This window comes from Streptomyces sp. NPDC051822 (assembly GCF_044452745.1).
Classification (GTDB): Bacteria; Actinomycetota; Actinomycetes; order Streptomycetales; family Streptomycetaceae; genus Streptomyces.
Genome location: NZ_JBITBZ010000004.1, coordinates 514,541 through 570,720 on the forward strand (window position 1 = coordinate 514,541; position 56,180 = coordinate 570,720).

General features: G+C 72.5%; 51 protein-coding genes (2 of these 51 running past the window's edge). 27 read left to right on the top strand and 24 right to left on the bottom strand.

Annotated elements, in window-relative coordinates:
• Positions 1-453 carry the 3' end of a hypothetical protein gene (locus tag ACIA8N_RS17045; protein WP_365779352.1) on the top strand. It extends 714 nt beyond the left edge of the window, so only the last 453 of its 1,167 coding nucleotides appear in the window; its start codon lies off the left edge, out of view; the stop codon is at positions 451-453.
• Positions 454-594: 141 nt separating this feature from the next.
• Here ACIA8N_RS17045 and hflX read toward each other — a convergent pair whose 3' ends face one another.
• The 6 genes from hflX to miaA all read right to left on the bottom strand — a co-directional run bounded on the left by hflX (position 595) and on the right by miaA (position 9,138).
• Positions 595-2,088, bottom strand: coding sequence for a GTPase HflX (gene hflX / locus ACIA8N_RS17050; protein ID WP_365779350.1), 1,494 nt, complete (start codon positions 2,086-2,088; stop codon positions 595-597).
• A 147-nt stretch (positions 2,089-2,235) separates the two neighbouring features.
• Complete coding sequence (locus tag ACIA8N_RS17055) at positions 2,236-3,726, bottom strand: M1 family metallopeptidase (RefSeq protein ID WP_365779348.1); 1,491 nt, start codon at positions 3,724-3,726, stop codon at positions 2,236-2,238.
• A gap of 170 nt (positions 3,727-3,896) precedes the next feature.
• Positions 3,897-6,494: an HD domain-containing protein gene (locus ACIA8N_RS17060; protein WP_365779345.1), complete on the bottom strand. Its 2,598-nt coding sequence runs from the start codon at positions 6,492-6,494 to the stop codon at positions 3,897-3,899.
• Positions 6,495-6,683: 189 nt separating this feature from the next.
• Entirely contained in the window at positions 6,684-7,556 is an 873-nt protein-coding gene (gene dapF / locus ACIA8N_RS17065) for a diaminopimelate epimerase (protein WP_365779343.1), read from the bottom strand.
• 30 nt (positions 7,557-7,586) lie between these two features.
• Positions 7,587-8,090 carry a hypothetical protein gene (locus tag ACIA8N_RS17070; protein ID WP_365779682.1) on the bottom strand — a complete coding sequence of 168 codons (504 nt, stop codon included), beginning with the start codon at positions 8,088-8,090 and terminating at the stop codon, positions 7,587-7,589.
• A gap of 109 nt (positions 8,091-8,199) precedes the next feature.
• On the bottom strand, positions 8,200-9,138 hold the full coding sequence (gene miaA, locus ACIA8N_RS17075; protein ID WP_365779341.1) for a tRNA (adenosine(37)-N6)-dimethylallyltransferase MiaA: 939 nt from the start codon (positions 9,136-9,138) through the stop codon (positions 8,200-8,202).
• Positions 9,139-9,277: 139 nt separating this feature from the next.
• Here miaA and ACIA8N_RS17080 point away from each other — a divergent pair, with 139 nt between their 5' ends.
• Together ACIA8N_RS17080 and ACIA8N_RS17085 are read left to right on the top strand one after the other, a co-directional pair.
• The gene (locus ACIA8N_RS17080) at positions 9,278-9,586 is read left to right on the top strand and encodes a hypothetical protein (RefSeq protein WP_365779339.1); all 309 of its coding nucleotides are present in this window, start codon (positions 9,278-9,280) and stop codon (positions 9,584-9,586) included.
• Positions 9,587-9,654: 68 nt separating this feature from the next.
• On the top strand, positions 9,655-9,912 hold the full coding sequence (locus ACIA8N_RS17085) for an antitoxin (protein WP_365779337.1): 258 nt from the start codon (positions 9,655-9,657) through the stop codon (positions 9,910-9,912).
• 121 nt (positions 9,913-10,033) lie between these two features.
• On the opposite strand, the gene ACIA8N_RS17090 is transcribed toward ACIA8N_RS17085, so the two are convergent.
• Together ACIA8N_RS17090 and miaB are read right to left on the bottom strand one after the other, a co-directional pair.
• Complete coding sequence (locus ACIA8N_RS17090; RefSeq protein ID WP_365779335.1) at positions 10,034-10,831, bottom strand: class III extradiol dioxygenase subunit B-like domain-containing protein; 798 nt, start codon at positions 10,829-10,831, stop codon at positions 10,034-10,036.
• 179 nt (positions 10,832-11,010) lie between these two features.
• On the bottom strand, positions 11,011-12,540 hold the full coding sequence (miaB, locus tag ACIA8N_RS17095; RefSeq protein ID WP_365779333.1) for a tRNA (N6-isopentenyl adenosine(37)-C2)-methylthiotransferase MiaB: 1,530 nt from the start codon (positions 12,538-12,540) through the stop codon (positions 11,011-11,013).
• 288 nt (positions 12,541-12,828) lie between these two features.
• Between miaB and ACIA8N_RS17100 the strand changes: the two genes are divergently transcribed.
• From ACIA8N_RS17100 to ACIA8N_RS17115, 4 genes are all read left to right on the top strand, one after another.
• Positions 12,829-13,503 (top strand): DedA family protein, encoded by a 675-nt coding sequence (locus ACIA8N_RS17100; RefSeq protein WP_365779680.1) that lies wholly within the window; start codon positions 12,829-12,831, stop codon positions 13,501-13,503.
• A 95-nt stretch (positions 13,504-13,598) separates the two neighbouring features.
• Positions 13,599-14,750, top strand: coding sequence for a histidine kinase (locus ACIA8N_RS17105; RefSeq protein WP_365779331.1), 1,152 nt, complete (start codon positions 13,599-13,601; stop codon positions 14,748-14,750).
• Positions 14,741-15,385 (top strand): response regulator transcription factor, encoded by a 645-nt coding sequence (locus tag ACIA8N_RS17110; protein WP_365779329.1) that lies wholly within the window; start codon positions 14,741-14,743, stop codon positions 15,383-15,385. Before ACIA8N_RS17105 ends, ACIA8N_RS17110 begins: the two co-directional genes overlap by 10 nt.
• Before the next feature lie 552 nt (positions 15,386-15,937).
• The gene (locus ACIA8N_RS17115) at positions 15,938-16,048 is read left to right on the top strand and encodes a hypothetical protein (protein WP_365779327.1); all 111 of its coding nucleotides are present in this window, start codon (positions 15,938-15,940) and stop codon (positions 16,046-16,048) included.
• A 24-nt stretch (positions 16,049-16,072) separates the two neighbouring features.
• Here the strand turns inward: ACIA8N_RS17115 and ACIA8N_RS17120 are convergent, their stop codons facing one another.
• The 3 genes from ACIA8N_RS17120 to ACIA8N_RS17130 all read right to left on the bottom strand — a co-directional run bounded on the left by ACIA8N_RS17120 (position 16,073) and on the right by ACIA8N_RS17130 (position 19,013).
• Entirely contained in the window at positions 16,073-17,458 is a 1,386-nt protein-coding gene (locus tag ACIA8N_RS17120; RefSeq protein WP_365779325.1) for a hypothetical protein, read from the bottom strand.
• Between the two features lie 15 nt (positions 17,459-17,473).
• Positions 17,474-18,436: a hypothetical protein gene (locus ACIA8N_RS17125; protein WP_365779322.1), complete on the bottom strand. Its 963-nt coding sequence runs from the start codon at positions 18,434-18,436 to the stop codon at positions 17,474-17,476.
• A gap of 91 nt (positions 18,437-18,527) precedes the next feature.
• Positions 18,528-19,013, bottom strand: coding sequence for a hypothetical protein (locus ACIA8N_RS17130; RefSeq protein ID WP_365779319.1), 486 nt, complete (start codon positions 19,011-19,013; stop codon positions 18,528-18,530).
• 661 nt (positions 19,014-19,674) lie between these two features.
• On the opposite strand from ACIA8N_RS17130, the gene ACIA8N_RS17135 reads away from it, so the two are divergent.
• The 4 genes from ACIA8N_RS17135 to ACIA8N_RS17150 all read left to right on the top strand — a co-directional run bounded on the left by ACIA8N_RS17135 (position 19,675) and on the right by ACIA8N_RS17150 (position 24,420).
• Positions 19,675-20,901, top strand: a complete 1,227-nt coding sequence (locus tag ACIA8N_RS17135) for a sialidase (protein WP_365779316.1) — start codon at positions 19,675-19,677, stop codon at positions 20,899-20,901.
• 13 nt (positions 20,902-20,914) lie between these two features.
• Positions 20,915-22,072: a chromosome condensation regulator RCC1 gene (locus tag ACIA8N_RS17140; RefSeq protein WP_365779314.1), complete on the top strand. Its 1,158-nt coding sequence runs from the start codon at positions 20,915-20,917 to the stop codon at positions 22,070-22,072.
• Positions 22,073-22,086: 14 nt separating this feature from the next.
• Positions 22,087-23,280 (top strand): chromosome condensation regulator RCC1, encoded by a 1,194-nt coding sequence (locus ACIA8N_RS17145; RefSeq protein WP_365779312.1) that lies wholly within the window; start codon positions 22,087-22,089, stop codon positions 23,278-23,280.
• Positions 23,281-23,421: 141 nt separating this feature from the next.
• Positions 23,422-24,420, top strand: coding sequence for a TAXI family TRAP transporter solute-binding subunit (locus tag ACIA8N_RS17150; protein ID WP_365779310.1), 999 nt, complete (start codon positions 23,422-23,424; stop codon positions 24,418-24,420).
• Here the strand turns inward: ACIA8N_RS17150 and ACIA8N_RS17155 are convergent.
• Positions 24,399-25,835 (bottom strand): HAMP domain-containing sensor histidine kinase, encoded by a 1,437-nt coding sequence (locus ACIA8N_RS17155; protein ID WP_365779308.1) that lies wholly within the window; start codon positions 25,833-25,835, stop codon positions 24,399-24,401. The genes ACIA8N_RS17150 and ACIA8N_RS17155 overlap by 22 nt on opposite strands.
• An 18-nt stretch (positions 25,836-25,853) precedes the next feature.
• On the bottom strand, positions 25,854-26,567 hold the full coding sequence (locus ACIA8N_RS17160; protein WP_365779306.1) for a response regulator transcription factor: 714 nt from the start codon (positions 26,565-26,567) through the stop codon (positions 25,854-25,856).
• Positions 26,568-26,841: 274 nt separating this feature from the next.
• Here ACIA8N_RS17160 and ACIA8N_RS17165 point away from each other — a divergent pair, with 274 nt between their 5' ends.
• The 8 genes from ACIA8N_RS17165 (at position 26,842) to ACIA8N_RS17200 (ending at position 33,279) form a co-directional block, all read left to right on the top strand.
• Positions 26,842-27,639, top strand: coding sequence for an amino acid ABC transporter ATP-binding protein (locus ACIA8N_RS17165; RefSeq protein WP_365779304.1), 798 nt, complete (start codon positions 26,842-26,844; stop codon positions 27,637-27,639).
• Between the two features lie 54 nt (positions 27,640-27,693).
• Complete coding sequence (locus tag ACIA8N_RS17170) at positions 27,694-28,515, top strand: glutamate ABC transporter substrate-binding protein (protein ID WP_365779302.1); 822 nt, start codon at positions 27,694-27,696, stop codon at positions 28,513-28,515.
• A 119-nt stretch (positions 28,516-28,634) separates the two neighbouring features.
• A complete protein-coding gene (locus ACIA8N_RS17175; protein ID WP_365779300.1) occupies positions 28,635-29,309 on the top strand; it encodes an amino acid ABC transporter permease in 675 nt (224 codons plus the stop codon).
• Positions 29,306-30,196 (top strand): amino acid ABC transporter permease, encoded by an 891-nt coding sequence (locus ACIA8N_RS17180; protein ID WP_365779297.1) that lies wholly within the window; start codon positions 29,306-29,308, stop codon positions 30,194-30,196. Before ACIA8N_RS17175 ends, ACIA8N_RS17180 begins: the two co-directional genes overlap by 4 nt.
• A 192-nt stretch (positions 30,197-30,388) precedes the next feature.
• Complete coding sequence (locus ACIA8N_RS17185) at positions 30,389-32,092, top strand: FAD-dependent monooxygenase (protein WP_365779294.1); 1,704 nt, start codon at positions 30,389-30,391, stop codon at positions 32,090-32,092.
• A 71-nt stretch (positions 32,093-32,163) separates the two neighbouring features.
• Positions 32,164-32,211, top strand: a complete 48-nt coding sequence (locus ACIA8N_RS17190; protein WP_309506048.1) for a hypothetical protein — start codon at positions 32,164-32,166, stop codon at positions 32,209-32,211.
• 97 nt (positions 32,212-32,308) lie between these two features.
• The gene (locus ACIA8N_RS17195) at positions 32,309-32,863 is read left to right on the top strand and encodes a cysteine dioxygenase (protein WP_365779292.1); all 555 of its coding nucleotides are present in this window, start codon (positions 32,309-32,311) and stop codon (positions 32,861-32,863) included.
• Positions 32,854-33,279, top strand: a complete 426-nt coding sequence (locus tag ACIA8N_RS17200; RefSeq protein ID WP_399416598.1) for a rhodanese-like domain-containing protein — start codon at positions 32,854-32,856, stop codon at positions 33,277-33,279. The genes ACIA8N_RS17195 and ACIA8N_RS17200 overlap by 10 nt, the downstream gene beginning before the upstream one ends.
• A 221-nt stretch (positions 33,280-33,500) precedes the next feature.
• On the opposite strand, the gene recX is transcribed toward ACIA8N_RS17200, so the two are convergent.
• The gene (gene recX, locus ACIA8N_RS17205; protein WP_365779288.1) at positions 33,501-34,067 is read right to left on the bottom strand and encodes a recombination regulator RecX; all 567 of its coding nucleotides are present in this window, start codon (positions 34,065-34,067) and stop codon (positions 33,501-33,503) included.
• A 4-nt stretch (positions 34,068-34,071) separates the two neighbouring features.
• Positions 34,072-35,208, bottom strand: a complete 1,137-nt coding sequence (recA, locus tag ACIA8N_RS17210) for a recombinase RecA (RefSeq protein ID WP_030217661.1) — start codon at positions 35,206-35,208, stop codon at positions 34,072-34,074.
• Between the two features lie 271 nt (positions 35,209-35,479).
• Here recA and ACIA8N_RS17215 point away from each other — a divergent pair, with 271 nt between their 5' ends.
• On the top strand, positions 35,480-36,874 hold the full coding sequence (locus ACIA8N_RS17215) for an SMI1/KNR4 family protein (protein WP_365779285.1): 1,395 nt from the start codon (positions 35,480-35,482) through the stop codon (positions 36,872-36,874).
• 20 nt (positions 36,875-36,894) lie between these two features.
• On the opposite strand, the gene ACIA8N_RS17220 is transcribed toward ACIA8N_RS17215, so the two are convergent.
• Positions 36,895-38,403 carry an IucA/IucC family siderophore biosynthesis protein gene (locus tag ACIA8N_RS17220; protein WP_365779283.1) on the bottom strand — a complete coding sequence of 503 codons (1,509 nt, stop codon included), beginning with the start codon at positions 38,401-38,403 and terminating at the stop codon, positions 36,895-36,897.
• A gap of 41 nt (positions 38,404-38,444) precedes the next feature.
• Here ACIA8N_RS17220 and ACIA8N_RS17225 point away from each other — a divergent pair, with 41 nt between their 5' ends.
• Positions 38,445-40,079, top strand: a complete 1,635-nt coding sequence (locus ACIA8N_RS17225; RefSeq protein ID WP_365779281.1) for an IucA/IucC family protein — start codon at positions 38,445-38,447, stop codon at positions 40,077-40,079.
• On the opposite strand, the gene ACIA8N_RS17230 is transcribed toward ACIA8N_RS17225, so the two are convergent.
• Positions 40,063-40,431: a hypothetical protein gene (locus ACIA8N_RS17230; protein ID WP_365779279.1), complete on the bottom strand. Its 369-nt coding sequence runs from the start codon at positions 40,429-40,431 to the stop codon at positions 40,063-40,065. The two genes, ACIA8N_RS17225 and ACIA8N_RS17230, sit on opposite strands and share 17 nt — an antisense overlap.
• 167 nt (positions 40,432-40,598) lie before the next feature.
• On the opposite strand from ACIA8N_RS17230, the gene ACIA8N_RS17235 reads away from it, so the two are divergent.
• The 4 genes from ACIA8N_RS17235 (at position 40,599) to ACIA8N_RS17250 (ending at position 44,754) form a co-directional block, all read left to right on the top strand.
• Positions 40,599-41,819: a sensor histidine kinase gene (locus ACIA8N_RS17235; protein WP_365779277.1), complete on the top strand. Its 1,221-nt coding sequence runs from the start codon at positions 40,599-40,601 to the stop codon at positions 41,817-41,819.
• Positions 41,816-42,484 carry a response regulator transcription factor gene (locus tag ACIA8N_RS17240; RefSeq protein ID WP_365779275.1) on the top strand — a complete coding sequence of 223 codons (669 nt, stop codon included), beginning with the start codon at positions 41,816-41,818 and terminating at the stop codon, positions 42,482-42,484. The genes ACIA8N_RS17235 and ACIA8N_RS17240 overlap by 4 nt, the downstream gene beginning before the upstream one ends.
• Before the next feature lie 132 nt (positions 42,485-42,616).
• Positions 42,617-43,918: a cytochrome ubiquinol oxidase subunit I gene (locus tag ACIA8N_RS17245; RefSeq protein WP_365779273.1), complete on the top strand. Its 1,302-nt coding sequence runs from the start codon at positions 42,617-42,619 to the stop codon at positions 43,916-43,918.
• 56 nt (positions 43,919-43,974) lie between these two features.
• The gene (locus ACIA8N_RS17250; RefSeq protein ID WP_365779271.1) at positions 43,975-44,754 is read left to right on the top strand and encodes a cytochrome d ubiquinol oxidase subunit II; all 780 of its coding nucleotides are present in this window, start codon (positions 43,975-43,977) and stop codon (positions 44,752-44,754) included.
• Positions 44,755-44,757: 3 nt separating this feature from the next.
• On the opposite strand, the gene ACIA8N_RS17255 is transcribed toward ACIA8N_RS17250, so the two are convergent.
• Complete coding sequence (locus tag ACIA8N_RS17255) at positions 44,758-45,891, bottom strand: AI-2E family transporter (RefSeq protein WP_365779678.1); 1,134 nt, start codon at positions 45,889-45,891, stop codon at positions 44,758-44,760.
• Between the two features lie 324 nt (positions 45,892-46,215).
• On the bottom strand, positions 46,216-46,410 hold the full coding sequence (locus ACIA8N_RS17260) for a DUF3046 domain-containing protein (protein ID WP_030217629.1): 195 nt from the start codon (positions 46,408-46,410) through the stop codon (positions 46,216-46,218).
• Between the two features lie 79 nt (positions 46,411-46,489).
• Between ACIA8N_RS17260 and ACIA8N_RS17265 the strand changes: the two genes are divergently transcribed.
• On the top strand, positions 46,490-47,419 hold the full coding sequence (locus ACIA8N_RS17265) for a hypothetical protein (RefSeq protein ID WP_365779269.1): 930 nt from the start codon (positions 46,490-46,492) through the stop codon (positions 47,417-47,419).
• A 28-nt stretch (positions 47,420-47,447) separates the two neighbouring features.
• Here the strand turns inward: ACIA8N_RS17265 and ACIA8N_RS17270 are convergent, their stop codons facing one another.
• The 5 genes from ACIA8N_RS17270 to ACIA8N_RS17290 all read right to left on the bottom strand — a co-directional run bounded on the left by ACIA8N_RS17270 (position 47,448) and on the right by ACIA8N_RS17290 (position 52,136).
• A complete protein-coding gene (locus ACIA8N_RS17270) occupies positions 47,448-47,756 on the bottom strand; it encodes an AzlD domain-containing protein (protein WP_365779267.1) in 309 nt (102 codons plus the stop codon).
• On the bottom strand, positions 47,753-48,496 hold the full coding sequence (locus ACIA8N_RS17275) for an AzlC family ABC transporter permease (protein ID WP_365779265.1): 744 nt from the start codon (positions 48,494-48,496) through the stop codon (positions 47,753-47,755). Before ACIA8N_RS17275 ends, ACIA8N_RS17270 begins: the two co-directional genes overlap by 4 nt.
• A 123-nt stretch (positions 48,497-48,619) precedes the next feature.
• Positions 48,620-49,387 (bottom strand): hypothetical protein, encoded by a 768-nt coding sequence (locus ACIA8N_RS17280; protein WP_365779263.1) that lies wholly within the window; start codon positions 49,385-49,387, stop codon positions 48,620-48,622.
• A 4-nt stretch (positions 49,388-49,391) separates the two neighbouring features.
• Entirely contained in the window at positions 49,392-49,880 is a 489-nt protein-coding gene (locus ACIA8N_RS17285; RefSeq protein ID WP_365779261.1) for a hypothetical protein, read from the bottom strand.
• A 12-nt stretch (positions 49,881-49,892) separates the two neighbouring features.
• Complete coding sequence (locus ACIA8N_RS17290) at positions 49,893-52,136, bottom strand: glycoside hydrolase domain-containing protein (RefSeq protein ID WP_365779259.1); 2,244 nt, start codon at positions 52,134-52,136, stop codon at positions 49,893-49,895.
• A gap of 556 nt (positions 52,137-52,692) precedes the next feature.
• On the opposite strand from ACIA8N_RS17290, the gene ACIA8N_RS17295 reads away from it, so the two are divergent.
• On the top strand, positions 52,693-56,180 hold the 5' portion of the coding sequence (locus ACIA8N_RS17295; RefSeq protein WP_365779257.1) for a DEAD/DEAH box helicase. It continues 1,162 nt past the right edge of the window; only the first 3,488 of its 4,650 coding nucleotides appear in the window; the start codon lies at positions 52,693-52,695; its stop codon lies off the right edge, out of view.

A 56,180-nucleotide genomic window follows, 5' to 3' on the forward strand; every position in this document is an offset into this window, starting at 1 on the left:
ATCAAGTCGGGCGGCAGCAACCAGGCCTGGCCGTACGACTACGCCGTGCTGCACGTGAAGCCGCAGCGGGGCGGCAAGTCCCTGGAGGAGACCGTCGGCGCCGCGCTGCCGGTCGACTTCTCCGCGCCTGCGCCCGCGCGGGCCGGAACGGTGGGGGCCTGGGGATACCCGGCGGCGCCGCCGTTCAACGGCATGATCATGCACAAGTGCCTCGACCGGGCGACGCGCTACACGACGGCTCCGGCCACGCCGACGATGTACCGGATCGGGTGCACCATGACCGCCGGTTCCTCGGGCGGCGGCTGGTTCCGCGTGATGTCGAACGGCAAGACGGCGCTCGTGTCGAACACCTCGATCGGCCCGGCCGGTCGGAGCGGCTGGCTCGCCGGACCGCAGCTGGGCCGGGGCGCCAAGAACGCCCACGAGATGGTCAGCAAGAAGTTCGCCCGCTGACGCACGGCCCGCGACACCCGTTCGTGGACCGGTCCACCGCACCGGTCCACGGCACCGGTATCCACGCACGCCCATGACAGAGGGCGCTGCCCTCCTCCTGTGACGGGAGGAGGGCAGCGCCCTCTGTCGTTCAGCCGTGGGTCAGTGCGCGGCGGGAACGTACGGCGCGAGCATCGCCGCCAGCTCCTCGTGCACCCGGGCCTTGAGCAGGGTGCCCTCCGGGGTGTGCTCCTCGGACTGCACCTCGCCCTCGGCGTGCACCCGTGAGACCAGACCGCCGTGCGTGTACGGCACGAGGGCTTCGAGCTCGACCTGCGGGCGGGGCAGCTCGGAGTCGATGAGCGCGAGCAGCTGCTCGATGCCCTGGCCCGAACGGGCCGAGACGGCGATGGAGTGCCTCTCCATCCGCAGCAGACGCTGGAGCACCAGCGGGTCCGCCGCGTCCGCCTTGTTGACGACGACGATCTCCTTGACGTTCACCGCGCCGACGTCCCTGAAGACCTCGCGCACGGCGGCCAGCTGCTCCTCCGGCGCCGGGTGCGAGCCGTCCACCACGTGCAGGATGAGGTCGGAGTCGCCGACCTCCTCCATGGTGGAGCGGAACGCCTCGACCAGGTGGTGCGGCAGGTGCCGGACGAAGCCGACGGTGTCGGCCAGGGTGTAGATCCGTCCGGTGGGCGTCTCGGCCCGGCGGACGGTCGGGTCGAGCGTGGCGAACAGCGCGTTCTCCACGAGCACGCCCGCGCCGGTGAGCCGGTTGAGCAGGGAGGACTTGCCCGCGTTGGTGTATCCGGCGATGGCGACCGACGGCACCTTGTTCCGGCGCCGCTCCTGCCGCTTGATGTCACGGCCGGTCTTCATCTCCGCGATCTCCCGGCGCATCTTCGCCATCTTCTCGCGGATACGGCGCCGGTCGGTCTCGATCTTGGTCTCACCGGGACCACGGGTGGCCATGCCGCCACCGCCGCCGCCACCCATCTGCCGGGAGAGCGACTGACCCCAGCCGCGCAGGCGCGGCAGCATGTACTGCATCTGCGCGAGCGCGACCTGCGCCTTGCCCTCTCGGGACTTGGCGTGCTGGGCGAAGATGTCGAGGATCAGGGCGGTCCTGTCGACCACCTTGACCTTGACGACGTCTTCGAGGGCGATGAGCTGGCCGGGGCTGAGCTCGCCGTCGCAGACGACGGTGTCGGCGCCGGTCTCGATCACGATGTCGCGCAGTTCGCGCGCCTTGCCGGAGCCGATGAAGGTCGCCGGGTCCGGCTTGTCGCGGCGCTGGATCACGCCGTCGAGCACGAGGGCGCCCGCCGTCTCGGCGAGGGCCGCGAGTTCCGCGAGGGAGTTCTCCGCGTCCTGGACGGTCCCGGAGGTCCAGACACCGACCAGCACGACGCGCTCGAGGCGCAGCTGGCGGTACTCGACCTCGGTGACGTCCTCGAGCTCGGTGGAGAGGCCGGCGACGCGGCGCAGGGCCGCGCGCTCGGAGCGGTCGAACTGGTCGCCGTCCCGGTCTCCGTCGATCTCGTGGCTCCAGGCGACGTCCTCTTCCATCAGGGCATCGGCCCGAAGGCTCTCGGTACGGCTCGTCTCCGCGAAGCTCTGCTCGTCCTGGGAAGGGGAAGAAGAGGAGGTCATTTGATCCTTACGTCGATTGCTTCATGTCGATCGTCTCGATGAAGCGATGAGTCTGATGCCGTCACAACGCGTGAAGGCGCCGGAAGATTCCCGGGCCGCCGGCCGCGTCGCCGACCTGACGATGGTGACACGGCCCGGCGGCGCCCGTCACCCGGGTTTCGGGGTGGTCCTGGGGGCCGCGGCCGGGTTGCTGCGCCAGTCCGGGTGGCCGGGCATCGCCGGGGTCTTCGCCTCGTACAGCCAGCCCCGGAAGAAGGCGGTGAGGTCGCGTCCCGCGATCTCGGAGGCCAGGGCGGTGAAGTCGGCGGTGGTGGCGGTGCCGTCCCGGTGGTCGGCGACCCAGCGGCGCTCCAGGCGCTGGAAGGCCTCGGTGCCGATCTCCTGGCGGAGCGCGTAGAGGACGAGGGCGCTGCCGTCGTAGACGACGGGCCGGAAGAGGCTGATCTTGTGGGTGGGCGAGGGGGGCTCGGGGGCCGCCGGGGGGCCGCCGTCGGCCCGCCACCCGTCGGAGGCGGCGTAGGCGGCCTTCATGCGCGCCTCCAGGGACCTGCCCGCTGTCTCCTCGGCGTACAGCGCCTCGTACCAGCTGGCGTGTCCCTCGTTGAGCCACAGGTCGGACCAGGTCCGGGGGGAGACGCTGTCGCCGAACCACTGGTGGGCCAGCTCGTGCACCATGATCGAGTCGACGTACCACTTCGGGTAGCCCGGCTCCGTGAAGAGTCCGCGCTCGAAGAGCGAGAGCGTCTGGGTCTCCAGCTCGAAACCCGTGTCGGCGTCCGCGACGAGCACCCCGTACGTCTCGAAGGGGTACGGGCCGACCTGCCGCTCCATCCACGCCAGGTGGCCGGGGGTCTTGCGCAGCCAGGGCTCCATGAGGTCCCGGTCGGCGGTGCGCACGACGTCCCGTACGGGCAGGCCGTGCGGGCCGGCCCGGTGCACGACGGTGGAGCGGCCGATGGAGACCTGGGCGAGCTCGGTGGCCATGGGGTGCCGCGTGCGGTACGTCCAGGTGGTGGTGGCGCCGTGGGTGACGCGGCCGTCGGGCAGGCCGTTGGCGACGGCGGTCAGCTCGCTGGGGGCCGTGATCCTGAAGGTGAAGAGCGCCTTGTCCGCCGGGTGGTCGTTGGACGGGAAGACCCGGTGGGCGGCGTCGGCCTGGTTGGCCATGGCGAGGCCGTCGCCGGTACGGACCCAGCCGCCGGTGTCGGCGGGACCGCTGGGGTCGCTGGTGTGGGTGACGGTGATCTCGACGGACTCGCCGGCGTCGATCGGCGCGACGGGGGTGATGACGAGGTCCTCGCCGCTGCCGGTGTGCGCGGCGGGCAGGCCGTCGACGGTGACGGCGGAGACCGTGCCGTGGGTGAAGTCGAGGTTGAGCCGTTCCAGGTCTGCGGTGGCGAGCGCGTCGATCCGGGTCACGGCGGCCAGCGGCTCGGTGTTCACCCCGCGATAGGTGAGGTCGAGGTCGTACGCGAGGACGTCGTAGCCGGGGTTCCCGAGGTACGGGAAGAGCGGGTCGCCGATGCCGAGCGGCGCCGGGGCGGGCAGTGCGGCGGCGACGAGGCCGGCCGAGGCGGCGACCAGGACGGCGGAGCGGAGCCACCGCGCGCGGGGCAGGAGTGTTCGGACGAGCGGCATGGGCCAGGCCTTTCCGGAGGACTGGCCCTACGGCTACCAGCGGATCGGCCGCTCCCCCGGGCGGCGCGCTCGCCCGCCACCCGAAGGGGGACACGATACGGAGCGCACGCCGCTCCCGGCGTACTCCTCGCCGCATTCCTCTCCGTAGCCCCGCCGTACTCCTCGCCGCTTCAGTCCCGGCGCGGTTCCCGGGACGAGCGGTGGCGGGCACGGCTCACGTCGTACACCCCGGGCACGTCCCGCATGGCGCGCATGAGGGCGGAGAGCCCGGCCACGTCGGGCAAGTGGAGGGTGTACGTGTGGCGGACCCGCTGCTCGTTCGGCGGCTCCACGTTCGCGGAGACGACGGCCGCTCCGGCGGCGGCAATGGCCTCGGTGAGGTCGGCGAGGAGGCCAGGGCGGCCGAAGGACTCCGCGATCAGGGTGACCCTGCCCTGGGCCGTGTCGCCCCAGCGGACGGAGACGGGCTCGCGGCCCAGCCCGCGCATGGTGTCGAGGGCCGCGCAGCCCGCACGGTGGACGGTGACCGAGCCTCCCCGTACCCGGAAGCCGGTGATCTCGTCCGGCGGTACGGGGGTGCAGCAGCCGGCCGGCCGGACGGACGCGCCCGGCTCGCCCTCCAGGTCGGCGTGGAGTTCGACGCCGGAGCGCTGGTCGGCGTCGGCCTGGGCCTGGGGCCGGGCGCCCCCGGCGGTGGCGGCGACCGGCGCGGCGCTCTCGGGGTGCGCCTGGAGCCATCGGGTGATCGCGATCCGGGCGGCCGGGGTACGGGCGTGGTCGAGCCACTCGGGGGACGGCCCGGACACGGGGTCCTGGGCGAGCAGCAGCTGGACGGTGTCGCCGTCGCCGAGAACGGTGCTCAACGGCGCGAGGCGGCCGTTGACGCGGGCGCCGAGGCAGCCGTGGGCGGCCTCGCCGTGCTGCGCGTAGGCGGCGTCTACGCAGCTGGCACCGGCGGGCAGGCTGATCGTGCCGGGAGCGCCTCCGCCGGCGCGGAAGACGGTGATCTCGTCGTCCTCGGCGAGGTCGGCCCGGAGGGAGGTCCAGAACGTGTCCGGGTCGGGGGCGGCCTGCTGCCAGTCGAGGAGCCGGGAGAGCCAGCCGGGGCGGGTGGGGTCGACGCGCTCGCCGTCCTCGGGCGGAGGCGTGCCGACGGGGCGGTCTGCATCGGCGTCGGCGTCTACGGATGGGTGGGCCTCGGCGGGCTGCCGGGAGGGGGTCCCGGGCCGGTCGGAGGTGCCGGGCCGGTCCTGCGAGGACGGCCGGCCGGCCGGGGCGATCGAGGTGGGCAGGCCGGTCGAGGCCGGCGCGTCGGTCGAGGTCGGTGTGTCGGTCGAGGCCGGTGTGTCGGTCGAGGAGCGCACGTCGGTCGAGGTCGGTGTGCCGGTCGAGGAGGGCGCGTCGTCGGCGCCGGGCCGAGGAGCGGTACCGAGACGGCGAGCGGTACCGGGTCGGGGAGTGGTGGCCGGCCGCCCGGCGGCGGTTCGTTGCCGTGCCGTGGTGCCGGCACCGTCGCCGTTCCCCGAGAGGGACGACGGGGTCGGCGGAGGGGCGGTGCTCCCGTCCGCTGTGGCGTCGGGGCGGCCGGCGCCTTCCTGGCCCACGTGAGGGTTCCCGAGGGCGACGACCCCCGCCTCCGCGACCTTGTGCATCCGGTGGGTCCGGATGAGGACCTCGGCGACGGCGCCGTCGGGGGCTGCGATCGCGGTGTGCAGGGACTGGTACAGGTTGAACTTCGGGGCCGCGATGAAGTCCTTGAACTCGGAGATGACCGGCGTGAAACAGGTGTGGAGCTCGCCGAGGACCCCGTAACAGTCCGCGTCCTCCGCGACCAGGACGAGGAGCCGTCCGAAGTCGCAGCCGCGCAGTTCGCCGCGCTTGAGGCGGACCCGGTGGACAGAGACGAAGTGGCGTGGGCGGACGCCGACTTCGGCGCCGATGCCGGCCTCGCGCAGGACCGCCGACACCTGTTCCGCGACGGCGTTCAGCGCGTCGCCCGCGTGCGGGTTCGCGGCGATGAGCGCGCGGGTGGTCTCGTACTCCTCGGGGTGGAGGATGGCGAAGACGAGGTCCTCCAGTTCCGTCTTCAGGGCCTGGACGCCGAGCCGTTCGGCGAGCGGGATGAGGACGTCGCGGGTGACCTTGGCGATCCTGGCCTGTTTCTCGGGCCGCATCACCCCGAGGGTGCGCATGTTGTGGAGCCGGTCGGCGAGCTTGATCGACATCACCCGGACGTCGTTGCCGGTGGCGACGAGCATCTTGCGGAACGTCTCCGGTTCGGCGGCGGCGCCGTAGTCGATCTTCTCCACCTTGGTGACGCCGTCGACGAGATAGGCGACCTCGTCGCCGAACTCCCGCCGCACCTGATCGAGCGTCACCTCCGTGTCCTCGACGGTGTCGTGGAGGAGGGAGGCGGTCAAGGTGGTGGTCTCCGCGCCGAGTTCGGCGAGAATGAGAGTCACCGCGAGCGGGTGGGTGATGTACGGCTCGCCGCTCTTGCGGAACTGGCCGCGGTGAGAGGACTCCGCGAGCACGTACGCCCGGCGCAGCACCGTGAGGTCGGCGTCGGGATGGTGGGCGCGGTGCGCCTCGGCGACATGGCTGATGGCGTCGGGCAACCGGTCACGGGGCGCCGGTCCCGCGGTGGCGCCCAGCAGGGCGGCCCGGCCGAGCCGGCGCAGGTCGATACGGGCGCGTCCGCGTCTGCGTACGGTCACATCGGCGGCGGCTTCCGCCGCGCTCACGGGATTGGTGGCCTCTGCGCTCATGGGGCACCTCCGGCAACGTCGACCGGCGGTGGGCGGGCCAGGCGTGCCCGGGGGGCCGGTGCTTGATGCTACCGACCCCACCACGCGCCGCAGTCGCCCTCTCGCTCAGCGTGAATCGGATCACCCATTCGAGCGACAAATCAGTCGTTGACTGTTTCGATTCTTCGATTCACGCGACCCGGTCAGGGGTCAGGAGGCGAGCCAGGCCGGGTCGACGGTGCCTTCCGCGACGATCACGGCGGTGCCCGTCATGTCGATCCGGCCGTCGGGGTGCTCGGTGATGGTCAGCGTCCCGCCGAGTACGTCGACGGTGTACGTGACCGGGACGCCGCTCTCGGCGGGGTCGGCGCCGTCCCGGCGGGCGGTGGCGACGGCGACGGCGCACGCGCCCGTGCCGCAGGAGCGCGTCTCGGAGGCGCCGCGCTCGTGGACCCGCATGGCGACGTGCCGGGGGCCGCGGTCGGCGACGAACTCGATGTTCACGCCGTCCGGGTAGACCGCGGCGGGCTCGTACGGCGGCTCGGAGTAGAGGGTGCCGGCGTGGTCGAGGTCCTCGACGAAGGCGACCGCGTGCGGATTGCCCATGTTCACGTTCCGCGCGGGCCAGCTGCGGCCGTCGACGGTGACGATGACCCCGGCCTCGGAGAGGACCGCGCGGCCCATGGCGACGGTGACGGAACCGTCCTTGTCGAGGTGGACGCGCTTGATCCCGCCGCGGGTGGCGACGGCCACCTCGCCCGCGGTGACGTGCCCGGCGTGCTCCAGGTAGCGGGCGAAGACCCGGACCCCGTTGCCGCACATCTCGGCGACCGAGCCGTCGGCGTTCCGGTAGTCCATGAACCACTCGGCCTCGTCGGCCATGTGCCGGGCCTCGGGGTGGGCGGCACTGCGCACGACGTGCAGCAGTCCGTCGCCGCCGATGCCGGCCCGCCGGTCGCAGAGCCGCGCGACGGCGGCGGGGGGGAGGTCGACGGCGTTCTCCGCGTCGGGGACGATCACGAAGTCGTTCTCGGTGCCGTGCCCCTTGAGGAAGGGGAGGGGTGAGGTCTGCGCGCTGGTCACGAGATCCACTGTACGGGGTGGGGGCGTGCCTCAGCGGAGGCGGGCGACGCGCCAGACCGCGAGGGCGACCAGGGCCGCGGTCGTCGTCGCGTACAGGGCGACGTACCGCCAGTTCGGGCGCTCGCCGGAACCGCGCTGCGGGAGGCCCGGCCAGGTGTAGCCGACCTTGCGGGCGGCCATCATGCCCCAGCCCGCCGCGCAGGAGCTGATCAGCAGTCCGAGCATGGCGAGGACGGCTCCGCCGTCCCCCGAACCGAAGGCGAGCGGGAACGCGAACATCAGGGAGCCGACGGCGGCCAGACCCACGATCGGGGCGAGCTGCCAGATCCGCAGGCGGCGCTGGGGCCGCAGTTCGACCTCGACCTCGTCGGCGTCCACCTCGACGGCGGTGCCCACCGCGTCGTCGGGACCGTCCGGGGTCAGCCCCGAAGCGCCGACCGGTACGTCGGCGGCGGTCGCACGGCCCGGTGTGTCACCCGTCGGGTCACCCGGGGCCGCTTCGTGCTGTTCTCTGTCGCGAGGGCCGGCCTCCATCGCCACGCGCCCTCCCCACTCGGACTCCACCTTGGTCGATCGATGCTCGATGATGGCACGCTCCCGACCGCCGGAATGACGGGCAGGGCGTCCCGATGCCATCACGTGATCAGGCTGTAACCGCTCGTTCGACCAACGACAGCGCCTCCCCCGGGAGTTCCCTCCGGTGATCGGCGGCTCCGCTGAGCCAGTGGACGCGCGGGTCGCGGCGGAACCACGAGTCCTGGCGTCGGGCGAAGCGCTTCGTCGCCCGCACGGTCTCCGCGCGCGCCTCGTCCTCGGTGCACTCCCCCGCGAGCGCCGCGAGGACCTGCTGGTAGCCGAGGGCCCGGGCCGCCGTGCGGCCTTCGCGCAGGCCCCGCGCCTCCAGGGCGCGCACCTCGTCGACGAGGCCCGCCTCCCACATCCGGTCCACGCGCGTGGCGATCCGCTCGTCCAGCTCGGGGCGGGCCACGTCGACACCGATCTGGATCGTGTCGTAGACGGAGTCGGGCCCCGGCAGGTTGGCGGTGAAGGGCTTGCCGGTGATCTCGATCACCTCGAGGGCGCGGACGATGCGGCGCCCGTTGCTGGGCAGGATCGCCCGGGCCGCCTCGGGGTCCGCCTCGGCGAGCCGGGCGTGCAGGACGCCGGAGCCGCGCTCTTCCAGCTCGGCCTCGAGCCGGGCCCGGACGGCGGGGTCGGTGCCGGGGAACTCCAGGGCGTCGACGGCCCCCCGTACGTACAGGCCGGAACCGCCGACGAGGACGGGGGTGCGGCCGGCGGCGAGCAGCCGGTCGATCTCGGCACGGGCGAGCCGCTGGTACTCGGCGACGCTGGCCGCCTCCGTCACCTCCCAGATGTCGAGGAGGTGGTGCGGAACGCCGCCGCGCTCCTCCCGCGTCAGCTTGGCGGTCCCGATGTCCATCCCCCGGTAGAGCTGCATCGAGTCTGCGTTGACGACCTCGCCCCCGAGCTGCTGGGCCAGGAATACACCCAGATCGGACTTTCCGGCTGCCGTGGGGCCGACGACGGCGATGACCCGCGGGGCGGGAGCTGCGCTTCTCACCGTCCCAGTCTCGCAAACCTCACGGCCCGTCCCCGAACGAGCTACGTGACGGGCCCCATCCGGCTTCGTTGCCTGTTGCGAGGTTCCGGCCGTCGATCGCCATGGAACCACCCCCATCCGAGTACGCTATGGAGTGAATATGGGCGTTTTTGCAGTTTTTCGCCGTAAGAAGAAGGATGTGGCGGCGGTCTCGCCCGAGATGGCGTCGGAGGAGGCCGGGACCGTGGCCGCGGGCGTGGCTCCGGCGGAGGACGGCGACGCGGCGTCCGGGGCGGACGTTCCGGAGGCCGTAGCCTCGGCCGAGGTGACGGACGTCGAGGCGGAGGACGCGGACGAGACGGTCGCGGCGGAAGCCGTGGAGGCCGCCGCGGACGCTGTGGAGATCCCGAAGCAGCAGTCGGCCGAGGCCGCCGCGGATAACGAGGCGGGCGAAGGCGCCCGTCGCTGAGCCCCCGGGGCCCTGGGGGCAGGACACGGCAATCGGACCCCCGGGGGTCCGCGGAGGGAAGGTGCCCCATGGGTCTCCTGGATTCGCTGAAGGCCAAGCTCAACCCCGCCAAGGACAAGGTCGCCGGTCTCGCGCAGCAGCACGGCGAGAAGATCGACCACGGCCTGGACAAGGCGGCGAAGCTGGTCGACGAGAAGACCAAGGGCAAGTACAGCGACAAGATCCAGTCCGGTACGGGCAAGGCCAAGGAGGCCATCGACCGGATCGGTCACAAGGACGACGGCACGCCCGGGAGCGGCGGCACGACACCGCCGCCGGCCGCCTGACGTCCGGCGTCACCCGACAGTCCCTCCCGCACGGCGGACGGCCGCGGAGCACCTCGCTCCGCGGCCGTCCGCCGTTCTCGGCCGTCCGTTCTCGGCCGTCCGCCGGATCGTCGCGGTTCCCTCAGGACCAGGCGGCGACGAAGTACCCCACCCCGTACGGTGCGTCCTCGAAGAGCAGCCGGCCGTCGAGCCCGGTGTCCTCGGCGGCGCCCGCGAGGACCTGCCAGGGGGCGCGGCCGGCGACCTTGAGTTCGTACGCGAGCTCCGGGTCCAGGGCCAGGAGTGCGGCCACGTCGGCCGTGCCCAGGGCGCGGGCGGCCTCGGCGTCGAAGCCGGCGGCGCGCTCGTCCAGGTAGCCGGGGGCCTTCACGGTCCGGCAGGCGCTGCCGTCCCCCATCACGAGCAGGGCGACCCGTTCGGCGGAGGCGGCGAGTGCACGGCCGAGGCCGGCGCAGACGCCGGGCGTGGCCGCCTCGTCGACGCCCAGGCCCTCGATCGGCGCGTCGGCCCAGTCGGCCCGGTCGAGGAGCCAGGCACCGACCGCGAGGGAGTCGGGCAGGGGGCGGTCGTCCGACGAGGCCGTGCCGGCCGGAGCGGTGCTTGGCTGGTCGGTGCCGGGCTGGTCGGTGCCGGGCTGGTCCGTGCCGGGCTGCCGGTCGCCCTTCGGGGCTTCGCCCAGGCGTACGGAGAGGTCGACTCCGAAGCCGGCGAAGGAGCCCGCCGACCCGGCGGGGAAGACGCCGTGGACGCCCTCCGGCGCGGGCCCCACGACGTACAGCCGGTCGGGGCGGGCGGCGGCGAGCAGCCCGACGGCGTCCAGGCATGCGGCCCGCGCCGAGTCCAGCTCGGGGGCGGCGCCGGTCGCGATCTCGGGTACGAGGAGCGGCGGGCAGGGGCAGACGGCTGCGGCGACAAGCATGATCGGCAGCCTACTGCGCGAGGCCCGGGGAGTCCGGGTCCCGCGACACGCGGTCCCCGACCGGCGAAGCCCCGCCGCCGCACCCGGCCGCACCGTGCCCCGCCGCCGTGCCCCGCCGCCGACTGCCCGTCGCCGATCTACCCGTCGCCGATCTGCCCGTCGCCGACCCGTGTCGTGGGTCAGTGGCTTCCGCAGGCCGGGGCGTCCATCGCCGGGAGGGGTTCCGGGACGCCGATCTTCGGCAGGCCGAGCAGGACGCCCGCCGGCTTCGACGCGGCCTGCGTGGTGCGCTTCTCCCAGGCGTCGCCGGCGCGGGTGCGGCGGACCGCCGTGACGGGGCCCTCGGCGAGCAGGTGGTGCGGGGCGGCGTACGTGATCTCGACGGTCACGACGTCGCCGGGGCGGACGTCCTCGCCGGGCTTCGTGAAGTGGACGAGCCGGTTGTCGGGGGCGCGGCCCGAGAGGCGGTCCGTGGCGCCGTCCTTGCGGCCCTCGCCCTCGGCGACCATGACCTCCAGGGTGCGGCCGACCTGCTTCTTGTTCTCCTCCCAGGAGATCTCCTCCTGGAGGGCGACGAGCCGCATGTAGCGCTCCTGCACGACCTCCTTGGGGATCTGGTCCTCCATGTCGGCCGCCGGGGTCCCGGGGCGCTTGGAGTACTGGAAGGTGAAGGCGTTCGCGAAGCGGGCCTCGCGGACGGTGTGCATCGTCTGCTGGAAGTCCTCCTCGGTCTCGCCGGGGAAGCCCACGATGATGTCGGTGGAGATGGCCGCGTGCGGAATGGCCGCGCGGACCTTCTCGATGATCCCGAGGAAACGCTCCTGCCGGTAGGAGCGGCGCATCGCCCGGAGGATCGAGTCCGAGCCGGACTGGAGCGGCATGTGCAGCTGCGGCATGACGTTCGGCGTCTCGGCCATCGCCGCGATCACGTCGTCGGTGAAGTCGCGCGGGTGCGGGGAGGTGAAGCGGACCCGCTCAAGGCCCTCGATCCGTCCGCAGGCGCGCAGCAGCTTGGAGAACGCCTCGCGGTCGCCGAGGTCGGAGCCGTACGCGTTGACGTTCTGGCCGAGCAGGGTGATCTCGGAGACGCCCTCGGCGACCAGCGCCTCGATCTCGGCGAGGATGTCGCCGGGGCGGCGGTCCTCCTCCTTGCCGCGCAGGGCCGGGACGATGCAGAAGGTGCACGTGTTGTTGCAGCCGACGGAGATCGAGACCCAGGCGGCGTACGCGGACTCGCGGCGGGTCGGCAGCGTGGAGGGGAAGGCCTCGAGGGATTCGGCGATCTCGATCTGGGCCTCCTCCTGCACGCGGGCGCGCTCCAGGAGGACGGGCAGCTTGCCGATGTTGTGCGTGCCGAAGACGACGTCGACCCAGGGGGCCTTCGCGACGATGGTGTCGCGGTCCTTCTGGGCGAGACAGCCGCCGACGGCGATCTGCATGCCGGGGCGCGTGGTCTTCATGGGGGCGAGCCGGCCGAGGTTGCCGTACAGCTTGTTGTCGGCGTTCTCGCGGACCGCGCACGTGTTGAAGACGACGACGTCGGCGTCCCCGTCGGAGCCCTTGGGGGCCTTGACGTAACCCGCCTCCTCCAGCAGACCGGAGAGCCGCTCGGAGTCGTGGACGTTCATCTGGCACCCGTAGGTGCGGATCTCATAGGTCTTGGTGCCGTCAACGCTCACTGCGGTGCTCCGGTCGCTGCTGCTCGTCATGCGTCCAAGGGTAGGCGGTCCGGGGAGGGCCTCCGCCCGGGTCCGGGAGGGCGTACGGCTCCGGAGGGCGTACGGCTCCGGGAGGGCGTACGGCGAACCGGGCCCGGTCCTCGGGGGGGGGCGCACCCTGCGGTTTTCCGCAGGGGCGGGGGTGCGGGGAGCCGCACCGGGCCGGACGGTCCTCCTCATACCGCCGCCGAGCAGGGGTTCCTAGGTTCGATGACGGAGCACGGGGCGCCCGCCCCGGTCGTCCTCCCCGCCGCTCTCCCGCCGCTCTTGGAGTCGCTCATGAACCCGCTCACGGACCTCACGCCCCTGGCTCTCGGCCGGCAGCCGGCGGACGGTGTCGCCGGCTGGGCCGCCGGTCTCGTCGACACGATGGGCGGTCCCGGAGCCGGTCTCGCCATCGCCCTGGAGAACCTCTTCCCGCCGCTGCCCAGCGAGATCATCCTGCCGCTGACCGGCTTCGCGGCCGGTCAGGGCGTCCTGAGCCTGGCCTCGGCGCTGTTCTGGACCACACTCGGCTCGGTGGTCGGGGCCGTGGCGCTCTACTGGATCGGGGTCCTCTTCGGCCGGGAGCGGATGCACCGGATCTGGGCGCGGCTGCCCCTGGTGAAGGCCTCGGACCTGGCCCGTACCGAGGAGTGGTTCGCCAGGCACGGCGCCAAGGCGGTCTTCCTCGGCAGGATGGTGCCGATCTTCCGGAGCCTGGTCTCGGTGCCGGCCGGTGTCGAACGGATGCCGATGCCCCTGTTCATCGTGCTCACCACCCTCGGCAGCCTCGTCTGGAACAGCGTGCTCGTCGTGGCGGGGTACTGGCTGGGCGACCGCTGGGACGTCGTGGAGACCTACGTCGGGGTCCTGTCGAAGGTGGTCCTGCTCCTCGCCGTCGCCGCCGTCGCGGCCTACGTGGCGGTCCGGCTGCGCGGCCGGAGCGGGGCCCGGCACCGGCGCGCCTCGTGACCCCGGGCTCCCTCCCCGGCGGTACGGCACCGCCTCCCGTACGGCCGCCGGAGCGATCTTGTCCGGGTCCTACGGGCGCACTACTGTCGGATCCCGTGCAGGGGGAGCCGGGAGGGACCGCGTCCTGGCCTCGGCGCGGCCTCGGGACCCTCGCCGGCTGTGCGACCGCCCTGCTCGGCGCGCTCCACTTCCTCGTCGCCGGCGTGGCCCTCGGACCGTTCCTGCTCCGGCCGCGCACCCGGGCCGCGGCCCTGGGGATCCTGATGGCCGGCGCCCGGCGCCTGGCCGGTCTCGAACGGCTCCGCCGCTCCGCCTTCTTCGGCGACCGCTTCCCCGGCCGGTACCAGGCCTCCGACCGGAAGGTCCTGCGCTACCTCGCGGTCCGCGCCGCCACGGGACTGCTCTGCGCGGTGGTCGTCGGACTGCTCGTCTTCGGTGCCGTCCTCGCCGGGCTCCTGGTCCACGGCGCCGTCCGGGGCACCCTCGGACGGTGGGAGCTGCTCGGCCAGGTCCTGCTCGGCGGGGTGCTGCTCTTCCTCGACCTGCAGGGCCTGCACTCGCTGGCCGCGCTCGACGCCCGTACCGCCCGTGAGTGCTTCGGTCCCTCCGAGCGGGAACTGCTCCGGCGCCGGATCGACGAACTCGCCGCCAGCCGGGCCGCGGTCGTCGAGGCCGTGGACGCCGAGCGGCGACGCATCGAGCGCGATCTGCACGACGGGGTCCAGCAGCGTCTGGTGGCGCTCTCGATGCTGATCGGCCGGGCGCGCCGGGGCCGTGACCCCGGGCAGGCCGACGCGCTGCTGCTCCAGGCGCACGAGGAGTCCCAGGGCGTGCTGACCGAACTGCGCGAGGTGGCCTGGCGGGTGTATCCGTCGGCCCTGGACGGTCTGGGCCTTGAGGAGGCGATCGGCGGGGTCGCCGAGCGGTGCGCCATCCCGCTGCGGACCCGCTTCGAGGTCGGCGCCCCGCTGCCGCGGCCGGTGGAGACCGCCGCCTACTTCGTGGTGTCGGAGTCCGTGACGAACGCGGCCAAGCACTCCTCGGCGTCGGCGATCTCGGTGGCGGTGGTGCGCGAAGGGGCGCGGCTCACCGTCCGGGTCGAGGACGACGGCACGGGCGGCGCGGACGCGGCCGGCGGCGGGCTGACCGGCCTGCGCAGCCGAGTGGCCGCGCTCGACGGCGTCCTGCACATCCACAGCCCCCTGGGGGGACCCACCACCGTGACCGCGGAGCTGCCGTGCGTGTGATCCTGGCCGAGGACTCGACCCTGCTGCGCGAGGGTCTGGTCAGACTGCTGGCCGAGGAGGGCCACGAGGTCCTCGCCGCGCTGGGGGACGCGGTGACGCTCCTGGAGGAGGTCGAGGAGCGCCGGCCGGACATCGTCGTCGTCGACATCCGGATGCCCCCGACCCATACGGACGAGGGGCTGCGGGCGGCCGTCGCGATCCGGGAGCTCTTCCCCGGGGTCGGCGTGCTCGTCCTCTCGCAGCACATCGAGCGCGCCTACGCGGCGCAGCTCCTCGCCTCGAACGCCGAACGGGTCGGCTATCTCCTGAAGGACCGGGTCGGGCAGGTCGAGGAGTTCCTCGACGCCCTGGAGCGGATCCACGCGGGCGGGGCGGCGATCGATCCGGAGGTCGTACGGCAGCTGGTCGTACGGACCACCCGCGCCGACCCGCTGGCCCGGCTCACTCCCCGGGAGCGCACGGTCCTGGAGGCGCTGGCGCAGGGGCACACGAACACGGCCATCGCGGGGAAGCTGCACATCTCCCTGAGCGCGGTGGAGAAGAACCTCAACGCCGTCTTCGACAAGCTGGAGCTGTCCCGCACCAGCGGCTACAGCCGACGGATCCTGGCGGTGCTCCGCTACCTGGAGTCGTAGGCCGGCCGCGAGTGCGGGGCGGTGAGGAGCTTCAGCGGCGCCACTCGGCGAGGACCTCTTCGGTGTGCTCGCCGGTCCATCTCCAGCTGCACACGGCGCTCGGCTTCGAGCCGCCCGCCTACGCGCATCTCGCGCCGCTGATGAAGGCCGAGGGGCCCTCGCGCCGCAAGCTCAGCAAGCGCAAGGACCCCGAGGCGTCGGTGGACTACTACCTGACCGCGAGGTATCCACCGGCCGCGGTCCGGCACTACCTGCGGGGTCTGGCCAACATCCGGCTGATGGACGTCCCCACGTCCCAGACGCTGGCCGCGCCCGTCCGCCTCGACGGGATGCGCCCTTCGGGCCCGCTCCTCGATCTTCCCAAACTGCGGTCGCTGGGCCGGGAGTTCATCGCCTCGCTCGGCGCGGACGAGCTGTACGCCCAGCTCCTCGCCTGGGCGGAGGAGCACGATCCGGAACTGGCGTCGGTCCTCGTCCGTCATCGGGGGATCGCCGACGGCCTGGCCCCGGGATCCGGGCCGCTGGGCGGGCCCGCCGAGGGAGGTCGCGAACGTGGTCCGGGTCGCCCTCACGGGCGCCACCCGCAGCCCCGACCTGTTCGCGGTGGCACGGGTGCTCGGGGCGGAGGAGGTGCTGCGCCGCCTCACCGCCGTGGCGGGGTGAGGCGGCGCGGTACGGGTCTCCCGGTCAGTCCAGCGGCATGCTCCGGTCCGAGGACCGCACACCGGGAGCCGTCGGCGCGGGGATCTTGAGGAGCCCCTTGTCGCTGGAGCTCGCGGGCGCGTCGGCGCCGACCGGGGTGGTGGTCATCGGCCGGGCGGCGGCGCAGCGCTGCTTCTCGGCCTGCGACATGGGTCCGGTGCGCTGGAGCAGCCGGTCGGGCACGGCCCGCGAGGGGCCGTCGATGACGGCGTGCAGCCGGTAGTCGTCCTTCTTGCTGACGAACCAGCCCTCGACGCGCTCACGGCTGGGCTGCATCTCGACCCAGCTGACCTCGCCCGGCTGGATCTTCTCCACCACGGTCCGCTGGTCGCTGCTGAACCACTGCCAGGGCCGCTGCCAGCCCTTCTCGTAGGCGAGGGCGAATTGGGTCGCCATCGGCCGCTCCTTGACCCGCTTCTCGTCCTCCTCGCGTACGCCCGACGTGGGCAGCCGGGCCACCTCGTTGAGGGCGAGGCCGGCGTCGGCGTACGTCTGGGAGACGCTGTCGTGCCCGCGCTCGGAGTAGGAGAGGAGCCGGGAGTGTTCCAGTGTGTTGCGGGTGCAGTTGACGAAGGCCTCGCCGATGACCCGCGCCCGGTCGTAGTAGCGGAAGGAGGTGCGGGTGTCCGGCCGGAAGGTGCAGGAGTTCTCGCCGTTGCAGGCGGCGGCCGCGTTGTGGAGGGTGCTCTCGCGTTCGTTGCCCTTGTACGCCTCCGAGGTCCCGAGCGCCGTCTTGTCGACGGTCTCGTCGAGGGCCGTCGGGACCTCGACCGCGCGGATCCGGGCGATCATCGGCGAACAGGTCACGTGCGTACGGGAGTCGGTGACCTTGGAGGTGAAGGTGAGCAGCGGCTCGTTCTCGCCCGCGGTGAAGACGTAGCTGCGGGCGGTCCAGCGGCCGGTGCCGGGCTTCCCCTTCGTACGGTCGGGGTCCCCGGCGGTGGTGACCTCCCGGACGGGGCCGCCGGAGCCGCCGACGGTGTACGGCTGTCCGTCGACGACCTGTTCGCCGGTGCACTCCTTGGAGACGGCGGGGCTGTCCTCGTAGCTGACGGTGACGCGGGCTCCGGCCCGGACCCCGCGCAGCCGCTGCTGGAGGGTGTTGCCGTCCTTCTGGAGGGCGACGCCGTGGGAGCCGTCGGTCCGGCCCGAAGCGGTGGGCGAGTAGCGCTGGTTGAGGCCGGTCCAGGAGTCGATGCCGACGGTGGTGGGGCCGTCGCCCTTCATGACCGGGTCGGCGAAGTCGCCGTTGAGGACGGGGACGGCCTGGGACGCGGGAGCGGCCTGTGCCGCGTACGAGAGAGGCACGACGGGCAGCAGCAGTCCGGTGGCCCCGAGGACGACGAGGGCCGGGAGCGTGGTGCGGTTCATGGTGGTTCTCCCGGGTCAGGAAGCGTCGGCGGGCAGGGTGACGACGTGCTTCGGCGCTGCGCCCGGAGGCACCGCCCGCGCGGCGGGGACCTCGGGGGCTGAAGGCGGTCCGGGAGCGGGAGCCGGGGCAGGGCCGGGAGCGGGAGCCGGGGCGGTGTTCCCGGAAGGCCGCGTGCCGCCGCAGACGCCGGCGGGGGCCGCGTACGTCTGGGCGATGAAATTGCTGCTGGTGACCATTGAGGGGCTGTCCACGACGATGCCGAGGATCCGCTGCCCCGTGTCGGCGACGAGGCTGCCGACCACGCGTCGCATGGCGGCGCTCGCACCGAAGACGAGCATGTCGTGCGCCTTGACGGTCGACTTGTAGACGGTCGTCTCGGTGTTCTCGATGGTCCAGGACTTGGAGTACGTGGCCTTGAACGCGGCTTCGAAGGCGAGCTTCGCGCTCATGGAGCCGGACACCTTGGCGCCGCCGGCGACGGAGGTCTTGGTGCCGTTCGTCGAGGTGGGCCCGTCCTTGAGGTTGGGTGTCTTGTTCTCGCTGGTGATGTCGTTGGAGAGGTTGGTGGTGACCTCTCCGGAGGCGCTGACGGAGCCCTCGGCGGTGATCTTGCCGGAGATCTCGCCGCCGATGTTGTCGGTGCTGCCGGTCTTCAGGGTGACGGTCCGGTCGACGGCCATGTCGCTCTGGGTGCAGTTGATCACCGCGTTGCCGAGCGACTTCACGGTGGTGACGTACTCGCGGCCGAGCTTGGGGTCGATGGTGAAGGTGCAGGCCGAACGCTTGGTGCCGCAGTACTTCAGGACGTCGCCGACCTTGGCCGGGCGGCCGTCGGCGGTGAGGGCTCGGGGGACGGGCGTCTCGCCCGGCCCTCCCTCGGCGGCGGCGCCGGCGGGCGGCGCGAGGGAGACGGCGGCGAGGCCGAGGAGGACGGAAAGGGCGGGCAGCAGGGCGGCGCGGCGATGGCACGCGGGCATGACGGAGGGTCCCTTCGGGACAGAGGGGAGCGGGGACTGGCAAGTGGGGAGTGGGGAGGGAAGGAAGCAGGGGACGTGCGCGAGGTGCGGCTCAGCCGCCGAGGAGGCCGCAGAGCTGGTCGACCGGGAAGGGGGACTGTCCCGGGTCGGTGGAGCCCTGCGGCAGCGAGCCGGGGAAGGACTCGCAGGTCGAGGTCACGGCCTGGGCCGCGTTGTTCTTCGGCTCGGGCTCGTTCGAGGCGATGGTGTCGGTCATGTCCTTGAGGCCCTGCTCCTCGGCGGCGCCCTTGCCGCCGGTCAGCTTGCTCATGCAGGAGGACGAGTCGGGCGGGCACTCCTCCAGCTTCTTCCCGGCGTCCTTGATGTCCTTGTCGGCCTTGGTGGCCGCCTCCTGGGTCTTCTTCTGCTGCTCCTCGATCTCCTTCGCCTCTTTGGCGTTGGCCTCCTTGTCCTGGCAGGCCTGGTCCTCGGGCTTGCACTCCTCGCCGTACGCGGCGGGGGCGAGCGGGAGGGCGAGGGCTGCGGCGAGGAGGGCGACGGTCAGCACACGACGTGGCGACGCCTTCGACACGGGCATGGGAACTCCCTTGGGACGGGGGGTGGTTGGCTGGCTCGGCCAGGGACGCCAGGGGCGGACAGGGGACTGTCCTCAAGATCACCGAGCGCAGACCGACGCTAACCGCAGGGGCCCCGGCGCCCCGGCAGGACACACGGCGCGGCGTGCACGCCGGGGGCCGCTCACCACTTCGGCGGAGCGCACTCGGGTCCGCGGCGAGGGGCCGGACGGGGGTGTCCGCGAGCCGTCGCCCGCACGTGCCGGTCCACCCGTTCGCAGGGATTCGGGGGTACGGGCGAGGGCGCGGGCGACCGGGTACGGCGGGGCTCCTCACTCCCCCGGCCGCCGCCGTTCGGCGGCGCGCCGGGGCGCCCCAAGCGAGCCGACGGAAGGGGCGTTCCGGGTCGAGTGCGCCCCCTGGGACGCCGCCCCGAACGGAGGTCCGACAAACGGGTGTTTCAACGCTTTCCGGTCGCCATGGTGATCATTTTCGGACAGTCTGCTCCTGTGCCCGGCGGCCCGTCCCGGCCGCCGCACCCGGCCGTGGGCGCCCCATGCCCAGAGGCCCGGCACACCGTGTTCGCATGACCCGCGACCGGCCCCGTACACCTCCGCCCTCCCCGCGGACGCCACGGTCCGGACGCCGCGCTCCCGTATGTCCCCGTCGAAGGAGAGCAGAGCCATGTCCCGTTCACGACGCAGTTCCTCGCACACGACAGCGCGCTCCAAGCGGCTCACCGCCGCCGTCCTCACCGCCGCCGCACTGACCGCCGTACCGGCCCTCGCCCCGGCCGCGACCGCCAACGAGGGCAACCCGACCGTCCTGAGCTGGGGCGCGGGCCGCACCGGCCAGCTCGGCAACGGCACCCTCGGCGACAGCCTCAGCCCGTCCTCGGTCACCAGCCTCTTCCGCGGCGACGTGGACCAGATGTCGGCGGGCGGCACCTCGTCCGCCGACTCCTTCGCCCTCGCCCGTACCGACAAGACGGTCAAGTCCTGGGGCCACAACTCCTCCGGCCAGCTGGGCAACGGCGGAAACGCCAACCAGACCGTGCCCACCACGGTCCCCCGTCTGAACAACATCAAGGACATCGCGGCCGGCGGCAAGCACGCCCTCGCCCTCGACACCAGCGGCCAGGTCTACTCCTGGGGAGACAACGCCTACGGCCAGCTCGGCAACAACCGCACCGGCGACAGCCGCACCGTCCCCGACCGCGTCCAGGGCATGCCCAAGGTCAAGCAGATCTCGGCCGGCTGCGACTTCAGCCTCGCCCTCCTGGAGAACGGCAAGGTGTACGCCTGGGGCCGCGGCATCCACGGCCAGCTCGGCACCGGCAACCGCGCCACCAGCTCCGTACCCCGGCTCGTCGAGGGCCTGAAGGAGGTCGTGGAGATCGACGCCGGCTGCCACCACGCCCTCGCCCTGACCTCCGACGACACCGTCAAGGCCTGGGGCTACAACCTCTACGGCCAGCTCGGCAACTCCAGCACCAAGAGCTCGACCCTGCCGGTCGACGTCGACTGGGTGGAGGGCGTCTCCGACATCGAGGCGGGCGCGCACCACAACTACGTCAAGACGAGCGACAGCCATGTCTGGGGCTGGGGCAACAACCAGTACGGCCAGCTCCTGGAGTCCGACGAGGCCTTCGACTCCAACGTCTCCCGCACCAACCGCACCGCCCCCGTCGAGATCCCGCGCCTCGAAGGCGTCCAGCACCTCGCCGCGGGCGCCCGGCACGGCGTCGCCGTCACGGCCGACGACGTCTTCGCCTGGGGCCACAACGGCGAGGGCCAGCTCGGCAACGGCACCACGGTCTCCCGCTACGAGTCGGTGAAGATCCTCAACGAGGGCTCGGCGATCAAGGCGGTGGCGGTGTCGCTCGGCGGCAACACGACGTACGCGTACTGAGGGGGCTGCGCCCATGACGTACGCGTACGCACGCCTCGCCGCCGGGGCCCTGGCGCTGCTCGCCCTCGCGGCGGTCCCGGCCCACGCCGAACCACGTGATCCGTGGGTACGGGGGTGGGGCCTGAACACCGCGGGCCAGCTCGGCAACGGGAGCACGCTGGACCAGCAGACCCCGTCACCGGTCAAGGGCCTGGCCCTGGCCGATGTGCGCGAACTCGGCGGCGGTGGCGGCAACAACGCCAACTCCTTCGCGGTCGCCCTCCTGAACGACGGCACCGTCCAGTCCTGGGGCGGCAACAACAACGGGCAGCTGGGAGACGGAACAACGACCGCCCGGCCGTTCCCGGCGACGGTCGCGGGCCTGTCCCGCGTCTCCGAAGTCGCCGCGGGGGTCCACTTCGCCTTCGCCGTGCGCGACGGTCGGGTCCTGGGCTGGGGCGACAACGCCTACGGCCAGCTCGGCAACGGCGGCACGGAGGGGACGAACCGCCCGGTCGCGGTGCAGAGCCTGAACAAGGTCAAGGACATCGCGGCGGGCTGCTATCACACCGTGGCCCTGCGCGAGGACGGCACCGTCTGGACCTGGGGCCGGAACGCCGACGGTCAGCTCGGTATCGACTCGACGACCGACCAGAACACACCGAAGAAGGTCCCCGGACTCACCGACGCCGCGGCCATCGCCATCGGCTGCCATCACACCCTCGCCCTCCTCGCCGACGGAACCGTGAAGGCCTGGGGCCGGGGCACGTTCGGCCAGCTCGGCAACGGCACCGTCGAATCGAGCCCGACGCCCGTGGACGTACGGCACCTCGACGGCGTCGCCCGCCTCTTCAGCGGCGGCTATCACAGCCTCGCCGTCCTCGACGACGGCAGCGTCCGCGCCTGGGGCTGGAACTCGGCGGGGCAGCTCGGCGACGGCACCACCGTCGACCGGACCACCCCGGTCCCGGTCTCCGCGCCCCCCGACGTGACCGCCGTCGCCGGCGGCTGGAAGCACACGATCGCCGTCCTCGCCGACGGGTCCGTCCGGTCCTGGGGCGACAACAGCTCCGGCCAGCTCGGCGACGGCACCACCACAAGCTCTCTCACCCCGGTCACCGCCCTGCCCGCGGGCAGCGGTGTGACCCGCGTCGCTGCTTCCACCGTCTGGAAGTCCAGCTACGCCTACTGACCCGGAAGGTCCCCATGCGTCTCCCCGTACGTACGTATCTGCTCACCGCCCTCACGGCGGCCACCGCCCTCACCACCCCCGTGGTCACCGCCCACGCCGCCGCCGGCACCGACCCCTGGGTGCGGGCCTGGGGCGAGAACACCGTGGGGCAGCTGGGCAACGGCAGTGTCCTCGCCCAGCAGACCCCCACGGCCGTCTCCGGCATCACCCGCGACGACGTCCGTGAGATGTCCGGAGGCGGCGGCGGTGCCGGCAACACCGCCAACGGCTTCGCCGTCGCCCTCCTCAAGGACGGCACCGTCAAGAGCTGGGGCTCCAACGCCACCGGCCAGCTCGGCAACGGCACCACCACCGCCCAGAGCTTCCCCGCGACCGTCAGCGGCCTCTCCGGGGTGAGCGAGGTCTCCGCCGGCGCGAACCACGTCCTCGCCGTCAAAGGCGGCCGGATCCTCGCCTGGGGCAGCAACGCCTCGAAGCAGCTGGGCACCGGCCAGGACGTCACCAACCCGTACAAGAACCCGATCCCCGTACAGAGCCTGGACAAGGTCAAGGACGTCGGCGCGGGCTGCGACTTCAGCGTGGCGCTGCGCCAGGACGGCACGGTCTGGACCTGGGGCCTGGGCACCAACGGACGTCTCGGCACGGGCAACAACACCACCCGCGAGACCCCGCAGCAGGTGCCCGACCTCGTCGACGTCGAGTCGATCTCGGTGGGCTGCGAGCATGTGATCGCCCTCACCGCCGACGGCACGGTGAAGTCCTGGGGCAAGGGCGCCGAGGGCCAGCTCGGCAACGACGCCACCACCGACAGCAACAAGCCGGTGGACGTCGCCTACATCGACTCGGTCGCCAGGATCTTCGCCACCTCGGCGTCCGCCTTCGCCGTCCTCGACGACGGCAGCCTCGTCGGCTGGGGCAAGAACACCGACCGGCAGCTCGGCGACGGCACCAACGCCAACCGCACCACCCCGGTCGTCCTGGACGGCATCAAGGGCGTCCAGGACATCGCGGGCGGCGCCGACTTCACTCTCGCCGCGCTCGACGACGGCTCGGTGATCGGCTGGGGCGCCAACGCGGCCGCCCAGCTCGGCGACGGATCGACGACCGCGCCCACCGCGCCGAGCGTCACCACGGTCGCGCTGCCGCCGGGCAGCGGCATCACCCACGTCACCACGACGAAGACGGGCAAGTCAGGCTTCGCCTACTGACGAGCCCGCCCTACGGGCCCGCTCGCCCGGGTCCGTACCAGTCCCCTGACGTCCGTACGGGCCCGCTCGCCCGGGTCCGTGCGGACGCCCACACCGCCCGATCCTGGCCAGGGACGGCGGTGAGCTGGCAGGATCGCCGTCATGCTCGCCTCCCTCTCCCGTGCCGCCCGCCGCCGTGTCCTGGCGGTCTCGGCCGCGCTGCTCGCGGTGTGCGGGGTGCTGGTGTGGTGGCTGGCACCCTTCGGCGCGCCCGCGCCGAGCGGCACGGTCACCTTCAGCACGGGCGTCCCCACCGGCGTCTACCAGCGGTACGGGGAGCTGCTCAAGCAGGCCCTCGCCACGGACCTGCCCGAGGTGTCGATACGGCTCAAGGACAGCGAGGGCTCCCAGCAGAACCTGGCCCGGGTGGCCACGGGCGAGGCGGACTTCACCGTCGCGACGGCCGACGCGGTGGCCCAGTACCAGCGGGAGGGCAGGCCCGGCTTCGAGCGGCTGCGCGGCTGCGCCCGGCTGTACGACGACTACGTCCAGCTGGTGGTCCGCAAGGGCTCGGAGATCCGCGAGCCGCAGGACCTGCGCGGGCTGCGGGTCGGGGTCGGCCAGGACGGGTCCGGCGTACGGCTGATCGCCGACCGGGTCCTCGCGGCGGCCGGCCTCACGCCCACCCGGGACGTCGAGCCGGTGTCGGCGGGCATCGACACGATGCCGGGGCTCCTGCAGCGCGGCGAGCTCGACGCCTTCTTCTGGTCGGGCGGGCTGCCCACGCACGCGGTGCAGGACCTGTCCGAGCGTTTCCCGATCCGGCTGATCCCGCTCGACGCGGCCCTGGTGGACCGGATGCACCAGGCCGGCGACGCGACCCGCCACTACCGGTCCGCGGTGATCCCCGCCGACGCGTACACGAAGGCCCAGGACGGGCAGCAGGTGGAGACGCTGGCGGTGGCGAACCTCCTGGTCACCACGGTCGGGGCCGACCGGGACCTGGTGGAGGGCTTCACCCGTACGGTGATCAGGAGCCGGGACCGGATCGGCGGCCAGGTCCACCCGGCCCAGCTGGTGGACCTGCGGACCGCCGTCTACACGGAACCCCTGAAGCTCCACGAGGGCGCCCGCCGCTACTACCGCTCGGTGAAGCCCTGACCGGTGCTCCTGCCGCCGTCGGCGGGCGCGTGCCGGGGGACGGTCACCGTCACCCGTAGTCCGTGCGGCTCGTTCGGGGCGAACGCGAGGCTTCCGCCGCCGGCCGTCAGCAGGACGCGCGTGATGGACAGGCCGAGCCCCGAGCCCTTGACGTTCTGGTGCCGCCCGGAGCGCCAGAAGCGGTCGCCGACCCGCACCAGCTCGTCCTCCGTGAGGCCGGGGCCGTGGTCGGCGACGACGACGGAGACGCAGTCGACGCCCTTCGGCACCGGGACCGTGACGGTGACCTCCTCCCCTGGCGGCGTGAACTTGAGCGCGTTGTCGATCACCGCGTCCAGGGCGCTGGAGAGCGCCACCGGGTCCGCCCAGCCCGTGGCGGCTCCGCACTCCCCGGTCAGCAGGACGCCCTTGTCGTCGGCGACCGGCCGCCAGGAGGCGACCCGCTCGGCGGTGAGCGCGCCGACGTCGACGAGCCGCAGCTCGGCCGCCGTGTGCTCGGCGAGCGCCAGGTCGAGGAGGTCGTCGAGGACCTGCGAGAGGCGCTTGCCCTCGGTCCGTACGGAGGCGATCTCCTCGTTCCCCTCGGGGAGCTCCATGGCGAGCAGTTCGATCCGCAGGAGCAGCGCGGCCAGCGGGTTGCGCAGCTGGTGGGAGGCGTCGGCGACGAACGCCCGCTGCTGTTCGAGCGCTTCCTCGACGTTGTCGGCCATCTCGTTGAACGAGAGGGCGAGTCGGCGCAGTTCGGGCGGCCCGCCGGTCGCGGCGACGCGGGAGTTCATCCGGCCGGTGGCGATGTCGTGGGTGACGGAGTCGAGGACGCGGACGGGCCGCAGGACCCAGCCGGTGAGCCGGAAGGCGGCGCCGACGGCGAGCAGCATGGCGGCGGCCTCGCCCGCGAAGATCAGCAGCCAGCCGCGCAGGATGCGGGAACGCAGCTGTCCGGTGGGCGAGTCGGTGACGACGACGGCGACGACGTCCCCGTCCCTGACGACCGGGGAGGCGATGGTGATCCGGGCGTGGCCCTGCCACGGCCACACCTGGGGCGGGTCGTGGCTGCGGCGGCCGAGGAGGGCCTCGCGGAAGGCGCGGCGGCCCTCCCCCTCGGAAGGGAGGGCCCAGTCCTCGGGGGCGGCGGCCATGGCCCGGTTGTCGCGGTAGAAGATGCCGACGCGGATGTCGTACACGTCGTGGTAGCTGGCGAGTTCGCCGCGGAGGGTGTCGCGCCGCTCGTCGGTGCCGGGGCTGGTCTCCCTGACGAACTGGGCGAGGGCGGCGAAGCGCGCGCCGTCGTCGAGCCGGTCGACGATGACCCGCTGCTGCTCGGACGCGGCGAGACTGGCGGCGAGGGGGAAGCCGAGGGCGAGCAGGACGCCGGCCATCAGGATGATGAGCAGCGGCAGGAGGCGGGTGCGCACGGAGGGGCCGTCCCGCGGTCAGGCGGCGGGGGCGACCAGGCGGTAGCCGACGCCCCGCACGGTCTCGATGAGGGCGGGCATGCGCAGCTTGGAGCGCAGGGAGGCGACGTGCACCTCCAGGGTGCGGCCCGTCCCCTCCCAACTGGTGTGCCAGACCTCGCTGATGATCTGTTCGCGGCGGAAGACGACTCCGGGGCGCTGGGCGAGGAGGGCGAGCAGGTCGAACTCCTTGCGGGTGAGGGGGATGCTCTCGCCTTCGACACTGACCCGCCGGGTCGGCAGCTCGATGGTGACGGATCCCAGCCGCAGCAGGGAGGCGTCGGCTCCCGTGCCGCTCCCGGCGGTCTCCTCGGTGCCCGCGTTGCGCCGGCTGACCGCGTGGATGCGGGCGAGGAGCTCGCCGGGGTCGTAGGGCTTGACGACGTAGTCGTCGGCGCCGAGGTTGAGCCCGTGGATCCGGGAGCGTACGTCGCCGCGCGCGGTCACCATGATCACCGGGGTGGTGGTGAGCTTCCGGATGCGGCCGCAGACCTGGTAGCCGTCCTGGTCGGGGAGGCCGAGGTCGAGCAGGATCACCCCGTAGGAGGGGCGCTCGCCCTGCGCCGTGGGCAGGACGGCCTGGAGCGCCTCCTCGCCGTTGCGGGCGTGGGTGACGGTGAAGCCGTGCCGGGCGAGGATCGCGGAGAGGGCTGCGGCGACATGGTCGTCGTCCTCGACGAGCAGCAGTCGCATACGTACCTCCTCCGTGGTGATGCGCCGATCGGCGGCTCTCTGTGTACCAGGTGGTACCAGGGCATGAACACCGATCTTCGGTGTCACAGTCAAGTGTCACCTTGTGTCGCCGGTGTTTCTGTTATGCACCCGGTACGACTGCGGGTGTCCCGTTCACGCACTGTGTCCGGTTGCGGCCGGATCGTTATCCTCAATTTCCGCTCAGATGTAATGACGGTCCTCACATCGGGTCTCTAGTGTCCTCCCCAACCGAGGAGGACGGAGCAAGAGCCCGATGAGCGGAGAGTCTGTGTCCAAGTCAGCGCCCGTAGGGCCCGAGGACACCCCGCGCGCCGCGGACGACCTGGTCGTACTGTCCGGCGTGAACAAGCACTTCGGCGCACTGCATGTCCTCCAGGACATCGACCTGACGATCAGCCGCGGCGAGGTCGTGGTCGTCATCGGACCGTCCGGGTCCGGCAAGTCGACGCTGTGCCGCACGATCAACCGGCTGGAGAGCATCGACTCCGGCTCCATCAGCATCGACGGCAAGCCGCTGCCGGCGGAGGGCAAGGAGCTCGCCCGGCTGCGGTCCGACGTCGGCATGGTGTTCCAGTCGTTCAACCTCTTCGCGCACAAGACGGTGCTCGAGAACGTGATGCTGGGGCAGATCAAGGTCCGCAGGACGGAGAAGAAGGCCGCCGAGGCCAAGGCCCGCGCCCTGCTGGACCGGGTCGGGGTCGGCACCCAGGCCGACAAGTACCCCGCGCAGCTCTCCGGCGGCCAGCAGCAGCGCGTGGCGATCGCCCGCGCCCTCGCGATGGGCCCGAAGGTCATGCTGTTCGACGAGCCGACCTCGGCTCTCGACCCCGAGATGATCAACGAGGTCCTGGAGGTCATGCAGCAGCTGGCCAGGGACGGCATGACGATGGTGGTCGTGACCCACGAGATGGGTTTCGCCCGCTCCGCCGCCAACCGGGTCGTGTTCATGGCCGACGGACGCATCGTCGAACAGGCCACGCCCGAGGAGTTCTTCAGCAACCCGCGCAGCGACCGGGCCAAGGACTTCCTCTCCAAGATCCTTCACCACTGAGCGAGTTCGGGCCTATTCTTCCCAACTCACTTCTAGATCAAGGGACATTCCTCGATGAAGCTTCGTCGCATCTCCACCGCCGTCGCGGCCGCCGCCGTCCTCGCCCTGACCGCCACCGCCTGTGGCGGCGGCTCGGACTCCGGCAGCAACGGTGACAAGATCAACGTCGGCATCAAGTTCGACCAGCCCGGCCTTGGCCTGAAGACCCCGGACGGCAAGTACGCCGGCTTCGACGTGGACGTCGCCCGTTACGTCGCCAAGGAGCTCGGCTACGCCGAGGACAAGATCAACTTCAAGCAGGCGCCGAGCGCCGAGCGCGAGAACCTGATCAAGAACGGTGACGTCAAGTTCGTCGTCGCCAGCTACTCGATCAACGACAAGCGCAAGAAGGAGGTCGACTTCGCCGGTCCGTACTTCCTGGCCCACCAGGACCTGCTCGTGCGCGCCGACGACAGCTCGATCACCAAGGTCGAGGACCTGAACTCCAAGAAGCTCTGCTCGGTCACCGGCTCGACCTCCGCGCAGAACGTCAAGGACAAGCTGGCCCCGAAGGCCGACCTGCAGCAGCTCGGCGGCTACTCCGAGTGCCTCACCGGCCTGGAGAACAAGGCCGTCGACGCCCTGACCACCGACGACTCCATCCTCGCGGGCTACGCCTCGCAGAAGGAGCACGCGGGCAAGTTCAAGCTCGCCGGTCTCCGGATGAGCGACGAGAAGTACGGCATCGGCGTCAAGAAGGGCGACGACGAGCTGCGCGGCAAGATCAACAAGGCGCTGGAGAAGATGGTCTCCGACGGCACCTGGGAGAAGCTCGTCAAGGAGCACTTCGGCCCCTCCGGCTACAAGTACGAGGCCGCTCCGAAGGTCGAGAACTGATCTGACCCACTCCGGCCGTGACGGCCGCCCCTCCGCGGGGCGGCCGTCACACCGGCACCGGCCGCTGCCCACGCACCGGCCGTCACACCGACCGACCACCAGGGGAGAGCGCGGGCATCGTGTTCGACTTTCTTGATTCCGGGCAGTACGACCTGCTCGGCGCCTTCTGGGTGACGGCGAAGCTCGCCCTCTACTCGGCGATCGGCTCGCTGATCTGGGGCACCGCCCTGGTCGCGATGCGGGTCAGCCCGGTCCCGCTGATGCGCGCCTTCGGCACCTCGTACGTGAACATCGTCCGGAACACTCCGCTGACAGTGGTCATCGTGGCCTGCTTGCTGGGCCTCAACCAGACCCTGCTCATCACGCTCGGCGGGCAGCGCTCCGAGGACATCGGTTTCCGGCTCGCCGTCCTCGGACTCATCGCCTACACCGGCACCTTCGTCTGCGAGGCACTGCGCTCGGGGATCAACACCGTCCCGGCGGGCCAGGCCGAGGCCGCCCGCGCGCTCGGCATGAGCTTCACCCAGGTCCTCACGCTCGTGGTCCTCCCGCAGGCCTTCCGCGCCGCGGTGACCCCGCTCGCCAACGTCCTGATCGCCCTCACCAAGAACACCACCGTGGCGGCCGCCATCGGCGCCGCCGAGGCCGCGTTCCTGATGAAGGAGATGATCGAGAACGAGGCCGACGCGCTGTTCGCCGTCTTCGCGGTCTTCGCCTTCGGATTCATCGCCCTCACCCTCCCCACCGGCCTGATCCTGGGCTGGGCGGCCAAGCGACTGGCGGTGAAGCGATGAGCTCCGTCCTGTACGACACCCCCGGGCCCCGCGCCAAGCGGCGGAACATCCTCTACACGATCGGCTTCCTCGCGGTCCTCGCCCTGGCGGGCTGGTGGGTGCTGGCCGCCCTGAACGAGAAGCACCAGCTGGACGCGGACAAGTGGAGCCCGTTCGTCACCGACTCCCAGGTCTGGACGACGTACCTGCTGCCCGGCCTCATGGAGACCCTCAAGGCCGCCGCGCTCTCCATCCTGATCGCACTGCCCCTCGGCGCGGTCCTCGGCATCGGCCGGCTCTCCGACCACCGCTGGGTGCGGGTGCCCGTCGGCGCCGTCGTGGAGTTCTTCCGCGCCATTCCGGTGCTGCTCCTGATGATGTTCGCCAGCCAGCTCTACCGAGAGTTCACGACCGTGAGCTCGGACTTCCGCCCGCTGTACGCGGTCGTCACCGGCCTGGTGCTCTACAACGCCTCGGTGATCGCCGAGGTCGTCCGCGCAGGAGTGCTCTCGCTGCCCCGGGGCCAGGGCGACGCGGCCGTGGCGCTCGGCATGCGCAAGGGCCAGACCATGCTGTACGTCCTGCTGCCGCAGGCCGTCACCGTGATGCTCCCGGCCCTGGTCAGCCAGCTCGTCGTGATCGTCAAGGACACCGCGCTCGGCGGCGCCCTGCTCGGCTTCGGCGAACTGCTCAGCCAGAACCGGCAGATCACGGCCAACTACGGCGCCAACACGATCGCGACCCTCGTGGTCATCGCGCTGATCTACATCGTCCTGAACTTCGTCCTGACCACCTTCGCGAGCCGGCTGGAGAGGCGCCTGCGGCAGGGCAGGAAGTCCGCCGCGGTGATCATCCCGGCCCAGGCCGGAGCCACCGACGAGGTCAAGAAGGCCGTCAGCGACGCCTGACCCCGACGGGGTCCGTGGGACAACAGGGGTGGGCCGGAGCGGAACCGACTTCAGGTCGGCCGCACCGCGCCCACCCCGTCGCTTGACGCAAGCACCCTCAGTGGGTTGCATACGGTCTGTGATCAAGCACCGGGCTCGTGCCACACTCAGCTGTGCTGCCCCCATGACCGTCCGGCCTTCAGGAGCCGCGCCGTGGACCCGGTGATCATCGTGGGCGCGGGGCCGGTCGGCCTCGCGCTCTCCCTCGCGCTCGCCGCGCAGGGTGTGCCCAGCGTCGTCCTCGACGAGGGCTCGGGCAAGGAGGAGCCACGCCCCGCCCGGAGCGTCGTCCTGCGCGCCGACACGGCCGCCATGGTGGAGCGGCTCGGCTGCACCACCCTCCGTGACGAGGGCCTCCGCTGGGTCGGCTGGCGCGGTATGCGCCGCCGCCAGCTGGTACGCCACCACGAGCTCGACCTCGGCCTCGGCGGCACGGAGGAGTGGTCCGAGGACCCCGCCGCCCCCGCCACCCCCGCCGCGCCGCTGCACATCCCCCAGCACGCCCTCGCACGCGGACTCCGCGACGCCATCGCCCACCAGAAGCTCATCAGGCTCGTCACCGAGTCCCGGCTCGACACCATCGAGCAGGACAAGGACGGGGTGGTCGCCCACACCCGGGGCCCCGGCGGCACCTGGTGGCGCGGCAGCCACCTCGTCGGCTGCGACGGGGCCCGCTCGACCGTGCGCAAGCTCCTCGGGATCCGCTTCCCCGGCCGTACGGCGGTGGAACGGCACGCCGTCGCGGCCCTTCGCACCGAACTCCCTTGGCCCGGCGAGGCACTGCTGCACCGTCAGCCCCCCTGGCGGGGCGCCCCCGAGGAGATCACCGCCCGCCCGCTGCCCGACGGGGTGTGGCGGATCGACTGGCTGCTGCCGCCCCGTGGCGACCTGGTCACCCCGGACGCGCTGGTAGCCCGGATCCGCGAGACCCTCGCCGGCTGGTGCGACGGGGTGACACCACCCCCGTACGAACTCATCGACACCGGCGTGCACACCCTGCACCAGCGGCTCGCCCGCCGCTGGCGGGTCGACCGGGTCCTCCTCGCCGGGGACGCGGCGCACCTGCTCGGCGCGGTCGGCACCCAGGGACTCGACGAGGGGTTCAGGGACGTGGACAACCTCGCCTGGAAACTCGCCCACACCTGGCACCACGGCGGCTCGGAGCGACTGCTCGACAGCTACCAGAGCGAGCGGCGTACGGCCGTCGCCCACCGGCTGCGCGCGGCGGACCAGTCGCTTCCCGCCCTGCGCGGCGGCGGAGGCCTGCGGACCTACCTCCCCGGGGGCACCCGCGGCCACGACGCCCTGCTGGCCGACGGCCACGTGGGGCGCGGCCCGCTCGGCGCGCCCCCCGCGTACCCGCACTCCCCCCTCGCACCCCCGTACACCGAGGGACGGACGCCCGTGGGCACCCCGGAGGGCGCCCCCGTCGAGGACGTCCGCGTGACCGCCCCGGACGGCACGACCGTACGGCTCAGGGACCGGCTCGGTCAGGGCCGCCTCCTGGTCGTCCTCGTCGCTCCCGGCACCGGGGTGTGGGACCGGCGCCACTGGCAGGGTGCGGGGGTCATGCCCCGGCTCGACGAGGCGGTACGCGCCCTCCCGGCGAAGGCGGAGGTCCTGGTGACCGAGGCGTACCCGGGCGCGCCGGCCCACGCCGTCCTGCTGGTTCGGCCCGACGGGCACCTCGTCGCCGCGTTCTCCGGGGTCCGCGCCGAGGAGCTGTACGCGGCGGCGGACGCGGCCCGCGGCGGCGCGGAGACGGACGGGCCGGAGACGAAGACAGAGGCGAAGACGGAGGAAGAGGTGGCGGCAGCGGTGTCCGCCGACAGCGACCGCACGGCGGACATGCGTTGATTCCCCCGGGCGCTCATGGTGTACTCCGGAGCGTGACCGACACCGATGTGCGCCTGTGGCGGAGGGTCCATATGGACCTCGTCCGCTACGCGGGCTGCGTGTGTCGCCCGTCCTGCTGATCTCGCCCTTCCCCCGCGCGCCCGCCACGGGCAGACGTACGCACGTACGTGTGCCGTGCTGCCGCCGCGCGCTCTCAGCGAACCTGGACGGTCACCCGTGTCTCAACCCACCCCTGCGTCCACCACCGCGAACGCCCACCTCCCTGCCGCTCCCACCGGCGCCCCCACGGCGGCCGATCTCCTCGACTTCGTCCGGCGCACGGCGGCGGACCGGCAACTGGTCGACTCCCTGCCGCTCGACCCCGAGGGCCGCACCTGGGTGCGGCTCGAAGGACCCGGCGGCAGCGAGGCCTGGCTCATCGGCTGGCCGCCCGGCACCGGCACCGGCTGGCACGACCACGCCGAGTCGCTGGGTGCCTTCGCCACCGCGCGCGGCACGCTGACCGAGAACGCGCTCGCGGTCCGGCTGCCGGCGAGCGGCTGGAAGACCCTGGAACTGGCCGACGGCCTCGACCGCTCCCGCCGCCTCGTAGAGGGCAGGGGCCGCGCCTTCGGCACCCACCATGTGCACGAGGTGCTCAACGAGTCCCCGGACACCCATGCGGTGTCGGTGCACGCCTACTATCCGCCGCTTCCGTTGATCCGGCGGTTCAGCCGGACGGGCGCGGTACTCCGTCTTGAGCAGGTCGAGCGTCCGGAGGACTGGCAGTGAGCGACCCACACGAGAGCGAGCGGGTCGGCATCGACGAGCTCCTGGAGCGGGTCAGGTCGGGCCTCGACCGGATCACGCCCCGGGCCGCCCACGAGGCGTACGAGGCGGGCGACGCGCTCCTGGTGGACACGCGCTACGCCGCCCTGCGCGATCGGGACGGGCTGATCCCGGGCGCGCTGGTGGTGGAGCGCAACGAACTGGAATGGCGGCTCGACCCCCGGGGCAGCCACCGCGCGCCCGAGGCGAACAGCCACGACCTGCGGGTGGTGGTCCTCTGCAACGAGGGGTACGCCTCCTCCCTCGCGGTCGAGTCCCTGCGCCGCCTGGGTCTCCACCGGGCGACCGACCTGATCGGCGGCTTCCAGGCGTGGAAGGCCGAGGGCCTCCCGGTCCTGCCACCGGTCACGACCGGCTGAGAGGCACCGGCGGCTGAGAGGCACCGGCGGCTGAGAGACGCGGGCGGCTGAGAGGCGGGCGCCTGACGGATGCGGCCCGTCCCGACCCACCCCGACCGCCCGGCCGTGCTCGGCCCCGGATCGGCATGGCGGGCTCGACATAGCGGTCGCCATAGCGGGCTCGACAGGGCTGGCCCCCCAGAGGTACGACTCGACAAGTCCTTCTGATCTCCCCCCGGGGATCAGAGAGACTCGTCGAGCCCGTCCGTGTCCTCGCCCTCGGCCTCGAGGGCCTGGCGGACGACGCGCAGGGCCATGCCCTCGGGATACCCCTTGCGGGCGAGCATCCCGGCGAGCCGGCGCAGACGCCGGTCGCGGTCGAGGCCGCGGGTGGCGCGCAGCTTGCGGGCCACGAGTTCCCGCGCCGTGGCCTCCTCCTGCTCGGAGTCGAGCTGCTCCACCGCCTCCTGGATGAGGGTCGGCTCGACGCCCTTCGTCCGCAGCTCGCGGGCGAGCGCCCGCCGGGCGAGGCCCCGGCCGTGATGGCGGGACTCCACCCAGGCCCCCGCGAAGGCGGCGTCGTCGATGAGCCCGACGTCCTCGAAGCGGGAGAGGACCTCCTCCGCCACCTCATCGGGGATCTCCCGCTTGCGCAGCGCGTCGGCGAGCTGCTTGCGCGTGCGGGGGGTCCCGGTGAGCAGGCGCAGACAGATCGCCCGCGCCCGCTCCGCCGGGTCCTGGGGTGACAGCTCCTTCTCGGCCCTCGACGAGTCGGGGCTGTCACCCGGCCATTCGGTTCGACCGGTCACCGGTTCAGCTCTTGACCGCGGTGGCCTTGGTCGCCTTCGCGGTCTTGCTCGCGGGTGCCGGAACGCTCTTGGCCGCGTCGTCCGCGCCGGCCGCGTCCGCGGCGACCGCCGCGTCCGTCGCCGGTTCGGCCTTGGCGGCCTCGGGCCGGACGCCGACGCCCAGCTTCTCCTTGATCTTCTTCTCGATCTCGTCGGCGAGGTCGGGGTTGTCCTTCAGGAAGTTGCGGGCGTTCTCCTTGCCCTGGCCGAGCTGGTCGCCCTCGTACGTGTACCAGGCGCCGGCCTTGCGCACGAAGCCGTGCTCCACGCCCATGTCGATGAGACCGCCCTCGCGGCTGATGCCCTGGCCGTAGAGGATGTCGAACTCGGCCTGCTTGAAGGGGGGCGCGACCTTGTTCTTGACGACCTTGACGCGGGTGCGGTTGCCGACCGCGTCCGTGCCGTCCTTGAGGGTCTCGATACGACGGATGTCGAGGCGCACCGAGGCGTAGAACTTCAGGGCGCGGCCACCGGTCGTGGTCTCCGGCGAGCCGAACATCACGCCGATCTTCTCGCGGAGCTGGTTGATGAAGATCGCGGTGGTCTTGGACTGGTTGAGCGCGCTGGTGATCTTCCGGAGCGCCTGGCTCATCAGTCGGGCCTGGAGACCCACGTGCGAGTCGCCCATCTCGCCCTCGATCTCCGCGCGCGGGACGAGCGCGGCGACGGAGTCGATGACGATCAGGTCGAGGGCGCCGGAGCGGACCAGCATGTCGACGATCTCGAGGGCCTGCTCGCCGTTGTCCGGCTGGGACAGGATGAGGTTGTCGATGTCGACGCCGAGCTTCTTGGCGTACTCGGGGTCGAGGGCGTGCTCGGCGTCCACGAACGCCACCTGGCCGCCGGCCTTCTGTGCGTTGGCGACGGCGTGCAGGGTCAGGGTCGTCTTACCCGAGGACTCCGGTCCGTAGACCTCCACGACACGGCCGCGCGGCAGGCCGCCGACACCGAGCGCGATGTCGAGGGCGGTCGATCCGGTGGAGATCACCTCGATCGGCTCCTGGACACGGTCACCCATGCGCATCACGGCGCCCTTGCCGAATTGGCGTTCAATCTGTGCGAGCGCGGCGTCGAGCGCCTTCTCGCGGTCGGTTCCTGCCATGGGTTCCACCCGGTTTGCTTGAGTCGATCGCTTCATGTGAAAGACGCTAACCCCTGCCACTGACAATGGGCCCCGACGTCCCCTCCGGCCTGTGGACAACTCGCCGACAAGCCCGTGATTCCAAGGGCCGGACTTCCATAAGAATGGATGTTCGATTTCAGTGTCAAGCGAGCCGCGCCGGTGACGGAGGGGTGTGGCGGCCGCCGCCCGCCGGGTGCCGTGCCCGGCCACGGAGCCCTCGCTGTCATCGGCTCCGCGTACGGTCTGCCGCATGGTCGATCAGAGTCTTCCCCTGTCCTCCGTAGGCGCTTTCGCGGTCTGGGAACCCGTGCTGCGGCTCATGCTGGGCGACGAATCGGACCGGCGTGCCGGCAGGACGGCGCGTGTCGCGGGACGTGTCGGCCAGTACGGGTGGAATCTGGCCCACCGGGGTTCGATGCCGTCGGCGGCGCGGATCGCGGTGGAGGGCATACAGAGGGCGCTCGCGCGCGGCCGGGTCCAGGAGGTCTCGTTCAGCGCTGAGGTCCGGCCGGACGGAAGGACGACGCTCGCCCTTGTCTGGCCGAGCCCGGTCGTGGAGCCTGCCGTCGGCCGCCCTGACCTGGGGGTGCTCGTCCTGGCCGAAAACTCCCTCGCCGAGCCCTGGCTGCGCCGTCCCGAGCCGGTGCCCGAGGCGACGCCGGCGCCTTCGGCGGATCCGGAGTCCCTCGAGTGGACGCTCCGCGAACGGCTGCCCGACGCCGTCGGTGCCACGGAGGCGGAGATCGCCGCCACCGAAGCGCGCCTCGGTGTCACCCTGTCCGACGAGCTCAAGGCGCTCTACCGGGTGACCCGGGTGGACTGGATCGACGACTTCGAGGCGGCGGTCCGCGCCGGCGAGGCGGTCGGCTGCGAGCTGTCCGGCCTGGACGACCTGGAGGGCGTCGACGCGGCGGTCCGTCACCCCGGCTGGCAACGCGGCGCCACGCACGCGGGCGGCACGTCGCCCGACGCCGCCGTGCAGGGCCTGGCCGGCTCACCGGGGTGGATCCGCTTCGGGGGCAACGGCGGCGACGACTTCGCGGTCGACCTGACTCCCGGTCCTGCCGGGTATCTCGGGCAGGTCATCCTGGTCAATCACGAGCAGAGCTTCGGTGCCGAGCTCGTGGCCGACTCCCTCACCGATTTCGTGCTGGGCCGGCTGCGGGAGGAACGCCGCGACCACCCTCACCGCCGCGGAGTCGGGCTTCCGGCCGTGGCCAGAGTCGCCACCGGAAGCACCGGAAGCACCGGAAGCACCGGAAGCACCGAGACCGTACGGGCCGCCGCTCATCCCGACCTGGAGGTCCTGGTCATAGGGGCGGCCGGGGACGGCGCACCGTTCAGCCTCGCGCCTGTCTCCGGGCTGCCCCGCCTGCGTACTCTCACCGCCTCCCCCGGAACACTGGCCGACCCGCTGGAGGTCGCAGGTCTGACCGGCCTGGAGTACCTGGAACTGGGCACGGAGGAATGGCGTGCCCTCCTGGACGCCGGAGCCGTCCCACGGACCCTGAAAGCCGCGGCGGTCACGGCACGGGACCAGGACCATCTGCCCGTCGTGGCGATCGCCGACGAGATCCTCGCTCTCCGGGACCGGCCCGGGATCGTCCGGACGCTCCTCGACGGAGACCTCGGCCCCGCGACCTGACCTGCGGAGCCGTGCGGGGGTCAGGACCGGCTCACCGACGGATGCGGCAGTCCCGTCCACAGGTCCCCGCCGCCGTTCGGATCCAGTCGCATCAGCGTGAGCGCCTTCGCCGGAAGCGGTTCCGACCGCACGGCCCGTACGTCCGGGGTGGCGGCGAGGTCCCGGGTCGCCGCCTCCAGGATCGTCCCGAGGGTCGGCGCGTCACCGGCGAGCGGGCCGAGCGCCCCGGTGACCAGGCTGCCGAAGACCTTGCGCCGGAGCACCGCCGGGTCGTCGTCCAGGAGCCGGCCGTGCAGGGGCGGGACCGGGATGCCGTGCCGGGTCAGGCGGGCGGGGCTGATCCGGATGTCGGCGAGGTCCCGGTAGACGAGGCGCACGACCCGGTCCTCGGCGTCGACGACGGCGAGCAGGTTCTGACCGTGCGCCTCCAGGGCCACCCCCAGGTCGAGCAGCTCCAGGCAGGCGCCGAGCGCCAGCCGCGCGAACTCGACGGCCCTGTCCAGCCGTTCCGCCGGTGCGCGGGACGCGAGGAGCGCGGGGAGTGCGGCCACCGGGACGGCCCTCTCCCCGGCCGCCGCGTCCGCGTGGACCTGGGGTGACTCGCGCAGGAGCACCGCCAGGTCGGCCGATCCCGCTCCGGCCGCCGCCAGGTTGCGGGCGATGCGCAGCCGCCCGTCGAGCCGGTGGACGAGCCGCTCGACGAAGTCGGACGTCGCGACGGCGTGGGTGACGGTGTACGCCGAGATGTCCCGCACGGTCGAGGTGAGCCGCGTACTCAGCGACGTCTTGACGTGCGTGCCCCCGCCGATGTCGAGCGTCCGCAGCGACAGCAGCGGGTGCGCGGCGGGGCCGCGCCGCAGCGGTCTGCCGGACAGGACGTGCTCCGCCTGCCAGGGGTGGACGGGAATCAGCACGGAGGCGCCGTCGCGCAGCTCGGCGGGCCATTCCCCCGTCACCGCCGCGTCCTCGACCGCGGCCAGCCTCAGGGCGACGACGGGCCGGTGCTCCGGTGCGTACGCCAGCTGCTCGGCGGCGGAGAAGCCGGGCCGGGAGCGGCAGCCCGGATGGTACGGGTGCCCGTCGGTCTCGCCCTGCTCCCATTCCCACGGGTGGACGGGCGGCGCCGTCCGCCGGGGGGTCGTACGGGAGAGGGCCATGGACGCGACGCTGTGGTCGAGTTCGGCGGCCAGTCGCCCGCCGCCCGGCACGGCCAGGGCCGTCACCAGTTCAGCCGGATGGTCGTACCGGACCCCGTCCAGGTCGAGCCCGGTCACCGACACCGCCGTCGCCCAGGGGTCCGAGAGCGGCCCGTGCAGACGCCGCCCGTCGTCCAGGCGCAGGGTGACCCCGTCCCGGCCGGTCGCGCGCCCGGCGACCCAGGGCAGCGGCTCGTGGACGAGGCCGCGCCACAGCCGGGTCAGCACCGCGGCCCTGGCCCCGGGGAGTCCGGCGACGTACGCCGCCGTCAGCCCCGGCCGGACCGCGTCCAGCTCGGCGGCGAGGGTCCGCTCCGCGGCAGTTCGGCACATGCGGTTGTTCTATCGCGGCCGGGGGCAATCCACACATACTGATGTCGATGAACGCACTCACGCGGGCCGCCGACGCGCTGGCGGTGACGCCTCTGCTGAACTGCCTGCTCCGTGAGGCCGCGGACCCGGCGGCGGACCCGACCGCGAACGCGGCGGCGCACCCGGCGCCGGATCCGACCGCCGACCCGGCCGCGAACCCGCCGGCTGTGCACCGATCCCAGGAACGGAAAGCCGAAAGCCGACCCCCCGAGTACGCCGTCCACCGCCTGCGCTTCAGCGGCCGGCTCCTGCGGGTCCGCCCCGGCCACCGCCCCTCCGGCCCCGAGCTGTGGACGGGGCACGCCTGGCGCGCCCTGAGCCACGCCGGCCTCGTCGACCTCGCCGTCCAGGAGATGCACGCCGCCACCGGACGGCATAACCCCGACCTGGCCGCCGAAATGGCCGCGAGCCGCGCCGCGGTGCGGGCCGTCCTCGCCGCGCGCGCCCGCACGGCACCGCCCGACGACCCCTGGCTGCGCTCCGAACAGGCCCTGGTCATGGGCCACCCGTACCACCCGGCCCCCAAGGCGCGTACGAGCGACGGCTCCCCCACGGCCTGGCTGCGCTACGCGCCCGAGGCGTACGCCCGGTTCCCGCTCACGTTGCTCGGCGTACGCGAGGACGTACTGGTCGAGGACGGCGACACACGGGCCCTGGACGCCCTCGGCGAGGCTCCCCCCGGCTACCGGCTCCTGCCGGCCCATCCCTGGCAGCTCGAACTGTCCGAGCGGGCTCCACGCGTGCGTGCCGCCTTCTCCGACGGCCGCCTGGTCCGGCTGGGCGTCACCCCTCGGCCGGCCAGGCCGACGGCCTCCGTGCGCACCCTGTACGTCGAGGGGGACGGCTCGCGGGACGACAGGGACCTGTTCCTGAAGTTCAGCCTCGACGTCCGGATCACCAACGACGTCCGACGGATACGACGGCACGAACTGCTCCACGTACGCCGCACCGACCCGTTGGTCAGCGCCGCCTTCGCCGCCATGGACGGCCCGGCGTCCTGGCTGAGCGACCGCGGCTTCCGCACGGTGGACGGCCTCATCGAGACCTGTGCCGTCGTCGTCCGGGACGGCCTGGACCGGCATCTGCCCCCGGGTTCGACGGCCGTCCTCGCCGCCGCGCTCGCCGAGGGCTTCCCCGGCAACCCCCTCGACCGGATCACCGATCCCCGGCCCTGGTGGTCGGCCTACCTGCGGTGTGTCGTGGCACCCGTCCTGGAGGCGTTCGCCCGCTTCGGCGTCGTCGTGGAGTGCCACCTGCAGAACACCCTGATCGCCGTGGACGGGCGAGGTATGCCCGTCCAGTCCGTCTTCCGCGACGCGGAGGGCGCCAAGACGGTCCCGCTGACGCCCCGTGCGGCGGCCTGGCAAAGGCTGGTCTACTGCCTCGTCGTCAACAACCTCTCCGAGGTCGCCGGCGCCCTCACCCACCGCTTCCCGGGCTCCGCCCCGGCCCTGTGGGACCTGGCCCGCGCCGAGTTCGAGCGGGGCGGCCGGCTGCCGGCGCTCCCCGACGTCAAGGCGCTGCTCGACTCCCCCACCCTTCCCGGGAAGGCGAACCTGCTCTCCCGCTGGATCGGCGCGAAGGCGACCGCCCCCCACTACCTCCCCGTGCCCAACCCCCTCACGGGTTCTCTCTGAGGTCCCGCACGCGCCCGGCCCGACGCGCGCGTACGGCCCGAATCGCGCGCGTGGTGCCGTATCCGAGCAGCCACGGCAGCACCGTGATGCCGAGGACGTACACGAGGAGGTAGCCCAGGATGTCGTCGGCCTCTTCGGCGAGGCTCCAGGAGTCGAGGGGAAGCACCACGACGGCGGCGGAGACCAGGACCGGCACCAGCGGCAGGAGCACGGACGACAGCCGCGGCCACCTGCCGGGCCGCCGGGCGCACCACACGCCCGTGCCCGCCATGAGGAAGGGCCCGATCGGCACCCACAGCACCGCCGGGACGAGCAGCAGGGCCCACCACTCGTCCGACGCACCGAACATCATCGAAGCCGCCCCCTCGTCCCGCCCCTGTCCCGCAACACCCACGTCCGGAACCAGAACCCGAACCCCCGCACGAGCCCCGCCGGAACCCGACCCCCCGCCCGAAGCACCCCGCACAGGCACCCCAGCACGACCCGCCCCACCGCGAACCCCCGCCTATCCTTCGACGCATGTCCCTCCCCCTCCGTTCCCCCGGCGGCGGACGTCTTTCGCCGCGTGCCGCAGACGCCCTGGTGGCGGGTGTCGTGCTGGCCGTCGTCGCCGTCTGGACGCTCGTCTCCGCGCACTGGGCGAGCGAACCCGCCGTCCGTACGGTGCTCGGCTGGGCGCTGATCCTGGTGGGATGCGGGGCACTCTGCTTCCGGCGGCGGCAGCCGGTCGGCGTCGCCGTCGTCACCCTGCTGGCCTGCGTCGTGTACTACCCGCTGTCCGCCCAGGACGGCCCGCTCATGATCGCCTTCGCGCTCGCGCTGTACACGACCGCCGCGGAGGGCAGGTTCGCCGCCGCCGTCGCGCTCGCCGCCGTCACCCTGCTCGCGGTGGGCGTCGGCGAGATCCGTCAGCAACCGGGACACCGGCAGATCGACGAGACCTCGCTCGCCATGCTGGCGGGCTGGCTGATCAGCCTCGTCGCCGTCGGCCGTGCCCAGCGGACCCGCAGCGCCTACCTCCACGAGGTGGAGCAGCGGGCGCTCGCCGCCGAACGGGAGCAGGAGGCGCGTGCCCGGCAGAGCGCCACGGAGGAGCGGCTGCGGATCGCCCGCGAGGTGCACGACGTGCTGGGCCACAGCATCTCGCTGATCAACGTCCAGTGCGGGGCGGCGCTGCACCGGCTCGGCAAGGGTCCCGCCCCCGAGGCCGGGCTCGTCACCGCCACCGAGGCCCTGGAGGCGGTCAAGGCCACCAGCAAGGACGCGCTGCGCGAGCTGCGGGCGACCCTCGGGGTGCTGCGCCGCGCCGACGAGCCCACGCCGACCGCCCCGACCTCCGGTCTCGCACTCCTCGGCGACCTCGCCGGGCGCGCCCGGAGCGCCGGTCTCGACGTCCGTACGGAGACCACGGGCACGCCCGTGCCCCTGCCGCCGCCCGTCGACCTCGCCGCGTACCGGATCGTGCAGGAGTCACTGACGAACGTGACCCGTCACGCGGGCGCGCGGACCGTCCGCGTCACCCTCGACTGGGGTGCGGACGCGGTGCGGCTCCGGATCGAGGACGACGGCGGGGGCGCGCCGGAGGGCCGCCCGCTGGGCAGCGGCGTCCGGGGCATGACCGAGCGGGCTCGTGCCCTCGGCGGCGGGCTGACCGCCCAGAATGGGGACGGCGGCGGTTTCCTGGTGGACGCCAGACTGCCGTACTCCGTACCCACCGCGTCCGAGGGGGACTCCCGATGATCCGTGTCGTGCTCGCCGACGACCAGACCCTGGTCCGGGCCGGCTTCCGGTCGATCCTCTCCGACGAGGAGGACCTCGAGGTCGTGGGCGAGGCCGGGGACGGGGAGCGGGCGATCGCGCTGGCCCGTGAACTGCGCCCGGACGTCGTCCTCATGGACATCCGCATGCCGGTGCTCGACGGCCTCGAAGCCACCCGCCGCATCACCGCCGACGAGCGGCTCGAAGGGGTCCGGGTGATCGTCCTGACCACGTTCGACGCGGACGACCACGTGTACGGGGCGCTGCGCGCGGGCGCGTCGGGTTTCCTCGTTAAGGACACCGAGCCGATGGAACTGCTGCACGCGGTGCGGGTCGTGGCGCGCGGCGACGCCCTGATCTCCCCGGCCGTGACCCGCCGTCTGATCGCCGAGTTCGCGGGCCGGGCGGAGCGGCAGCCGGATCCGAGCCCCCGGCTCAACGCCCTCACCGAGCGGGAGCGCGAGGTCCTCGGCCTGGTGGGCGCGGGGCTCTCGAACGACGAGATCGCCGGTCGTCTCGTCCTGTCGCCCGCGACGGCGAAGACCCATGTCAGCCGGATCATGACCAAGCTGGCCGTACGCGACCGGGCGCAGCTGGTGATCCTGGCGTACGAGTCCGGGATGATCACCCCCGGCTGGCTGGCCTGACCCGTAGGGGATGGGGGCCGGCCCCCACGACTCGGGGAGTACGCGCGCGTGGACCGCCACAACCGGTGGGGTACGGCCGGTGTCCACCGGGGGGTGACGACGGGCCCGTGACCGTACGCCGACGCTGAGCGGGTGAAACAGGACGTACTCGATCTCGCGCGGCTGCAGTTCGCCCTCACGGCGGCCGGCCACTTCCTCTTCGTCGCCCTCACCCTGGGGCTCGCGACCGTCGTCGCCGTGCTCCAGACGAAGGCCACGTTCGGCCGGAAGCCGCTGGACGCGCGCATGGTGCGTTTCTGGGGCCAGCTGTACGTGATCAACTACGCGGTCGGGATCGTCACCGGCCTCGTGATGGAGTTCCAGTTCGGCATGGCCTGGAGCGGACTCACCCACGAGGCGGGGAACGTCCTCGGGGCCTCGCTCGCCGTCGAGACGATCGTGGCGTTCTTCGTCGAGTCGACCTTCCTCGGGCTGTGGATCTTCGGCTGGAACCGGCTCAACCGCTGGGCCCACCTGGCCGCGATCTGGATCGTCGTCCTGACCGCCTATCTGTCGGCGTACTGGATCCTCGTCTCCAACGGCTTCCTCAACCACCCGGTGGGGTACGGCTCCGAGAGCGGCGAGCTGGTCCTCGACGATCCGCTCGCGGTGCTCACCAACCCCTCCGCGCTGCTCGCCTTCGGGCACGTCCTGGCGGGGGCGCTGCTCACCGCGGGCTTCTTCATGGCCGGGGTGAGCGCCTACCACCTCTTCCGGCGCAGCCCGGAGTGGGAGTTCTTCGGCCGCAGCCTGCGGATCGGGGTGTTCCTGTCGGCGCCCGCACTCATGGCGGCCGCCGTCTTCGGCGGCGTGCAGTTCGCCGTCCTGGATTCCTTCCAGCCGATGAAGTCGGCGGTGTTCAGCGGGAAGGCGGCCGAGATCGCCCGGGTCCAGGCGGAGATGGCGGAACGTTTCGGGCCGGGCGACTACGTGCCCTCGGAGGCGTGGACCCGGGGCGGTGCGCTGCTGATGCTGATCAGCTTCGCCCTGATGATGTACCTGTGTTTCGCCGGAGTGATCCTGGCCTCCTTCAAGAAGGTCGTCCTCCGGTTCCGGCTCTGGCATCTCGTCCTGATGGCGGCCGTGCCCCTGCCGTATCTCGCGATGATCAGCGGCTGGGTCTTCCGGGAGTCCGGGCGGCAGCCGTGGGTGGTGTACGGGCTGCTGAAGACGGAGGACGCCGTCTCGGCCCTCTCCCCCGGCACCATGCGCATCTCCCTCACCGTCTTCACCACGGTCTTCGTCCTGCTCGCCGCCCTCAACGCCTGGCTCCTCACCCGCCACGGCCGCCGGGGGCCCGTCGAATCCGGCCTCGGCCACGACGAGCGCCCCACCGAACGGGCGGAGGGCGACGCGCCCGACCCGGCCGACGCGCTGCCCGCGCCCCGCTACTGAGCCCCTGACCTCCCCTGAACCCCTGACCTCCCCCGCCACGTACCCGAGGAGCCCCCGTGGAGACCCTGGCCATCGCCCTGCTCGCCTTCTTCGCGGCGGGCTGGTTCGTCCTCGCCGGGGCGGACGTCGGCACCGGCATGCTCCTCCCCTGGCTCGGCCGGAGCGACCGCGAGCGAAGGCTCGTCCTGGCCTCCTTCGCCCCCTTCTTCCTGGGCAACGAGGTCTGGCTCGTCGCCACCGCCGGGGTCCTGGTCGGATGCTTCCCGGCCCTCGAAGGGGAGCTCCTGAGCGCGCAGGTCCCGGCCCTCGTGGCCCTGCTCACCGGCTGGATCGTGCGGGACGCGGGACTCTGGTCGCGCGGCCGTGGCCCGGGTCCGCGCTGGCGCGCTGCCTGCGACGGGGCCGTGACGTGCGGCAGCTGGGCCGTCGCGCTCTCCTGGGGGTGGCTGCTCGCGGCCCTCCTGACCGGCCGGCCGTACGCGCCGGCGGCCGGCCCCACGGGCCTCCCCGCCGCGCTCGCCGTCGCCGCGCTGTTCGCCGCGCACGGGCTCGGCTTCGCCGGCCTCCGGCTCACCGGTCTGCCGTACGAGCGGGCCCGCAGGCTCGTCGGACACGCCGGGCGGCCCTGGCAGTCCTTCGCGCTCACGGCGGTCCTGATGGGCGGGCTGCCGCTCTGGGCAGGGACCGCGCTCCCGCTGGCCGAGCGGACGGCCGCCCCCGGCACGCTCACGCTGCTCGTGCCCGCGCTGCTGTGCGTCACCCCGCTGCTCGTGGCCGTCCAGGCGTGGATCTGGCACACCTTCCGGCACCGGGTCACCGGGCCTTCGTACCTCTGAGGCTCAGGTGCCGTCCGGTCCGCCCGTCTCCTTCTTGTGGTGCAGGGCCTTCTGCAGCCGGGCCACCACCGCCTCGCCGTATCTGCGGTGGCCGTGGACCCGGGGGTCGTCCGTCACGTCGTACCGCTTCACATAGGCGCCGAGGAAGGCCTGCAGGGTGGCGACGGCCGGGATCGCGATCAGCGCGCCGACGGCGCCAAGGAGCGCCGTCCCCGCGATGACCGAACCGAAGGCCACCGCCGGGTGGATGTCCACCGTCTTCGACGTGAGCTTCGGCTGGAGCACGTAGTTCTCGAACTGCTGGTAGACCACGACGAATCCGAGCACCCACAGCGCGTACCAGGGGTTGACCGTGAAGGCGATCAGCATCGGCAGCGCACCGGCCAGGTAGGTGCCGATGGTCGGGATGAACTGCGAGACCAGGCCGACCCACACGGCGAGCGCGGGCGCGTACGGCACGTCCAGGATCTCGAGGAGCACGAAGTGCGCGAGACCCGAGATGAGTGCCATGAGACCGCGCGAGTAGAGGTAGCCGCCGGTCTTGTCGACCGCGATCTCCCAGGCCCGCAGCACCTCGGCCTGCCGGGCGGGCGGCAGGACGGAGCAGAGCGCGCGCCGGAGCCGGGGCCCGTCGGCGGCGAAGTAGAACGAGAACAGGAAGATCGTCAGGAGCCGGAAGAGGCCGCCGAGGACGGTGGCGGAGACGTCGAGCACACCGGACGCGCTGTTCTGCACGTACTTCTGCAGCCAGTCGGAGCTCAGGAGACTGTCCTGGACCTCGACCCGCGACAGGTCCGTGTGGAAGGTCTGGTTGATCCACCTGATCACCGAGTCGAGGTACTGGGGGAAGTTCTCGACCATGTCCACGATCTGGCCGGCGAGCATCGAACCCAGGAGCACGACGAAGCCGACGCCGAAGATCAGGACGGCGATGAAGACGAGGAAGGTGGCGAGGCCGCGCCGCATCCCGCGCGCAGCCATCCGTCCGACCGCCGGTTCGATGGCGAGGGCGAGGAAGAAAGCGAGCAGGATGTTGACGAGGAGCCCGACGAGCTGGTGGAAGGCCCAGTTGCCCAGCAGGAAGCAGGCGTAGAGCGCGAACGCGAGGACGAGCGCGCGCGGCAGCCAGCGCGGCATCCGGGCGGCCGAGTCGCCGCTCACCGGGACCTTGCCACCGCCGCCGCCGTCGCCTCTGCCGGCCGCGCCGGCCGCGGACATCGCCTCGGCCGCGCCGGTCGTGCCGGCCGCGTCGGTCGTACCGGTCGTCTCGGCCGCGCCGTTCCCCTTGATCGCGGAGGTCGGGTCGGGCGTCTTCGTCGTGTCGGGCTTCTTCGTCGTCTCGGTCGCGGAGGTCTTCTCGGTGTCGTCAGTCGGGGCCACCCCGCCAGTCTCGCGCACCGGACGGACATTCCACCCTGGACCCCTCACATCCCCGCCGGTCGACCGTCCCCCCACCGACCGTTACCGCTTGTCCGCCGGTACGTCGACGGCCGCGCAGACGGCCCGCCACACGTCCTTCGCCTCCCAGCCGGCGTCCAGCGCCTCGCGTACCGTCCGACCCCCCAGCTCGGTCATCACATGGTCACGCGCGAAGGACTCGGCATAGGACCCACCGAAGTGGTCCGCCATCCGCTCCCAGAAAATCGTCAACCGCATGACCCCAGTATCCCGCTCCCAAGAGTGCAGCCCGCTCCGTAGGCCTTGTCACCGCGCCTTTCCGCCCTACGGTCGGACCATGGCCGAAAAACCCCTCTCCTCCCCGCCCCCGACCCCCCTGGCCCGCGCCGAGCGATTCGTCTGGCTGACGGCCCGCGTCCTCGAACAGCGCCGGTTCGCCTACCACTTCCTGCGCGGTGGCGCGGACCAGGTGGAAACGGCGCTCGCGGCGTACCTCAACGAGGACGGCGGCTACGGCCACGCGCTCGAACCCGATCTGCGCGGTCCCGTCAGCCAGCCGCTGCACACCGCGCACGCGCTGCGGGTGCTCGACTCCATCGGCCGCTGCGGCGGGCTGCGCGTGGAGCGGATCTGCCGGTACCTGACGGAGGTGTCCACCCACGACGGCGCCCTCCCTGCGATCCATCCCTCGCAGCGCCCCTACCCGTCGGCGCCGTTCGTGCCGGTCGTCGACTCCCCGCCGAGCGCGCTGCTCACGACCGGGCCGGTGGTCGGGCTGCTGCACCGCAACCAGGTGTGGCACGCGTGGCTGTTCCGGGCGACCGAGTTCTGCTGGTCGGCCGTGGAGTCGCTGGAGAAGACCCATCCGTACGAGGTCGAGGCCGCCGTCGCCTTCCTGGACGGGGCCCCGGACCGCTCGCGCGCGGAGGCGGCGGCCGATCGCCTCGGACGCCTGGTGCGCGAGCAGCGGCTCGCCGTCCTCGACCCCGACCGGGAGGAGGAGTATCCGGTGGCCGAGGGCTACGCGCCCGGGGAACTGCACTTCCCGCACGACTACGCGCGCGTGCCGGACTCGCTGGCCGCGCGCTGGTTCACGGACGAGGAGATGGCCCGGTCCCTCGACCGGCTCGCGGCCGACCAGGAGGAGGACGGCGGCTGGCCGATCCGCTGGCGCGCCTGGGCTCCCGGCTCGGCCCTGGAGTCACGGCCGATCGTCACGGTCGAGGCCCTGCGCACCCTGCGCGCCCACGGCCGGACCGTCGACTGACCAGGGGCCCACTCGCCTGCCGGCGGCCTCACCAGCCCAGGGCACGTACCCCCGCGGTGACGGCGACGGCGGCGCCCACGACGACCAGGAACGGCGCGCGCAGCACGAGCGCGACGGCCGCCGCGGCGAGTCCGGCGGCGCGGGCGTCCAGGACGACGGCGTCGCCCGAGCCGAACGTCTGCTGGGCGGTGAGCGCGGCGAGCAGCGCGACGGGGAGCAGGGTGGCGAGGCGCCGGACGAGCGGCCGCTCCAGCGTTCCCGCGGGTACGAGCAGGCCGAGCAGTTTGACCAGGTAGCACCCGGCGGCGGTGAGGCCGATCGCGATCCAGACGTTCATCGGGAGTCCTTCTCTCGTCCGGCCGCGGTGGCCGCGCGGCGGCCCTGGGCCCAGAGCACGGCGGGCGCGGCGAGGGCCGCCGCGAGGACGGGGACACCGGCGGGCAGCACGGGCAGCAGCCCGAGGCCGAGGAGGACGGCGATCCCGGCGGTGGCCCGCTCGGTCGCGGACTTCAGCATGGGGGCGAGCAGGGCGAGGAAGACGGCGGGACCGGCCGCGTCGAGCCCCCAGGCAGCCGTGTCCCCGATCGCCTCGGCGCCGAGCGCCCCGAGCAGGGTGGTCGCGTTCCACAGGACGTACAGCGTGAGTCCGGTGACGGTGAAGCCGATGCGGGCGGCCCGCCGGGACGGCTGGGCGAGGGCGACGGCCGTGGTCTCGTCGATCACCCAGTGGGCGGCGACCGGCCTGACGGCCCTGGGCAGCGCGAGCAGCTGGGAGAGCCGCAGTCCGTAGAAGGCGTTGCGGGTGCCCAGGAAGAAGGCCCCGGCGGCGGCCGTGAAGGGGTTGCCGCCCGCGGCGAGTGCTCCCACTAGGGCGAACTGGGAGGCGCCCGTGAAGACCAGCAGGCTGAGGACGCAGGTCTGGAGGACGCTGAGGCCCGAGCCCGCCGACGTCACGCCGAAGGCGAAGCCGGAGAGCCCGACGGCGACGCCGACACCGAGGGCGTCGCGGACGACGGCGGCGTCGGGTTTGGCCGGCGTGCCGTCGCGTATGACGGGGGATGCTGTCTGTTCTGCCACGTCAGCGATGGTACGGCGACCCCGGCGACCCGGTCCTGCGCGTTCTCGCGCACTGGCGGGGCGGGCGGCGCGGACGGGGCCCGGGGCGCCCGCCCGAAGCCCCCGCCCCCGCGGTCATGCCCCTCAGCGGTAGCGAGCGGCGCGGCTCCGGCGTGCGGGCTCCGTCACGTCGGGGAGGGTGCCCGCGCCGGCACCGGGGGTCTCGGCCCAGGCGCGGATCCTGGCCGCGACCAGTGCAAGGCGCTTCTCCTCCGGCGGCACGTCGAGGTAGAACAGCCCCTCGTACGGGCGGCGGTCGTCGCCGCCCCAGCGGACGACGCCCTCGGTGTCCGCGACGATGTCGTGGATGACCAGCCGCTGGGCCGCGGTGAACCCGTCGCGCGCGCCCGCCGGGTAGGAGCCCGGGCGGATGACGACGGCGGTGCCGGAGGCCCGGTTGGACTCGGGGCGTCGGCTGTCCCGTACGGCCGTCGGCGCCACCCACCCCGCGAGCGCCTCCGGCTCGCCGTCCCGGTCGAGCGCGTCGACCTCGTAGTGGAAGCGGCGCACCGCGTGGACCAGGACCGTCGCGGTGTCTCCCGCGCGGAGCGGAACGGTCAGGCCGGTGCCGGGCACCGGGCAGGTGACGATGTCGCCGTCGGCGTCGACGGCGTTCTGCATCTCCCATCCGTTGGCGGAAGGCCGGCCGGTGGAGAGGCGGCGGCGCCGGGCCTCGGCCCTCCGCAGCGCCTCCTTCAGCGCGTCGTTCCTCAGGGGAACGGGCGGGACGGGAACCGGCGGGGCGGCCACGGCCGGGGCCGCGAGAAGACCGGTGGAGGCGAGGCCCGCGGCGGCGGTGACACCCGCGGCGGCTGTCAGGGTGTGTCTACGGGTGAATCCGGAGGTGCTCAACGGCTCAGCCTTTCTTCCGTGTGGACGTGCTGTGCGTGCGGTGCAGGAGGCCGGAGACCGCGGCGCCCACGAGCGCGAGCGGCAGCAGGACGGCTAGGGACGGGTTGATGTGGTCGGGGACGACGACGTTGTAGTCATGGCCGTTCGGCGTCTCGCAGACGAGCCGCAGGGGGACGAAGTCCCCTCGGAGGCCGACGAGACGGGGTACGTCCGCGGGGCGCAGCAGTTCGCACTCCTCCGCCTGCTTCTGCTCGTCCGTGAGGACGACGTGCAGGAGCCCCCACAGGTACAGGGCGGTGGCCGCGGCGAGCGCCGCCAGGGACACGTCCCGCCAGACCCGGGCGGGTGTATAGCGGCGGAGGGTCCGCGGCGAGAGCCGTGAGCCCAGGTACGCCGTGAGACCCGCCAGGGTCACCGCTCCGACGAACAGGGCGGTCAGCGACCCCCCGATGTCGTGCCCCTGCCAGGGATCGGATGCCAGGACCATGCGCATGACCACGATCCGTCAGGCACCGCGGACGACGCTGTTGTACTTCTCGAAGATGGCGTAGAGCGACATCCGCTCCGTCGCGTGCTCCTCCGCCAGGTCGCCGAAGCCCTGGTACCGGCGCAGGATCTGGAAGATCTCCGTGTTGTCGTAGTCGAGGGCCGGCCGGCGGATCGGCGTCTCGGCGTGGTCCCCCGGCTTTCCGTCGGCCGCCCAGATGTGCAGGTGCGGGACGGTGCTCAGGTTGAACACGTTGTCCTGGTTCACCTTCTGCCACATGGACCACCGGTCGGCGTCGGAGGTCGGGTCGAGGATGTCGCCCTCCAGGAGCCCCGCGCGGATCGAGTTGTTCCGCGACAGGATGCAGGTGCGGCCCGAGATCTTGGCGACACCGGTGCTGCTGTCGACGACGTTCTCGACGACGGGAAGGTCCTTGCCCCAGTCCGGTATGACACCCGTGTGGTACATGACGACGCTCGCGTCCTCCACCACGTCCTTGTAGCTGTAGTGGCAGAACTCCCAGAACGCGGTGGTCTGGATGAGCGCCTTGCGCATCCGGTACCTGCGGGACGCCGAGGTGATCGCGGCGTCGTGGCTCAGGATCGTTTCGAGACACTCGCCCATGGTGTAGATGCGCCCCGTGCCGCCGGGCTTGCCGATCGAGTTCATGTAGTCCTCGATCTCCTTCTGCATGGCGGACCACAGGGAGATGTCGAAACCGATGTCCAGTTTCTGGGCGGCCGGAGGGTAGAAATCGCCCTGCCCGGTGTCGCGGCCCGAGGAGATGTTGTTGTCGATCTCGATCAGTCCGTCACCCGAGCCGACCGTCTTGGTGACGATCTGGTCGAAGGCCCAGTTCTCCGGCATGGCATAGCCCAGGTTCCCGGAGAATCCGGAGGACATGTCCGACACGAAACTGGCGTCCGCGTAGCCCTTCGCGGAAATGCGGGAGCACGCGTTGCGGGGACCGTAGACGCCGATCTTGTACGGGCTCCCGAGACGGGCCATCTGATCCTTGACGCTCTGGAAGTACGGCAGGATGTGCGAGGTGACCTCCTCGTCCACCGCGTCGTAGTCGACAGCGAAGTAGATGCGCGTGCCCGGCTTGAATCCGTGCTCCTCCGCCTTGAAAGCGGCGGTGAGACAGTCGGTGACACCCTGCGCGACGCTGTAGTAGTCGACCGAGCGCGCCCACGTCTGGTAGATCGGGAAACAGCGCAGCCCGTACTCCTTGATGGTGGCGAGCTCGCCGGGCTGGATCTCCTTCTCCGGCAGGGAGGTGGTCGAAGGGTTGTAGAGGTACCGGCCGACGTACTTGTAGCCGGCCGCCCTCAGCGCCTGGGCCCGGGCCGGGGTGATCTTCGTGATCCCGTCGCACGCCTCGCCCTGGCGCGTCTGATCGCCGTACGACACCAGCAGCGACGCCCAGGTCTGGAAGTCTCCCTGCCCCGTCACCGGAAGCCTCATGAACGACTGGAAGGTCGCGACGCCGTCGGCCAGCGAGGCGGTGAAGGAGCCGGAGAACGACACCGGTCGCTGGTTGAGCACCATGGCGGCGGTGAACAGCTGGACCCACACGCCGGAGGAGCCGGCGGCCACGGTGCGGCTCTTCAGGCCGGACTGGGTGCCGGGCCCGAAGGCCCCGTTCGCGACGCCGTCCGCCATGCCCAGCTCGTACTGGACGGCCAGGAGCATCGACTTGGCGACATCGCGCGAGTGGTGGCCGTCGCACGGGATGACGTAGTAGTCCTTGCGCAGGACGTACCGGCCGTTCAGCCACTGCTGGATGGCCCGTACGGACTCCGAGCCGTTGTTCACGGTCACGTACGCGTCCATGTTGAACAGGCCCTTGACCACCTTCGGCCACAGGGAACTGCCCGGGTAGGTGACGCTGACGCCCATGTTCTCGTTCAGCTTCGTCACCGCGGCCTTGACACGGGCGTTGTACGTCCCGTCGATATCACCTCCGTCGTAACCCTTGCAGTAAAGGGCGGACTGGATGATCCGGCAGAAGTTCGCCGACGGGATCGTCGTCTCGTCGAGCTTTCCGTATTTCGACTGGATCGTGGAAAGGGTGGTCGGCCCGAAGCTGTTCGAGAGCGACGAGATTCCCATCTCGTACTGGAGGGCACGCGTGAGGGCGTACATCACGACCCACCCGGTACGACCGTCCTCCGCCAGCTTGGAGATGCCGAGCGTGGCGCCGTCCCCGTACGTGGTATTGATGAATCTCTGCGCGCGGAGCACCATCTCGTCAGCCATCGATTCCCTTTCGTGCAAACCCGTGGTGGAGCGGAGGGAAGTTCCCGAATTCAGACCAGCCGGGGGCGCCGCCCGCACCCCTCGCAATCACGAGGAACCTAGGTCATCCCTGCCGGGACGAGAAGGCCCTTGATCACCTCACACCCGACGGCGTTGGAACCGAAGGTCACCAAGAGCGACGAGCCCACCCGAATTGCTGTACTGATCCCGAAAGGGCGCCGTCAGGCTTTTTGCCGGGATTCCTTGGCAATTGACAAGGGCGATAGTCGGCCACCGGGCCGGAGCACCGACAGCGCCCTGTGCGGCCCGTCGAAGATCGGCGCGATGGTGGCGCGCAACGCCCCCGACGGCCCTCCCGACGTGACGGTGGCGACAACTTTCAGCCACATCCCCCGCCCGGATCGGTCCGCATGCGATGCACGTGCCGGTGAGCAATGTGTAGCCGCCGCAGCGAGGTGTTCAATTGATCACACCGCAGATTCCCGCGGCCACCCGCCACACGAGGGGTTCCCGCAGGTCCGGGCGGTTGTCAGTGGGTGGGTGCACGATGGGGGGCATGGTCAGGTCCGCGCTCGACTCGTTCTCCCCCGCGACCCGTGGTTGGTTCACCGGGGCCTTCACCGCGCCCACGGCGGCGCAGGAGGGTGCCTGGCGGGCCATCGGCGCGGGCTCCGACGTGCTCGTCGTCGCCCCGACCGGCTCGGGCAAGACGCTGGCCGCCTTCCTCGCCTCCCTGGACCGGCTCGCCTCCTCGCCCCCGCCGGCCGAGCCGAAGAAGCGCTGCCGCGTGCTGTACGTGTCACCGCTGAAGGCGCTCGCCGTGGACGTCGAGCGGAACCTGCGCTCGCCGCTGACCGGCATCCGGCAGGAGTCGGTGCGGCTCGGACTGCCCGAGCCCGATGTGCGCGTCGGCATCCGCTCCGGTGACACGCCGCCCGCCGAGCGCCGGTCGCTCGCGACCCGGCCGCCGGACATCCTGATCACCACCCCCGAGTCGCTGTTCCTGATGCTGACCTCCGCCACCCGCGACGCCCTGGCCGGCGTGGAGACGGTCATCCTGGACGAGGTCCACGCCGTCGCGAGCACCAAGCGGGGCGCGCATCTGGCCCTTTCCCTGGAGCGGCTCGACGAGCTGCTGCCCCGCCCCGCGCGCCGGATCGGGCTGTCGGCGACGGTCCGCCCGGTGGACGAGGTGGCCCGCTACCTGTCCCCGGGGCGCGCCGTGGAGATCGTCCAGCCGCCGTCAGGGAAGGAGTTCGACCTCTCCGTCGTCGTCCCCGTCGAGGACATGGGCGAGCTGGGCGGCTCCCCGGCCTCCGAGGGCAAGGACGGCGGCGACAAGCCGTCGATCTGGCCGCACGTCGAGGAGCGGATCGCCGACCTCGTCCAGGCGCACCGCTCCACGATCGTCTTCGCCAACTCCCGGCGTCTCGCCGAGCGCCTGTGCAACCGGCTCAACGAGATCGCGTACGAGCGGGCGACGGGCGAACCGCTCCCCGACACGGCCTCCCCGGCCGAGATCATGGCCCAGTCGGGGGCGGCGCAGGGCGCCCCCGCGCTGCTCGCCCGCGCCCACCACGGCTCGGTGTCGAAGGAGCAGCGCGCCCAGGTGGAGGAGGACCTGAAGGCCGGCCGGCTGCCCGCCGTGGTGGCCACCTCCAGCCTGGAGCTGGGCATCGACATGGGCGCCGTCGACCTCGTCGTGCAGGTCGAGTCGCCGCCGTCGGTCGCCTCCGGTCTCCAGCGCGTGGGCCGCGCAGGACACCAGGTGGGCGCGGTGTCGACGGGCGTCGTCTTCCCGAAGTACCGGGGCGACCTGGTGCAGGCCGCCGTGGTCACCGAGCGGATGCGCTCGGGGGCGATCGAGTCGATGCGGATCCCCGCCAATCCGCTGGACGTCCTGGCGCAGCAGCTGGTCGCCATCGTCGCGCTCGACACCTGGCAGGTGGACGACCTCCTCGCCCTGGTGCGCCGGGCGGCGCCGTTCTCCTCGCTGCCCGAGTCGGCGTTCACGGGCGTGCTCGACATGCTCGCGGGCCGCTACCCCTCGGACGCCTTCGCCGAGCTGCGCCCCCGCGTGGTCTGGGACCGGGTCGCCGGGACGGTCACGGGGCGGCCGGGCGCGCAGCGGCTCGCCGTCACCTCCGGCGGCACGATCCCCGACCGGGGCCTGTTCGGCGTGTTCCTCGCCGGCTCGGACCCCAAGAAGGGCGGGGGCAGGGTCGGCGAGCTCGACGAGGAGATGGTGTACGAGTCGCGGGTCGGCGACGTGTTCACCCTGGGCACCACCTCGTGGCGGATCGAGGACATCACCAGGGACCGGGTGCTCGTCTCCCCCGCGCCCGGCGTTCCGGGCAGGCTGCCGTTCTGGAAGGGCGACCAGCTGGGCCGCCCCCTCGAACTGGGCCGTGCCGTGGGGGCGTTCCTCCGCGAGGTCGGCGCGCTCGCCGACGAGGACGCGCGGCTGCGGCTGCTCGCCGCGGGCCTGGACGCCTGGGCCTCCGACAACGTCCTGGCGTACCTCAAGGAGCAGCGCGAGGCCTGCGGCCACGTGCCGGACGACCGGACGATCCTGGTCGAGCGTTTCCGGGACGAGCTGGGGGACTGGCGGGTCGTCATCCACTCACCGTTCGGTGCGCAGGTGCACGCCCCCTGGGCACTCGCGCTCGGCGCGCGGCTCGCCGAGCGGTACGGCATGGACGCGCAGGTGATGCACGCGGACGACGGCATCGTGCTGCGCCTCCCGGACGCCGACCTGATGGGCCTGGACATGGGCCTGGACCTCCTCGACCACGAACCGGTCGACCAGAGCCGGCACCTGGACACGACGTACGCCGCCGACAAGGCGCCCGTCGGCGCGGCCGACGCCCTCTTCGACAAGGGCGAGATCGGGCAGATCGTCACCGACCAGGTGGGCGGCTCCGCGCTGTTCGCGTCCCGTTTCCGCGAGTGCGCCGCGCGTGCCCTGCTGCTGCCCAAGCGGAACCCCGGCAAGCGCACCCCGCTCTGGCAGCAGCGGCAGCGCGCGGCCCAGCTCCTCCAGGTGGCGAGCGAGTTCGGCTCGTTCCCGATCGTCCTGGAGGCCGTCCGCGAGTGCCTCCAGGACGTCTTCGACCTCCCCGGTCTGACGGAGCTCATGGGGGACATCGAGGCCCGCCGGGTCCGCCTGGTCGAGGTCACCACCCAGGAGCCCTCGCCCTTCGCCCGCTCCCTGCTCTTCGGCTACGTGGCGCAGTTCCTGTACGAGGGCGACTCCCCGCTCGCCGAGCGGCGGGCGGCGGCGCTCTCCCTGGACTCGCGGCTGCTCGCGGAGCTGCTCGGCCAGGCGGAGCTGCGCGAGCTGCTCGACCCGGAGGTCCTGACCGAGCTGGAGCGGGAGCTCCAGTGGCTGACCGAGGACCGGCGGATCAAGGACGTGGAGGGCGTCGCCGACCTGCTGCGGGTCCTGGGCCCACTCACCGACGCCGAGCTCGTCGAGCGCGGTGCCGAAGCCGGCTGGGCGCCCGACCTCGGCGCCGCGCGCCGCGCGATCCGGGTGCGGATCGGGGGCCGGGATCACTGGTCGGCCATCGAGGACGCGGGCCGGCTCCGGGACGCCCTGGGCACGGCCCTGCCGGTCGGTGTGCCCGAGGCGTTCACCGAGCCGGTCAAGGACCCGCTCGGCGATCTGCTCGCGCGGTACGCGCGCACGCACGGCCCGTTCACCTCCTCCCAGGCCGCCGCCCGGTTCGGCCTCGGCGCGGCCGTCACCGACGGCGCCCTGCAGCGGTTGGCCGCCTCCGGCCGGGTCGTCCAGGGCGAGTTCCATCCCTCCGGCATCGGCCAGGAGTGGTGCGACGCGACCGTCCTGCGCCGGCTGCGCCGCCGCTCCCTCGCGGCCCTGCGCCACGAGCTGGAGCCGGTGCCCCCGACGGCGCTCGCCACCTTCCTTCCCCAGTGGCAGCACCTGGGGGGCAACAGCCTGCGCGGCATCGACGGCCTCGCCCGCGCGATCGAGCAGCTCCAGGGCGCGGCCGTCCCGGCCTCGGCCCTGGAGAAGCTGAT

What these genes read in the sequence shown, in the direction of transcription:
- hflX (WP_365779350.1), bottom strand. Translation starts at nt 2,088, where the DNA reads ATGACCTCCTCTTCTTCCCCTTCCCAGGACGAGCAGAGCTTCGCGGAG.
- ACIA8N_RS17055 (WP_365779348.1), bottom strand. Translation starts at nt 3,726, where the DNA reads ATGCCGCTCGTCCGAACACTCCTGCCCCGCGCGCGGTGGCTCCGCTCC.
- ACIA8N_RS17060 (WP_365779345.1), bottom strand. Translation starts at nt 6,494, where the DNA reads ATGAGCGCAGAGGCCACCAATCCCGTGAGCGCGGCGGAAGCCGCCGCC.
- ACIA8N_RS17070 (WP_365779682.1), bottom strand. Translation starts at nt 8,090, where the DNA reads ATGGAGGCCGGCCCTCGCGACAGAGAACAGCACGAAGCGGCCCCGGGT.
- ACIA8N_RS17080 (WP_365779339.1), top strand. Translation starts at nt 9,278, where the DNA reads ATGGGCGTTTTTGCAGTTTTTCGCCGTAAGAAGAAGGATGTGGCGGCG.
- ACIA8N_RS17085 (WP_365779337.1), top strand. Translation starts at nt 9,655, where the DNA reads ATGGGTCTCCTGGATTCGCTGAAGGCCAAGCTCAACCCCGCCAAGGAC.
- ACIA8N_RS17090 (WP_365779335.1), bottom strand. Translation starts at nt 10,831, where the DNA reads ATGCTTGTCGCCGCAGCCGTCTGCCCCTGCCCGCCGCTCCTCGTACCC.
- miaB (WP_365779333.1), bottom strand. Translation starts at nt 12,540, where the DNA reads ATGACGAGCAGCAGCGACCGGAGCACCGCAGTGAGCGTTGACGGCACC.
- ACIA8N_RS17100 (WP_365779680.1), top strand. Translation starts at nt 12,829, where the DNA reads ATGAACCCGCTCACGGACCTCACGCCCCTGGCTCTCGGCCGGCAGCCG.
- ACIA8N_RS17120 (WP_365779325.1), bottom strand. Translation starts at nt 17,458, where the DNA reads ATGAACCGCACCACGCTCCCGGCCCTCGTCGTCCTCGGGGCCACCGGA.
- ACIA8N_RS17125 (WP_365779322.1), bottom strand. Translation starts at nt 18,436, where the DNA reads ATGCCCGCGTGCCATCGCCGCGCCGCCCTGCTGCCCGCCCTTTCCGTC.
- ACIA8N_RS17130 (WP_365779319.1), bottom strand. Translation starts at nt 19,013, where the DNA reads ATGCCCGTGTCGAAGGCGTCGCCACGTCGTGTGCTGACCGTCGCCCTC.
- ACIA8N_RS17135 (WP_365779316.1), top strand. Translation starts at nt 19,675, where the DNA reads ATGTCCCGTTCACGACGCAGTTCCTCGCACACGACAGCGCGCTCCAAG.
- ACIA8N_RS17140 (WP_365779314.1), top strand. Translation starts at nt 20,915, where the DNA reads ATGACGTACGCGTACGCACGCCTCGCCGCCGGGGCCCTGGCGCTGCTC.
- ACIA8N_RS17145 (WP_365779312.1), top strand. Translation starts at nt 22,087, where the DNA reads ATGCGTCTCCCCGTACGTACGTATCTGCTCACCGCCCTCACGGCGGCC.
- ACIA8N_RS17150 (WP_365779310.1), top strand. Translation starts at nt 23,422, where the DNA reads ATGCTCGCCTCCCTCTCCCGTGCCGCCCGCCGCCGTGTCCTGGCGGTC.
- ACIA8N_RS17160 (WP_365779306.1), bottom strand. Translation starts at nt 26,567, where the DNA reads ATGCGACTGCTGCTCGTCGAGGACGACGACCATGTCGCCGCAGCCCTC.
- ACIA8N_RS17165 (WP_365779304.1), top strand. Translation starts at nt 26,842, where the DNA reads ATGAGCGGAGAGTCTGTGTCCAAGTCAGCGCCCGTAGGGCCCGAGGAC.
- ACIA8N_RS17170 (WP_365779302.1), top strand. Translation starts at nt 27,694, where the DNA reads ATGAAGCTTCGTCGCATCTCCACCGCCGTCGCGGCCGCCGCCGTCCTC.
- ACIA8N_RS17180 (WP_365779297.1), top strand. Translation starts at nt 29,306, where the DNA reads ATGAGCTCCGTCCTGTACGACACCCCCGGGCCCCGCGCCAAGCGGCGG.
- recA (WP_030217661.1), bottom strand. Translation starts at nt 35,208, where the DNA reads ATGGCAGGAACCGACCGCGAGAAGGCGCTCGACGCCGCGCTCGCACAG.
- ACIA8N_RS17215 (WP_365779285.1), top strand. Translation starts at nt 35,480, where the DNA reads ATGGTCGATCAGAGTCTTCCCCTGTCCTCCGTAGGCGCTTTCGCGGTC.
- ACIA8N_RS17220 (WP_365779283.1), bottom strand. Translation starts at nt 38,403, where the DNA reads ATGTGCCGAACTGCCGCGGAGCGGACCCTCGCCGCCGAGCTGGACGCG.
- ACIA8N_RS17225 (WP_365779281.1), top strand. Translation starts at nt 38,445, where the DNA reads ATGTCGATGAACGCACTCACGCGGGCCGCCGACGCGCTGGCGGTGACG.
- ACIA8N_RS17230 (WP_365779279.1), bottom strand. Translation starts at nt 40,431, where the DNA reads ATGATGTTCGGTGCGTCGGACGAGTGGTGGGCCCTGCTGCTCGTCCCG.
- ACIA8N_RS17235 (WP_365779277.1), top strand. Translation starts at nt 40,599, where the DNA reads ATGTCCCTCCCCCTCCGTTCCCCCGGCGGCGGACGTCTTTCGCCGCGT.
- ACIA8N_RS17240 (WP_365779275.1), top strand. Translation starts at nt 41,816, where the DNA reads ATGATCCGTGTCGTGCTCGCCGACGACCAGACCCTGGTCCGGGCCGGC.
- ACIA8N_RS17255 (WP_365779678.1), bottom strand. Translation starts at nt 45,891, where the DNA reads ATGCCGCGCTGGCTGCCGCGCGCGCTCGTCCTCGCGTTCGCGCTCTAC.
- ACIA8N_RS17260 (WP_030217629.1), bottom strand. Translation starts at nt 46,410, where the DNA reads ATGCGGTTGACGATTTTCTGGGAGCGGATGGCGGACCACTTCGGTGGG.
- ACIA8N_RS17265 (WP_365779269.1), top strand. Translation starts at nt 46,490, where the DNA reads ATGGCCGAAAAACCCCTCTCCTCCCCGCCCCCGACCCCCCTGGCCCGC.
- ACIA8N_RS17270 (WP_365779267.1), bottom strand. Translation starts at nt 47,756, where the DNA reads ATGAACGTCTGGATCGCGATCGGCCTCACCGCCGCCGGGTGCTACCTG.
- ACIA8N_RS17285 (WP_365779261.1), bottom strand. Translation starts at nt 49,880, where the DNA reads ATGCGCATGGTCCTGGCATCCGATCCCTGGCAGGGGCACGACATCGGG.
- ACIA8N_RS17290 (WP_365779259.1), bottom strand. Translation starts at nt 52,136, where the DNA reads ATGGCTGACGAGATGGTGCTCCGCGCGCAGAGATTCATCAATACCACG.